The organism is Pseudomonas sp. BP01, from assembly GCF_022760795.1.
In the GTDB taxonomy this organism is placed as follows: domain Bacteria; phylum Pseudomonadota; class Gammaproteobacteria; order Pseudomonadales; family Pseudomonadaceae; genus Aquipseudomonas; species Aquipseudomonas putida_Q.
This window is the reverse complement of record NZ_JAFBKA010000044.1, coordinates 1-46,665: the sequence shown is the minus strand read 5'-3', so window position 1 is coordinate 46,665 and position 46,665 is coordinate 1. Positions and strand designations below refer to the sequence as shown.

The window sequence follows — 46,665 nt, the reverse complement described above, 5'->3', positions numbered from 1 at the left end:
CTTCGCGGGTAAACCCGCGAAGAGGCCGGTACAGGCAATAATCAGCTACGGGCCAACCGCCCGCTCACATAGTGGGCCACATCATTGAACCCCGGCGTCGATGCATGCCCCGGCGTCACCAGCGAGTCAATGAACGCTTCATCCTCCGCCGTGATCTTCACCGCCAATGCACCACCATAGGTATCCCACTGTTCCTCGGTACGCGGCCCGACAATCGCCGAACTCACCGATTGGTTGTTCAGCACCCAGGCAATGGCAAACTCGACAATTCCCACGCCCTTGGCCCCTACATAACCCTGGATCTGCCGGGCGATAGCCAGCGACTCCTGGCGCCATTCCACCTCCATGATGCGCTTGTCCTGGCGCCCGGCGCGGCTGCCGGCATCGGGCACAGCCCCCGGCGCATACTTGCCACTGAGTACGCCTCGGGCCAATGGGCTGAATGGCACCACGCCCAGCCCGTGTGCGGCGGCTGCAGCAAGCTGCTCCGGCTCGGCCTGGCGGTTGACGATGTTGTACAGCGGCTGGCTGACCACGGGCTTGGGCACACCCAGTCGCTCGGCAATGTGGCAGACCTCGGCAATGCGCCAGCCACGGAAGTTGGACACGCCCCAGTAGCGGATCTTGCCCTGGCGCAGCAGGTCGCCAATGGCCTGTACGGTCTCTTCCAGCGGCACCTTGTGGTCTTCGCGGTGCAGGTAGTAGATATCCAGATAGTCCATGCCCATGCGCGTCAGTGTGGCTTCCAACGCGTTGAAGATGTGCTTGCGCGACAACCCGCTGCGGTTTGGCAGGCCGTCGGCCGGGCCGAAACCAACCTTGCTGGCGACGATCCAGTCCTGGCGATGGCGCGCCACTGCTTCACCGACGATTTCTTCCGAACGCCCGGCGTTGTAAACGTCGGCGGTGTCGATGAAGTTGACGCCCTGGTCCCAAGCCTTGTCGATGATGCGCAGGGCGTCCTCGGTGCTGGTCTGCTCGCCGAACATCATGCTGCCCAGGGTAAGGGCGGAAACCTGCAGGCCACTGTGGCCGAGAGGGCGGTAGATCATGCGCGTTGGTCCTTTTGCAGTCGGCTGATCCACCTGTTTTACACACAACCGGGGCGCTTTGAAAGGCGGCTTTCAGCCAATCAGCGCGATCGCCTCCTGCAGGCTCAAGGGGCGCTTCAGGCGCTGCGAAAGCGTCGCCATGGCATCGGAGTAACCCTTGGCGATTACGGCCTCGACCTGTTCATCCACACACTGAAGGGCAATGAAATCGCCGTGTTCCGGCTCACCGACGAACTCGATCCGGTTCCACTCCCGCGCATGGCCGAGCACTTCATAGGTGCGGCCGTGCTGGTAGGTCCAGAAGAATGGCACGTCGGCGTAGCGGCGCTGCTCGCCGAGCATGTTGCCGGCGGCGATCACCCCGTGTTGCTGGGCCAGGCGCCAGTGCTCGATGCGTACCGGGCGCCCTGAGAGCGGGAAAGTAGCGATGTCACCTGCGGCCCACAAACCGTCAGCGGCGCGCAGTTCGGCATCGACCCGCAACGAGTTGTCCTCGTTCAGCTGCACGCCCTGAAGGAAGGCGGTGGCCGGTTTCACGCCGGTGCCGAGCAGTACCAGTGGCGTCTGCAGGCGTTCACCGTTGGCCAGCAGCACCGCTTCGACTTTGTCCTGGCCTTCGAACCGCTGGACCTCAGTGGGGCCATGAAAGGTGACCCCTTTGCGCTCATGTAATGCGCGGATGCTGCGCCCGATGCGATCACCTAGCTGCTTGGCAAGCGGGACCTCATGGCGAGTCACCACGTGCACCTGAACCCCGTACTTGCTCAGGGCCGAGGCTGCTTCCAGGCCGATGAAGCCGTCACCCACGATCACCGCCGGCTGGCCGGGTTCGGCTGCGTCGAGCAACCGTGCGGCATCCTCACGCGAGCGCAAGGTGAGTACGCCGGGCAAGTCGACGCCGGGGATGTCGGGGCGCAGTGCTTTGCCGCCGCTGGCGAGCAGGCAGCCGTCGTAACCGATCTGTTGGCCATCGGCCAGCATCAGTTGGCGTTTGTGACTGTTCAAGGTGCGCACCTTACCGTGCTTGCGCTCCAACTGCCCCTTGCGCAGGGCATCGGCTTCGAGCAACGCCGGCACTTCATCCGGCGTCATCTGCCCGGCAATCACGAATTTGCTCAGCGCGGTGCGGTCGTAGGCCGGTTGGCGTTCCTGGTCGATCCATACCAGCCGGCCAGCGAAGCCATGGGCCAGCAGGGTCGCAACCGCGGCGCTGCCAGCCGCACCGGCACCGACCACAACGAAGCAGCGGGCGTCGCTGTGCCTGGGTGGCTCGATGGGTGGCAGAGGCTGGTCGTCTACCCAGACTTCATCGTCCTTCACCCAAGCCTTGTAGCGGCGCAGGTCAGCCAGCGCTGGTGGTTCGCAGACCACCCCGTCATCGACGGCGAATGCAGCCTTGTGCCAAGGGCAGACCAGCAAGCCGCCGCATACCACGCCTTCGTCCAGTGGGGCACCTGCGTGGGGGCAGTTGCCCTGGTAGGCATGAACCTGATCGCCCTGGCGAATGATGATGAGCTCTTCATTGCCGGCCTGAACGCGCAAGGGCCTGTGTTCGTCGAGTTGGGCCAGAGGGGCCACGGCGTGCTGGGTCATGGGGTTCTCCAAAGGGCCTTTGGAACCATTTGACGCCTGGGGTAGGGAGGGGATGCGTTGAACCGACGATCGGTGGAGGAGGGAGATGTTGGGTGGCCTGGCGGGCCTCTTCGCGGGTGAACCCGCTCCCACAGGATCATCACAGGCCAGGACATTGCGGTTTCCGTGTGGGCCCCCACAGGGTCACCACAGACTCGAAGGCTGTGGCATGCCTGTGGGAACGGGCTCACCCGGCAGCAGGCTCAACTGGCCCGTGCAGAACTCAGCGCACCCGACCGCGTGACACGCAGGGCCACCAGGCTACCCAGCACGATCAATGCCGCCAGCGAATACAGCGCGGCATCGGTGGAACCGGTCTGGTCCTTGATGAACCCCACCAGGTACGGGCTGAGGAAGCCTGCCATCTGCCCCACGGAGTTGATGATCGCCAGGCCGGCAACGGCTGTACCGGCGCTGAGCAGGGCGGTTGGTATCGGCCAAAACATCGGCAGCCCGGTCAGCGCGCCCATGGTGGCGATCGACAGGCCCAGAATGGCAATGGCTGGGTTGCCGGCGAAGTTCACCGCAATCAGCAGGCCGACGGCGCCCATCAGCATCGGCACCACAAGGTGCCAGCGGCGCTCGTTGCGCAGGTCCGCCGAGCGGCCGCAAAGGATCATGAACACACCTGCCAGCAGGTACGGGATGGCGCTGAGCCAGCCGATCAGCAGTGGGTTGTCGAAGCCCATGTTCTTGATGATCGACGGCAACCAGAAGTTGATCGCGTACACGCCACTCTGGATGCAGAAATAGACGAAGCCAAAGGTCCAGATCAGCGGGTTGGTCAACACGGCGAGCACGCCATCGCCCGTGGTTTTCGGCTTACCCGCAGCATCGGCTTCGAGGTCGTTGGCGATCAGCTGGCGTTCGGCCGGGCTCAGCCAGGCGGCTTTCTGGAAGCCGTCGCTGAGCAGGAACACCGCCAGTACACCCAGGGCAACGGTGGGCAGGCCCTGGATCAGGAACATCCATTGCCAGCCGGCCAGGCCGTGTTGGCCGGCGGCGAAGTGCTGGAGGATCCAGCCGGAAAACGGCCCGCCGAGCAGGCCCGATACCGGGATCGCCGACATGAACAGGGCCATGATGCGCCCGCGACGGGCGGCCGGGAACCAGCGCGAAAGGTACAGCACCACGCCCGGGAAGAAGCCTGCTTCGGCAGCGCCGGTGAGCAGACGCAGGGCGTAGAATTCGGTGGGGGTGGTGACGAACAGCAGGCAGGTGGACAGGCTGCCCCAGGCAATCATCATCAGCGCAATCCAGCGCCGCGGGCCGAAGCGGTTGAGTGCCAGGTTGCTTGGCAGACCGCAGAGCACGTAACCGATGAAGAAGATGCCGGCGCCAAGGCCGTACACCGTTTCGCTGAATTTCAGGGCGTCGAGCATCTGCAGCTTGGCAAAGCCGACGTTGACGCGGTCCAGGTAGTTGAACAGGTAGCAGATGAAAATGAACGGAATCAGCCGCAGGGTGATGCGCCGGTACAGCGCGTTGCGGGTGGTGTCCGTGCCTTGGTCAGGGGCGGGGCTGTGTGCCATGATCGGGTTCTCTGTTGTTATGGTTTTCGCCGCGTCGCCTGTTCCGGCGCTCGCCCTGACGAGTCTCGGGGACTGCGGCTAGCCTGTCTTTGTGCTTTTGCACAGTGCTTGGCCCAGGCTGCTGTGCCCGAGCCCAAAAGCCTAACACCTAAAGGACCACGCAATGTTCGAACTCGACCATGACCTGGCACAGGATATCGTTGACCGGGCAATGGCCATTCTCCCGTGCAACGTCAATGTCATGGACAGCCAGGGCTTGATCCTGGGCAGCGGCGAGCCGGAGCGCATCAACACCCGTCACGAGGGGGCGCAACTGGTTTTGGCCAACGGCCGAATCGTCGAACTGGATACTGACGCGGCCAAGTGCCTCAAGGGTGTGCAGCCCGGGGTGAACCTGCCACTGATGCTTGATGGCCGGCTGATGGGTGTACTGGGCCTGACCGGAGACCCACAGCAGGTACGCACCTATGGTGAGCTGGTACGCATGACCGCCGAGATGCTGTTGGCCCAGCGCCATCTACAGGCCGACCAGCAATGGCGACGGCAGCGCTGTAATGATTTGCTGGCGCTGTTGTTGGGCGGCAGCGGTGATTCACCCCGGCTGCTCGACGAAGCCCGGCAATTGGGCCTGAAGCCTCAGCTGCCGCGGGTACCTTGCCTGTTCGAACTGGCCTCGGGGCCACCCGCCGAGGCGTTGTCGGCGTGGTTGACGAGTCGGTACCCGGACAGCTGGTGTGTCAGCCCGGCCCGCCAGTCATTACTGTGGTGCCGGCCGGCCAGCGTGGCACTGGATGAGCCGCGCCTGCTGGAGCGCCTGCAACGTCACGGCTGGGACGTGGAGCGGCTAGCCCTGGGCAGTGCCGCGCAAAGCCTGGAGCAGTTGCGCCGTGGGTACCGCCGGGTACGTGACTTGCTGGCCTACGGCCGCGAGGTATTGCCCACCGAACGCTTGCTCAGCCTGCAGCGGTACCGGCTGCCGGCGCTGCTGTGGCGCCACCGCAACGATGACGCGCTGGATGAACTGCTGGAGCCACTGCAGCGCATTCGCGCCAGGGACAACAGCGGCCAGTTGCTCACCACCCTGCGTGCCTGGTGCGCCCATGACGGCCAGAGCCAGGCCTGCGCCGATGCCCTGGGCATCCACCGCAACAGCCTGCGCTACCGGCTGGAGCGGATTGCCGAACTGGGCGAGGTCGACCCGCTACGCATGGAAGGGATGCTTAGTTTGTACTTGGGGTTGCAGCTGTTGCCAGCAGCCTGAAGTATTCACCTGCACTGGCCCTATCGCCGGCAAGCCAGCTCCCACAGGATGCATGCTGCCCTCAGGGCTGTATCACACCTGTGGGAGCTGGCTTGCCGGCGATAGGGCCAGTGCAGGCAAAAAGGCATCCGCCCAAACAACCCGTCCAGCGTTTTGTGCATTTGACCGAGGCCCCCTTGGCGAACAGCTGTCAGCATGCCGCTCATCAGGACAGGAGAATCCCCATGAAAATCGTCATTGCCCCCGACTCGTTCAAGGACAGCCTCGACGCTGCCGGTGTTGCCCGCGCTATCGCCGCAGGCCTGCGCGAGGCGTGGCCGGACGCAGAGCTGGTCGAGTGCCCGATGGCTGACGGTGGCGAAGGCACCATGGAGGCGATCCTGGCCGCCAGCCACGGCGAACTGCGCCGCCAGACCGTGCGTGGGCCACTGGGGCAAAGCGTGGAGGCCGGCTGGGGCTGGATGCCGCATAGCCGTACCGCGATCATTGAAATGGCCCAGGCCAGTGGCCTGCAACTGGTACCAACCGGCCAGCGCGACGCTTGCCGCAGCAGCACCTGGGGCACTGGCGAACTCATCGCCGCAGCCTTGGCCGCCGGCGCGCAACGGGTGGTACTGGCCATCGGCGGCAGCGCCACGAACGATGCCGGCAGCGGCATGTTGCGCGCACTCGGCCTGCGCCTGCTGGACGCTGACGGGCAAGCGCTGGAAGAGGGCGGCCTGGCCCTGGCCAAGCTGGCCCGCATTGACGCCAGCGATCTCGACCCACGGCTCGCCGAAGTGCAATTCGAAGTGGCGGCCGATGTCGACAACCCGCTGTGCGGCACCAATGGTGCTTCTGCAATCTTTGGCCCGCAGAAGGGGGCCAGCCCGCAGCAGGTGCAGGCGCTGGACCAGGCGCTAGGCCATTTTGCCGACCATTGCGCCCAGCTGCTGGGTGAGGATGTACGGGATTACCCAGGTTGTGGCGCTGCCGGTGGCATGGGCTTCGCCGCCCGTGCGTTCATGGGCGCACAGTTCCGCCCGGGAGTGGAGGTGGTGGCTGAGCTGGCTGGCCTCGATGCCCTGGTGCAGGGGGCAGATCTGGTGGTGACAGGCGAAGGCCGTTTCGATGCCCAGACATTGCGCGGCAAGACGCCGATGGGGGTGTCCCGGGTAGCCAAGCGTCATGGCGTGCCAGTGGTGGTGCTGGCCGGGACGTTGGGTGAAGGTTATCAGCAGTTGTATGCCCATGGGGTCGATGCTGCATTTGCGTTGGCCAGCGGGCCGATAAGCCTGGAGCAGGCTTGTGCCAATGCTGCGCAGTTGCTGCAGGCGCGGGCTTGTGACATTGGTCGGCTGTGGCGCGTTGCAAAGCGAACATGAACATCGTGTAGGAGCGGCCTTGTGTCGCGAAAGGGCTGCGTAGCAGCCTCAGGCGTATTCGCGTCAATGCAGAAATCCTGGGGCTGCTATGCAGCCCTTTTCGCGACACAAGGCCGCTCCTACAAAAGCTTCACTCCTGCGTCTCGAACATGGCAATGAAGTTGGCCAATGCTGGCGAAGCGTTCTGGGCATTCCATTTCATGTACAGGCCGATCCCGGGCGCGGGTTGCTCATTGAGCGGCCGGATCGCGCAGAACTGCACGCGCTCACGCGCAGTGGAACCGACGAACGAGGCCGGCACCAGGGCCACGCCAAAACCGCAGGCTACCAGGCCCAGCAGTGTATGGATCTGCGCCGCCTCCTGCACGACCTTGGGATAAAAACCCGCCGCCTCACACAGCGCCAGCAGCTGCGCGTGATAGCCACCGCCCAAGGCTTGCGGGGTGAATACGAAATCCTCATCGGCAAACTCGCACAGGTCGACTTCTCCCTGCTGTGCCTTGGGGTGGCTGGCGGGCAAGGCCATGACGATCTGCTCGTCAAGCAACAAACGTGCTTCAAGGGCGCCGGTCGGCAGCGGCAGCCTGCGCATGAAGCCGATGTCCGCCTCACCGGCCAGCAGAGCCTTGGCCTGCGAGGCGGATGGCATTTCGCGAATGGTCAACTGCACGTTCGGGTAAGTCTCGCGAAAACGCCGCAAGCTACTCAGTAGCGAGTCGTAATAGGCAATGGAAATGGCGGTGATGGTCAGCTTGCCGCTGACCCCTGAAGACACATTGCGGGCGTATTCGATCCCTTGTTCCAGCTCAGCCAGCGTGCGGTAGGCCGTGTCGAGAAACGCCGCACCCGCTGCGGTCAAGCGCACCCCGCGCTTGTTACGCAGCAGCAGGCTGAAGCCCAATTTTTCTTCAAGGCGGTTGATCGCCTGACTCAGCGGCGGCTGCGCCATGTGCAGGCGTTCGGCGGCCTTGTGAAAGTGCAATTCTTCGGCCACAGCGATGAACTGCCTGAGCAAACGTGTTTCGATCATCCAATATTCCTACTGCGTGGCTACTCGGCGGTGATATCCATCAGATATCAAACGTTCATGCTTTTAATATTAAGTCATGGATTTGTTTGTTGATATCGTAAAAAGGAGAATCGAAGGTAACCTGAAATGCCCGTTACAAACCCTTTTCACAACAAAGTTGCGGTCATCACCGGTGCCGCACAGGGCCTTGGCTTGGCCTATGCCATGGCGTTGGCCGAACGCGGCGCGCGGGTAGTCATCAGCGATCTGGGTACCGACCGATCCGGGCAAGGGCGCGACGCCTCGGCGCTCAATCACGCACTGGCGGTCATGCGTGGCAAAGGCTTTGCTGTGGTTGGGCACGCCGGCCAGCTGGAGAACGAGGACACTTGCAAGCAACTGGTTGAGCTGGCCATCGAGCATTTCGGTGCCCTGGATATCCTCATCCACAATGCCGGCTGGGTCGATTACCAGCGTATCGAGGATCAGGAAGCCGCCTTTCTGGACCGTGCGCTGGGCATCAACGTGCAGGCCCCCGTGTGGCTAGCCAAGCATGCCTGGGCCCACCTCAAGCGTTCCGCAGCGCCACGGGTAGTGCTGACCACCTCGGACCGCGCCATGTACCAGCGCTATGCGCAGCCTGGCCTGGTGGCCTACGCCGCCGGCAAGATGGCCCAGGTCGGCATCATGAACGCCCTGAGCATGGAGGGCCAGGAGCACGGCATCCTGGTCAATGCCATATCGCCGGTGGCCAAGACCCGCATGTGGGGTATCAGCCAACCGCCAGAAGAGCTGAAGCCCGAGTGGGTTACGCCTGGCGTGCTGTACCTGGCCAGTGCGCTGTGCCATGACACCGGCTACATCTTGCGCGCCAGCAACGGCCAGTTCACCGCCACACGCTTCAACGAAAACAGCGGCGTCAGCTACCCCCGGGACCTGGGCCGTGTGCAGGCCGACGACCTGGCGCAGGTGGCCGAGCGCTGGAACCGCATCAAGGAATGCAACTACGTGCCAGTCAAAGTCGCCAATACGCGCGCGGACCTGGGTGAAAGCCTGGTCTGGGATGAGCGCAGCGGCGCGTTGTACTTCGTCGATATTTCTGGCGGGCGCATCAACTGCCTGACACCGGATGGCGAATTTCACAGCCTTTACGCGTCAGCCGCGCGCATTGGCGCATTGGCGCTGACCGACCGGGGCAACCTGATTTTCACAGAAGATGCTAGCGTGGCCATCTTCGATGTGCCGGCGCGCAAGGTGCTTCAGCATTCTGCATCTGTCCACCCGCGTTCGACCTACCGCTTCAACGACGGCGCCTGCGACCCGCAAGGACGCTTCGTGACCGGGCTGATGGACGAAACCTTGAGCGGCAATACCGGGGCGCTGTTCCGCTTCGACGGGCAGTTGAACGACCAGGTGATCCACGACGACATGGCCTTGCCCACCGGCCTCGCCTGGTCGCAGGACGGCCATACGGTGTACTTCGTCGATTCGGCGGCGCGCGCCATCTACCGTGCCGAATACCTCGCCGAAGGCCGGCTGGGCGCGGTAACGCTGTTTGCCGAAACCCCCGCTGAACTGGGGCGGCCGGATGGCCTGGCGCTGGACCGCGAAGGCGGGCTGTGGGTGTGCCAGTACCATGGCAGCTGCCTGTTGCGCTACGACCGCCACGGCCACCTGACCGACCAGGTCTTGATGCCGGTGCCGTGCCCCACCAGCTGCTGCTTTGGCGGGCCGGGCTTGAACACCTTGTACATCAGCACCGCGCGCTTCGACATGAGCCCCGAAGAGCTGCATCATTACCCCGATGCTGGTGACCTGTATGCCATCCGCCCGGAAACTGGCGGCGTCGCCCGGCACAGCTTCAAGGAATAAGCCGTTGCGTCTGGCTGGCCGGTAAAACGGCCAATTCGCCAAAGCGCTGCGCCGAGTCGATATAGCGCAAGGCCGACTTGGCGTCTTTCCAACCCACATAGCTCATCAGCGACTTCAGTTCCCAGCCATTGGCGGTTGCCCAGGTGGCGAAGCCACGCCGTAGCGAGTGGCCGGTATACAGCGCGGCCGGTACCCCGGCACGCTCCAGCATGCGCCGCAGCAGGCCGACCAGGCTGTTGCTGTTGAGCGCGCTGTCCCCAAGGTTGCCCCAGCGGTCGAGCTTGCGGAACACCGGCCCATGGGCAATGCCGGCGACCTCCAGCCATTGCAGGTAGGCTGTGACCGGGCACAAGGCCTTGAGAGCAGGGGTGCGGTGTTGCACGCCCAGGGCTTCACGGTCGCCCTTGCTGCGCGGCAGGAACAACGTGATACCGACACCGGCTTCGGCCTGAATATGCTCGATGCGCAGGCGCGCCAGTTCATCACCACGAAAACCACGCCAGAAACCCAGCAACAGTAGCGCACTGTCGCGCCGGGCCCGGCGCAGGGCGGCCAGGTCGTGATGTTCACGTGCCTGGCGGGCCTCCTCTTCAAAACAGGTCACCGCAGTTTGCAGGTGCTGCAACAACAGCGGGGCTGCCTGCTTGGGCGGCGTCGGGTGCAGGGTGCGGATACCGCGGAGCACCTGGCGCACCAGCGGCGCCTTGGTCGGGTCGGGGAAGCCTTGGGCGACGTGCCATTGGCTGAGCGCAGCCAGGCGCTGGCGCAGGGTGCTGACGGCATGCTGGTCGGCGTGGTCGGCCAGGTAGCGGGCAATGCTCTCGGCGGTGGCCGGGAGAAAACCGCCCCAGTGGGTTTCGAAGTGCTCGATGGCAGCCTGGTAGCTGCGCCGGGTGTTGTCACGGGTGGCGGCGCGGAGGTAGCGCTCGATATCGGTCATGGTGCGGGTGTCGGTGGGTAATGAGCACACGATAAACCGAATCAGGGGATATTGCATGCCAGCGCGGTGCCTGTAGGAGCGGCCTTGTGTCGCGATGGCGCGCGAAGCGGGCCCAGATTGTCAGCTTCGCAGCAGATATCGTCGGGGCCGCTTTGCGGCCCATCGCGACACAAGGTCGCTCCTGCAGGGGTAACGCGTCAGCTGGGGTCAGTGGGGCAGCGCCAAGGTTCGCATTACACGCATGCCCTCTCCTCGACACCATTGAACGGTGGGTACTCGCGCAACTGCGCCGGCGACAGTGGCCGGCTGAAGTGGTAACCCTGAGCGATATCACAGCCGGCGAGCTTCAGGCACACCACCTGTTCGCGGGTTTCCACGCCTTCGGCGACCACTTCCAGGCCCAGGCGCTTGGCCAGGATAATGGTGGAGGTCACGATCGGGCTGTCATCGGGGCTGTTGGACAGCGGCGCTATCAACGAGCGGTCGATCTTGAGCTTGCTCAATGGCAGCGAATGCAGATGGGCGAAGCCGGCGTAGCCGCGGCCGAAATCATCCAGGCTGATGCCCAGGCCGGCGCCGCGCAGTGTGTGAAGGTGCGCCACTGCCGGACCTTCGGGGTCGAGGATGGTGGTTTCAGTAATTTCCAGCTCTAGCTGCTGCGGGGCAATGGCATACCGTTGCAGTTGGCTGAGCAACCGCGCAGCGAAGTCGCCCTGGCGCAGTTGCAGGGCGGACACATTGACGGCCAGTCGCGTTCCGCAGCCCTGGGCAGCCCAGCCCGCCAAAGCCTCACAGGCCAGGCGCAACACCTCCCAGCCCAGGTCGACTATAAAGCCGCTGCGCTCCGCCAGGTCGATGAAGCGGTCCGGGTACAGCAGGCCGAACTCGGGGTGGTCCCAACGCACCAGCGCTTCGTAGCCCAGCACCTGCTGGGTGTCGAGGCGGATCTGCGGCTGGTAGTGCAGCACGAACTGGCGCTCGGCCAAGGCGCTGCCGAACGCCTGTTCGAGGGTGAAGGCCTGGATGTCGGCAAGGTTCAGCGAGGGATCGAAGAAGCGGTACTGGGCCCGACCGGCCTGCTTGGCAGAGTACATTGCGGCGTCGGCACTACGGATCAGGCTGTCGATGTCCTGGCCATCGCGCGGGCAGATGCTCACGCCCACGCTTGGGCTGGTGTTGACCTCCTGGCCGTCGAGGGCATAGGTGGCCGACAACCGCAGGACCAACTCACGGACCCAGGCATTGATCTGGTCTTCGCTGCGCTCGCCGGCCAGCAATACCACGAATTCGTCGCCGCCAAAGCGCGAAGCCTCGTCACCGGGTTCCAGCAAACGCTGGATGCGCCCGGCCACAGCCTGCAGCAGCAGGTCGCCGATCTTGTGCCCGAGCGAATCGTTGATCGACTTGAAGCGGTCCATGTCGATGAACAGGATCGCCATTAACCGGCGCTTGCCACGCTGGCGGGTCAGCGCCTGGCCGGCCACCTCGACGAACTGGCGGCGGTTGTGCAGCCCGCTGAGGTGGTCGGTGGCAGCGGCGTGGCTGCTGCGCCGGTGTTCGTCCTCAAGACGGCCGATAAGCTGCTGGTTTTCCTGCTGGGCCTGCTCCAGTGCGCTAAAGGCCTCCTGTCGCTTGCGCAAAAGGCGCAAGGTCCACAGCAGGCTGGCGATGATCATCAGCGTCATGCTCAGGTTCAACCAGAATTGTCGGGAATAGGCCAGGGTCGAAGGCGCGAGGATTTCATCCTGGCGCTGGCTGACCACTACGCTGAACCCGCGCTCGGGTACACGGCGGTAAAGGCTCTGGTACGCTTCGCCGGCTGCGTATTGGGCCAGCATGCCCGTTTCGCTACCGGTATGCGGCAGTTCTGGCTGCAACGCATCGCCGGCGACCACCACGCCACTGGTGTCTATGCGCAGCCGCTCCAGGCCGTCATCCTGCAGCAGGCGCACCAGCCCGCTGCGCCCCAGGTCGATATGCTGAAACAGCACCGCCAGGTAGCCGATATCCAGTTGCACCACGAGGATGTTTTCAATCTCGCGGCCCGGCAGGTCGGTCAACGGCAGCATAAAGGGCAGGCGCCAGTTTGGCAGGGTGGCGTCCTGGCCAGGCGGCTGCACACTGGGCAAAAAGGGCTTGAAACCATAGCGGGCAACGTGCCTTTGCAGCTGGCGTAACCAGTCCTCGGGCAGTGCGCTGGCCTCGTCGGCATGGCTGGCCGACAACAGCCGGCCTTGCCGGTCGTACAGGCTCATGCGCTTGAACACCGGGTCTTCGGCCAGTATCCGCGCCAGGCTGAAGTTGCCTTGGCGCAGCACCTTCATGTCGTCCTGGGTGACCCGGCCAACGGCCTGGGCGCGGTCGACCAGCTGGCGCAGGCTTTCGCCGACGATGCTGGCCAGGTTCAGGTGCTCGGCGGCCTTGGCCGATAACGCGTCCTGCCGGGCGGCGGCTTTCTGCGTCATGTGCAGCCCCCAGAGAAAGGTCAGGGTGGCTGCACACAGCATCAGGATCAGCAGCCGCAGAAGGCTGGCGGATGAAAGCGAACGGCGTATCACTGCTGATAGTTCCCGACCCTGGGCGATGCTCAAAAAATACGACAGACAGATGACAGGCTGATGACTGATGGCTAATTGCCTTTAAGGGGCTCCTGTATCCGCCAGGGGCGCCTGAAGGCGTGCGGTTTCTTCCTCGATGTAGCTGATCAGTGCGCTGACTTCGGCATCGCCCAGGCGCATGTTGGGCATGGGCAGGCGGTTGTACTGCTCGTACAGCAGCATGGCCAACGGGTCTTGCTCTGCCAGCATCCGGTCGGGCTCTTTCAACCAGCGGGCCAGCCAGTTAGCGTCACGCTGTCGGGTCACACCCAGCAGGTCCGGGCCGATGCCGGGCTGCCCTGGCGCGTGATCGCCCAGGGTGTGGCAGGATGAGCAGCGGGTGCGGAAGATCTGCTCACCACTGCTGGGCGCGCGTATCTCAGGGGCCTGGGCGTAGTCATTGCTCATGGCGCTGGCCTGCTTCCAGTTGTGCAGGCTGTTGCCCAGCCGGTCCGCGAGGATGTATGGGCTTTCGAAGGGCGAGGCCTTCATCCAGCGGCCAGTGGCCTGGTTGCCGATGATCAGGCTCAGGTTGTGGTCTTTGGAGCGGCCGTTTTCGAGGCCTTCGATCCACAGCCCCAGGCTACGGCGCAATTGCTCGATGTCGTCGGGCTCGCCGGTGAGCAGCGTCCAGCCAGGGCCGATGCCAAACTTTTCGGCGTAGTGCTTTAGGGTGGCCGGGGTGTCGTTATAGGGGTCGATACTGATGGAATAGAGGAAGATATCCTTGCCGACCCGGTCCCCCAGAATCTTCTGCACCTGGCGCAAGCGCGCGGTTTCCACCGGGCAGGAGTCGGAGCAGCCGGTAAAGATGAAGTTGATGGCGACCACCTTGTCCTTGATCAGGTCCTCGAAGAAATGCACCTTCCCGCCGTCCTGGGTGAGCAGGGGGATGTTGGGAAAGTAGTCGGCGCCCCATGGGCTTGCGGTTTTTTCGGCCACCGGTTGTTGCGTCTGCAGTGGCCAGAACGGGATGCTGGCGGCAAATACCGCGAGTACCAGCAGGAAACGCCATGAGCCGGGCATGATAGGGTCCTCGATGGTGTGCAGCCCTTCGCGGGCACGCCCGCTCCCACAGGAACTTCACAGAGCTCGCAGCTGCGCGACTTCTGTGGGAGCGGTGCACTCACTGATATCTGACTGGCGCTGTCACCGTCTGCCCCAGCGTCGATTTCACCGTGACCGTGGCTGGCGTGGCCGGGCCGAAGCCGGTGGTGGTCACCGAGACCCGCCAGCGGGCACCTGTGGTAGCGGCAGTCAGCGTGGCGTTCCCCAGGCTTACCGGGCCCCCGGTGGTTGCCGCAGTCACACTGATGCTGTTGCCGGTGGCCACCGTGGTCGTCCCCTGCACATCCCAGGTGAAGCGGTTGCCGCTGCGCACCTGCACCGTGGCACTGGTGACCTGGATCTGGTCGACCGCCGCCGCCGCGCTCACAGCGATGCTGACCGTGGCCGGGGTCACCGACTCGGCCCCCTTGGCATCACGCGCCGTGTAGTTGAAGCTGGCAGTGAACGGCGTGGCGACCGTGGCAGGTGGGGTGTAAGTCACCGTGGTACCGTCCGTGCTGACGCTGCCCAGGCCGGAGTCCGGCTGGCTGAGGCCGGTCACGATTAGCGGTACGTTGCCGTCCGGGTCGGTGTCGTTGGCGAGCACGTTCAGCGTAATTGCCTTGCCAGCAGTTGTTGCTGCACTGTCATTGGCCGCGACGGGAGGCTTGTTGGCCGGGTCGTCGTTGTCGTCATAGCCTTTGGTACGGAAGGTTGGCAGGCCCACCGAAGCCATGTATTGCACGCCATCCCACCCTGGCAGCGGGGTCGGCATTACCTGGAACTGCCCCGGGTGCTCAATGTCCCAGCGCAGCAGCATCGACGAGTCCTCATGCTGGGTGTTGTGGCAGTGCTCCATGTAGGTACCCGCGAACTCGCGGAAGCGAATGGCCATTTCCACTTCTTCCGACGAATCAGTCTCCGGCCCGATGCGGTACACGTCCTTGCGCGCCCATTTTTCCCATTCTGGTGGTGACTTGCCGTCGCGGCTGAGAATCACGCCTTCCTCGAAGTGCACGTGTACTGGGTGGCTCCAGCCATCGCCACCGTTGACGATTTTCCACACTTCCAGGGTGCCATCCCCGCTGAAACCACCGTCAGTAGACTGATTGGCCAATTGCGGTGCAGCAGTGATGCGTCGTGGGTCCATGCTGTAACCGAAGCCACCATCGGTCTTGATGGTCCACGGCTTGGTGTCGGTACCGTCGGAGCGGCCAAAGATGAATTCGCGGTGGCGGGCATCCTTGAGCTTGGCCAGGTCGGCGGCAGAGTTGCGGTCAATGGGCAGCGGCAGCATTTTCAGGCCTGCGGCCTTGCCTGGCTTGGCTGGCTCGTAGGCCACCGGGTCCATGCTCAGGTCCTGGCCGGTGTAAGGCTGCACCAGCAATTGCAGGAACTTGCCGACTGCGGGGTCGCCGTTGTCCCACTGCGGGCCTTTGCTGGTCTGCTTGATCACCGCCTTGTATTTGCCCGACAGGACATCGGCCAGTGAAATGGCAGCTTCCGGGCCCTTGCCGGTGCGGTGCTCCTGGAGGTTGACGAAGTACAACTTGTCGCCGGCCTTGATGCCGTTCTTGGCAAAGTTGATGATGATGTCGTAGCGCTCGGCGATGGCTTGCAGCGGCAGGATGCCATTGTTGTCTTGCAGGTTGCCGTCGCCGTTGAGGTCCAGGGTGCCGTCGAATGGCACGGCGTGTTCCATGATGTTGCCGTCGTTGGCGATCATGTGGAACGGCACCCGCGCATACGACAGGTTGGAACCGGAGGGGCCTTTGAACTCACCGCTGGTCCCGGCAATTTCCCGCACCACGGCAAACTTGAAGTAGCGCGATACCGAGCCGTTGAGGATACGGAAGCGGTAGCTGCGCGCACGTACCTTTAGCTTGGGCTGATACTGCCAGTTGACCAGAATCTGGTCGCCGAGGAAGCCATCGGTGTTGAACGGGTTGAACCACAGCTGGCCGTTGGCATCCCAGGCCTTGTCGGCAATCATCAGGTTGACGTCATAGTCACGGTTGCCCCACGGCATGCCCGAGCCGCTGGGGAAACGCAGGTTTACGCCATCCTGCAGGGCCTCGTTACCGCGGTCCAGCGCACTGTAGTAGTTCATCATCACGGCGTTGCCCTTGTAGACGTTCTGCGCCGTGAAATCCATCATGTGGTCGTGGAACCAGTGCGTGCTCATGGTTTCACGCCAGTCACCGCGGATCTTGATGCTACCGTTCTGGCAGGTTTTGAGGCCCGGCGTGGCGTCGTTGACGAACAAGGTTTCACCCGGCGAGCAGGGGAAGGCCGCACGCGGATCCTGGGCACGGGTGTTGATGGTGTCGTAGCCGGCCAGTTGCACCGGCCAACGGTAGTCGTAGTACTGGCCGGGGAAGAAGTAAGCGTTGGCAAAACCATCGCTCTCAGCCGGGGAGTGGCCATTATGCTCGTGGGTCGAGATGGTGTGCAGGCCAAAGCCGCCGTTGGCAGAGGGGTCGATAGGCAAGGCGTTGTAATGGCGCATCAGGATCGGCTGACCATAGCGCACCATCAGCAGCTTGGCCGGGAAGGTGCCGTCGAATGTCCACAGTGATTTATGGTTCTGCAAGGGCATGTTCGGGTGAAAGCGCGTGTCGATGCCCTTGGTGGTGCCCAGCGTGGTCGGGATGTCGGAGGTCTGGTAATACAGACCGCCGGGTGCGAACTCGCCAACCGCATAGTTGTGCAGCTGTTTGCGGTCACGCAGGCCGAGGTTGATGCGCGCACCGGCCTGGGCGGTCTTGAACGCCGCCTGTGGGTAGAACTCGTTCCAGCGCTGGTGCGACCAGGCTTTTCCTGGCGGCCGGCCTTCGGCCGGCGAGCCGACCGGCTGGCGGTTGAGGAACATCTCGATCTGCGCCTTCCAGGGGTTGCGGTCCAGCACATTGGCGTACTGGGCCGGGAACGGGTAAAGGCCGGGTTGCTTGAGAAACGCCTCAAGTGCCGTGCCACTTGGCCCGCTGCGCGCGACTACGTTGGGGTCTTGGGCGGGGGCCGCGCCGAGGGTGGGTACAGGGAAGGTCAGCTCGGGCGCCGGCGTAGTCGGGTCCAGCTTCTCTGGCCCGAATTCTTCGAACAGCAGCAATTGCTGGGTGAAGGGCTGCGCACCGAACAACGGGCTGGGCTTGCCGTTGGTGGGGTACCTGTCCGAGGTTTGCAGGGCGGGCGGCAGCACGTTGTCTATACGCACCGTATTGCGGTCGCCGTATGCGCCATTGATCAGTTCAAGCGAGCCCTGGTTAGCTTCTGGCAAGGTGTTGAGGTTGAGCAAGGCCGGGGTCGGGTCGGCAGGCTGATCGGTGTAGGCCGATGGGTCGGTCGGCGACGGTTGGCTGTTGTCGTCCATGGGTGAGGCCATGGCCGTGATCAGTCCGAGGCTGACCATTAGCGCAGTGACGGAAGACAGCATCCATGCGTGCCCTGTAGGGTGGATCACGGCAGGTGTTTTCATTGCCTTGTGCCTCGCTCGCGGCTGTATGGCTCTAAGCCATCAATGGCGTTTTGCCCGTTAAAAGGCCCTGAGCAACGGCTGTGCCAACAGTTATTTCGGTAATGCTTTGTTAAACAAATCCTTGTGGCGCCTGATGCCCGCGAAATGACGGGGCGTCAAAAATGGGTATAAGTCCCCACTAGCGGGTACCCAATGCCCATTGGTTGGGGGGATTGGGGCGTGACACCCCTGGCGCGCTGGGGTATATCTGTTGGCCACCAAGGGGAGCCCAGCAGAGGGCTGAGAAACCGCTGAAGGCTGCAGCGCGGTGACCCTTCGAACCTGATCCGGATCATGCCGGCGAAGGGATGGGGCTTGTTACCTGCCTTTTTGCCGGCCTCACTGCGAGGCCCGTCCATGTCAACTGCCAAGGTCTCGCTGTCACCTTCATCAAGGACAGCAACATGACCGAACGTTTCAGCCAGTCCCTGCGCCGCCAAAGCGAGCCGACCTGGTCGGCGGCCGTTGGCCACCGTTTCGTGACCCAATTGTGCGACGGCAGCCTGCCGGACCCGATCATGGTCGACTATCTGGTGCAGGACCATCGCTTTCTCGACAGCTTCCTGACCCTGCTCGGCGCGGCCATCGCCACCGCCGATACGTTCGAGGCGCGCCTGCGCTTTGGCCGCTTTGCCGGGATGATCTCAAGCGATGAGAACACCTACTTCCTGCGCGCTTTCGAGGCCCTGGATGTAAGCCCGGCGCAACGCATTGAGCCGGCTGATACCGCGCCAACCGCAGGTTTCAAGGCGATCATGCGCGAAGCGGCAGCCACCCGCTCATACGCCGCGGCCTTGGCGGTACTCAACGTTGCCGAAGGCCTGTACCTGGACTGGGCGCTGAAGGCGCCAAAACCGATGCCGGACAACTTTGTCCATGCCGAGTGGATCACCCTGCACGACAACCCGGCATTCCAGAGTTTCGTTGCATTCCTGCAGGCCGAGCTGGACCGTGTCGGCCCGCAGCACGCCGCACTGGCCAGTGACTTCTACCAGCGCACTGTTGCGCTGGAGCTGGCCTTCTTCGATGCCGTCTACCCGGAGGGCAAATGAGCATGGATATCTTCGAGCGCCTCAAGGGCGCAGCCACCCATCAGTGGCGCAGCTACGTAGACCATGACTTTGTGCGGCAGATGGGTGAGGGCACGCTGAGTGAGGCAGCGTTCCGCACTTACCTGGTACAGGACTACCTATTCCTCATCCAGTTCGCCCGTGCCTGGGCACTGGCGGCCTACAAGAGCCGTCGCCCGGCCGACATCCGCGCGGCGCAGGCCGGGTTGGCGGCGATTCTGGATGAAACCGATCTGCACTTGCGCCTGTGCGCCCGCTGGGGGCTGACCCAGGCCGATATCGAGGCCGCGCCAGAGCACCAGGCCACGGTGGCATACACTCGCTACGTGCTGGACTGCGGCGCCGCCGGTGACCTGTTGGAGCTGCATGTGGCGCTGGCGCCTTGCGTGATCGGCTATGCGGAGATCGGCCGGACCTTGGCCGAGCGCATTGGCGACTTGAGCAAACACCCGTACCGCGAGTGGATTGGCGAGTATGCCGGTGAAGGCTACCAGGGGGTGGCGGCCGCAGCGCGCAAGCACCTGGATGAGCTGGCAGCGCGGAGCATGACCGAGCAGCGGTTTGCCGAGTTGGTGGGGATCTTTGGCCAGGCATCCAGCCTGGAGGCGGACTTCTGGCAGATGGGCCTGGACGGGGTGGCGTAGCCCCCGGGGCCGCTTTGCGCCCCATCGCCGGCAAGCCGGGCTCCCACAGGGACCGCGTAATGATTGAAGGGTTGAACCGTACCTGTGGGAGCTCGGCTTGCCGGCGATGGGCTGCGCAGCAGGCCCAAAGTGCTTGGTCGACTGGGTGAATCCTACCCAGCCAAAGCCCGCTTTGGTGCATGAATGCCTCAAAATAAGTCGTTCAGCACACCTTCATGACGCCGAAATGCGACTTTAATGTTCACAGTGCACATCACCTTCTGGGCTGCCTGCCCGATTTGATTCCGGGTTTCGGCCCTCGAAAAAGCGGCCCGCATATTGCTCTTCCAGCTCCCAACTACCACCCGGAGCCCCGTGCAATGAGCTCACCCAGCGAATTCCCCCTCAGCGAAGCCCCGCAATCCGCCCGCAAGGGCCTGCTGCCGATTGCGATGGTGCTGTTCAGCTTTACCTTTTTCACGGGCACCATGTTCGCCGGCGGCAAGCTAGGCATGGCCTTCAATTTTGTCGACATGTTGTGGGTGGCCACCCTTGGCAACAGCCTGCTGGCCTTGTATGCCGCTGCGTTGGCATTCATCGCCGCGCGTAGTGGGCTGAACACTGTGCTGATGGGGCGTTTCTGTTTTGGTGAAGCGGGCAGTCGGCTTTCGGACTTTCTGCTGGGTTTTGCTGAACTGGGCTGGTACGCCTGGGGCACAGCCACCGTGGCCATCGTGCTGGTCAAGCTGCTGGGGCTGGCAGAAGGTTTCAGCGTGCCGTTGATGGTGTTGTTTGGCCTGGGCTTCAGCATTACTGCCATCATCGGCTTCAAGGGCCTGGACGTGCTGTCGCGAGTCTCGGTGCCGTTGATGTTCGTGCTGCTGTTGGTCTCGATGTACATTGCCACCCGCGATGTCGGTGGCTTTGCCGGCCTGGCCGCAGTAGTACCGCACGAAACCATGACCTTTTCGGCCGCAGTGACCATGGTCTTCGGCACCTTCGCCAGTGGCGCCACCCAAGCCACCAACTGGACACGCTTGTCGCGTAGCGGCCGGGTGGCGGTGATCGCCAGCGTGGTCGCGTTTCTTGTGGGTAACGGCCTGATGGTGGTGGCCGGTGCCTGGTGCGCGATGATTTACCAGCAGGCCGACATCGTCGAAGTGATGATGCTGCAGGGCTTGTCGTTCGCGGCGGTGGTGATGCTGTGCCTGAACCTGTGGACCATTCAGGGGCCGACCATCTACAACGTGTCGGCCGCCGCCTGCCATTTGCTGCGCAGCGGGCGCAGGCGCACGGCAACCCTGCTGGCGGCCGGGGTTGGCATAGTGCTGGCGATTGGTGGCATGTACGAAATGCTGATCCCGTTCCTGGTGCTGCTGGGCTCGATCATTCCACCGGTGGGCGGGGTGATCATGGCTGACTTCTGGTATCGCCACCGCGGCAAGTACCCGGCACTGGCCACGGTAAGCCTGCCACGCTACAACCTTATCGGGCTGTTTGCCTATGCCGTGGGCGCGGTGCTGGCCTATGCCTCGCCGTGGGTCGCGCCGCTGGTGGGTATCGGCGCCTCGGCCCTGTGCTACATCGCCCTGCTCGAACTGGGCGCACGCCACAGGGCACCAGGCCAGGCGGGCGTGGAGCCGTGAGCCTGGCGCTGGACGAGATCCTGCATTTGCCTGGCCTGCACGAGATGCGTGTGCTGGCCGGGGCACGTAACCTTCAGCGGCGGGTGCGCTGGCCGTATGTGGCGGAAAACGAAGGCATTGCCGAATGGGTAATGGGCGGTGAACTGGTGTTCGTCACTGGCATCAACCACCCGCGCGGTGAGGCCAACCTGCTGAGCCTGGTGGAAGATGGCGACGCAGTGGGCATCGCCGGCATGGTGATTCTCACTGGCGGCAGCTTTATCCAGAGCGTGCCTGCGTCTGTCATTGCGCGAGCCGAGCAACTTGGCATGCCGCTGATCGAGCAGCCCTATGCGCTGAAGATGGTGGTGGTGACCCACCTGATCGGCACGGCGCTGGTGCAGATGAGCCAGGTACGCCGCTCGCGTCACGATATCCTTGGCCAGCTGCTCACGGGTGACTACCCGAGCCTGGCCATTGCCCGGCAGCGGGCAGCGCACCTGCATCTGGCACTGGACGAACCGCGGCGCTTGCTGGCTTTGCGCCTAGCGGGCGTGGATGGCTTGTTCGAGCGCCATGGGCTGACCCACGGCGAGCGTACCTGGCAAGCTACCCGTCAGGCCCTGGAAGACCAGCTTGAAGCCTGGTGCCGCCAACGGGCAGGCAGCGTGATGGCGCAGCTGCCGGGTGATCTGTTCGTGGTACTGCTGGCAGATACGCACGACTTGCCTGAGACGTTGGCTGTGCTTTACCGGCAGTTGCAGGCCACGACGTGTGAACTGAGTTTGCACATGGGTTTGTCGAGCGTCGCCGACGATTGCGCGCACTATCGCCAGGCCCTCAACGAGGCTCGTCAGGCCCTGGACGTCGCGCAGCACCTGCGCCCAGCCAACGGCTATTGCAACTTCAGTGAACTTGGCGTGCTGCGCCTGCTGCAAGGCATCATCGACCGCTCGCTGGTCGACGATTTCGTCAGCCGTACGCTCGGCCCGTTGATCGCCCCTGGGCGCAAGCAGGCCAATGCCTTGGTGCACACCCTCGACGCCTTGCTTATGGAAAACGGCAACGGGCAAAAGGCCGCACAGCGCCTGGGGCTGCACCGCAATACCATCAATCAGCGCATCCAGCGCATCGAACAACTAAGCGGGCAGTCCATTGATGACCCGCTTTTTCGCATGAATGCTTCGGTCGCCATGCTGGTATGGCGCATGAGTGAAGCCCACGACAAGGAGTAACAGCATGAACATCATCAACGCACGGCTGCGCGGCAAACCTGGTCTGTTCCGCATCGAACTGAACGCCGAGCGCATTGCCGCCATCGTGCCGCAGGCCGAGGTGGTGGCGCCCGTTCCCGCCCATGATCTGGACGCAGGGCAAAACCTGGTGGTGGCGCCCTTTGTCGAGCCGCATATCCACCTCGACGCCACACTGACTGCCGGCGAACCCCGGTGGAACATGAGCGGGACCCTGTTCGAAGGCATCGAATGCTGGGCTGAGCGCAAGGAAATCACCACCCATGAAGACATCAAGACACGCGCGAAAAAGACCATCGGCATGCTGGTGGACCACGGAATCCAGCATGTGCGCACCCACGTCGATGTGACCGACCCGAAACTCACCGCGCTCAAGGCCATGGTCGAGGTGCGTGACGAAGTACGCGAGCTGGTCGACCTGCAGATTGTCGCCTTCCCGCAGGAGGGGATCGAGTCGTACGCCAACGGCCGGGCGCTGATGACCGAAGCGGTGGCCATCGGCGCCGATGTGGTCGGCGGCATTCCGCATTTCGAGAACACCCGCGACCAGGGCGTGTCGTCGGTGAAGTTCCTGATGGATCTGGCCGAGCGTACCGGTTGCCTGGTGGACGTGCACTGCGACGAGACCGATGACCCGCAATCACGTTTTCTTGAAGTGTTGGCCGAAGAGGCCCGGGTGCGCGGCATGGGTGCCCGGGTGACGGCCAGCCATACCGTGGCCATGGGCTCGTATGACAATGCGTACTGTTACAAGCTGTTCCGCCTGCTCAAGCTGTCGGGCATCAACTTCGTGTCGTGCCCGACCGAGAGCATTCACCTGCAGGGGCGCTTTGACAACTACCCCAAACGCCGTGGCGTCACCCGTGTTGCCGAGATCGACCGTGCCGGGATGAACGTGTGCTTTGGCCAGGACTCCATCGTCGACCCGTGGTACCCGCTGGGCAACGGCAACATCCTGCGCATTCTTGAGGCCGGCCTGCACATCTGCCACATGCTCGGCTACGAAGACCTTCAGCGTTGCCTTGACCTGATCACCGATAACAGCGCCCGCACCTTGAACCTGGGCGAGCGCTACGGCATCGAGGTGGGGCGGCCGGCAAACCTGTTGCTGTTGTCGGCGCCTGACGATTACGAAATGGTGCGCACCCAGGGGCATGCACTGGTGTCGGTACGCAATGGCAAGGTGCTGATGCAGCGTACGCCGGCGCAGGTGCAGCGTTTGCTCTGACTTCGCTATGGGTTCAGGTGCTCAGTGCCGGGCAGCGATACGCCGGCCAGCGCGGTGCGCATGGCGGTCAGCCAGCCTTGGTCCTGCAGCAGTGCCAGCCGCTGCCCGGTGAGCGCCGAGAGGACCAGCATCAGGCCATCGTTGCTCGGCAGGCCCTTGGAAGGGTTGTCATAAAAACCGGTTGAAAGCTTGACGGTGAAGGTAGGGCTGCCTTCGATGTAGGCCGATTTCACGCAGCAGTCACCGTTCGCCGCTTGAAATGCGAAGGCCTGCACGGGCGGTACCTGGACCTTGCCGCTGGAGTAGGCGATGAAGCCTTCTTCCAGCAGGCTAACCGCCAGCTCCGGGTTGAAGCTGGCGGTGATCTGCGCCTTGCTGAAGACTTTCATTGAACGGCGTCGAGGAATTTTTCCAGCACGATGTTACGGCCGCACAGGATCACTGCGACACGCTTGCCCTGATAGCGCTCGGCGAGCTTTTGCATGCCGGCGACCGCAACCGCTGCAGCGCCTTCGATGATCCAGCGTTCATTGCTGGCGATAGCGCGCATGGCGGCGCGAATTTCGTTTTCGCTGAGCAGTACGGTATCGGTGAGCAACGCCTGGCACAGTGGCAAGGTGATGGCGCCGGGCTCGACGCCGCCAGCTGTGCCGTCCGACAGCGTTTCGCGGGCGTCCACCTCGACAATCTCTCCGGCCTTGAGGGATTGCTCCAGTGCAGGATCATTCGCCGGCCAGCAGCCGATTATCTCGGTACCCGGCTTGAGCACGCGCAAGGCGGCAGCGATGCCGGCAATCATCCCGCCACCGCCGACGGCGGCAAACACCGCGTCCAGGTCGGGTGCCTGCTCGAACAACTCCATGCCGATGGTGCCCTGGCCGGCAATGACTTGCAGGTCGTTGTAGGGGGACACGAACGGTACACCCTGAGCCTTGGCTTGCCTGCCTGCCTCCAGCTCTGCACTTAGCGGGTCCGTGGGCAGGCAAAGCACTTCGGCGCCCAGCGCACGCATCGCCTCCAGTTTGTATGGTGAGGCGGAAGTGGCGGTGTAGACAGTCACTGGCACGCCAGCCGTTTTGCCGGCCAATGCGAGTGCCTGCCCATGGTTGCCGGAAGAAGCAGCGATTACCCCATGCTTGCGTGCTTCGGTCGGCAGCAGGCGGATCTTGTTGCTGGCGCCACGGAACTTGAACGACCCCGTGTGCTGCAGGTGTTCGCATTTCAACAAGACTTCGCAGCCGGTCAAAGCCGACAACCGGGCGCTGTAGGTGAGCGGTGTGATGCTGACGGCTGGGCGCAGTGCGCTGTGTGCTTCCTTGATGGATTCGTACAGTGCATCGAGGTAAAGGCTGTCGACAAAGGTCGGTGAAGCTGTAAAGACTGGCATGCTGCGCTCCATATGGAATATCTGTCTACGATAGAACAATTGTCCATGGTAGACAAGTGCGCGAGCACAGCCGGTGGCGGCGTTCTGTCGGTCAAGGGCGCGCTAGGTCTTCAGCTCCTTCAGGTACTTGTACACGGTGGCCCGGCCCATGCTCAGCACGTTGGCGACATAGTCAGCACCACTTCGTCCTTCGAACGCGCCTTCGGCGTGCAGTGCCTGCACGAGGCTGCGCTTGTCCTTCATCTGCAGTGTCTGTAGCGAGAGGTTGCGCGCTTGCAGCCACGCATGCAGAAAAGTGTTGATACGTTCCTGCCAGTCGTTGCGGAACAGCGAGTCAGGTTGCGGTACCAGCCGGCCCATCTGGAAGAACGCATCGAGCGCGACACGGGCTTGCTCCAGTACCGACACGTTCAGATTGATGCACATCAGGTGCTCGGCTTCGCCCTCTGCGTTGCGCAGGACGGTACTGATAGACCGGACCTTCTGGCCGTTCCAGTTGAGCTTCTCGTACGGGCCCAGGTTGGCGCCGTCAAGCACATCGCCCAATTCGTGCTCGATCGCCGAATCATCGCCCAGCTTGCGCTGGGAGAAGTTGTTGGCGATGTGCACCACCGTCTGGCTGCGCAGGTCATGGACGATGACTTCAGCGTGCGGGTACAGCAGCAGGGCGATGCTGTCGGCGATTGCCTTGTAGTTTTCCAGGTTCATTTTCTGTCGGTGATCAGTGCTGGACGCCCATGGTGGCGGCAAAGCGTAACCGGCACAAGGTCGTGCGCCTGCGGCTTCCGTACGGCTGGCTGCGTCGAAAACAACAGCATTTTGCTTATCACATGCGATAAGCCGTGATTATTCCGCCTGAGGAAATGTTTGCAGGCATGGTGAATTATCGCCATAATTAGTACGTAATTACATGGTACATAACACAGTACAAAATCGTAGGAGCAAGCATGGCCCGGGGCGGTATCAACAAGGTGGTAGTGCAGCAGGCGCGTCAGGCGCTGATTGCCCGGGGCGAGAACCCCAGCATCGATGCCATACGTATCGAGCTGGGCAATACCGGCTCCAAAACCACGATCCACCGCTACCTGAAGGAGTTGAACGGCCAGCAACCGGTGGCTTCTGAAGGCGGCGTGGCGCTGAGCGATGTGCTTAGCCGCCTGGTCGGGCAATTGGCAACCCAGCTGCAGGACGAAGCCGACCTGAAGATCGAGCAGGCGCAGAGCACGTTCACTCAACAGCGGGAAAAGCTGGAGGCGCAGTTGGAAATCGCCCAGCAGGCCTTGGCCGCTGCACATCAGCAGCACAAGATCGATGCAGCGGCATTGGCCGCCGAGACAGAAAAGCTGTTGTCCACACAAAGCACGCTGCAAGCCGAACAGCTACGCAGTGCCAGCCTTAACCAATCGCTGGGTGAGTTGCAGGTGCGCCTGGCCGACAAGGACGAACAGGTCAAGTCGCTGGAAGACAAGCACCGCCATGCCCGTGATGCCCTGGAGCACTATCGCAATGCCAGCCGTGAACAGCGCGAGCAGGAACAGCGCCGCCACGAAGCGCAGTTGCAGCAGATGCAGGTGGAAGTGCGTCAGTTGCAGCAGGGCATGATCGTCAAACAGGACGAACTGACCCGCCTGCACCGGGATAACGAGCGTTTGCTGGGTGAGCACCGTCAGGCGGCCAGTGAGTGCCGGGCGCAGGACGAGTTGCTGGAACAACGCGATGCGCAGATTCAGGGTTTGCGCACGATCCTGGCCCAGGCCCAGGGCGCCAGTGAGGAAATGCGCCGGCAGCTGGATGTGCAAGCGCAAAGCCTGGAGAACAGGCGCGATGTGTGCGCTGAACAGGCGCGGCAGTTGCAGCGGTTTGAGGAGCAGCTGAAGGAACGTGACCAGGCACTGGCGCAATGTCGCGCGCAACTGGCCCCCGTAGCAGATTAATCAAACTTTCCGTGGCTGGCGCGTTCTTCCTTTGACACTCACGGGAGAAAACGCCATGCATTATTCAGAGCCAGTACGCAAAGAGGGGCCTCACTCGACGGAGCAGGCGGATAAACCGGACGACCTTGGATTCGACCCTGATTCCCCGGATGTCGACGACCCACAGGTGGATCCGCAAGGGCCGGCCAAGGCGCCCAGAGACATTGAAAAGGACAAGTGAATGCGCTTAGGCCCAGCCCGCTCAAGCAGAGCCCCTGCTAGCTCATTGAGCTAGCAGGTTTCCCATAAGAGCGGCCATATGGCGCGACGCGCGGGTATTCAGGATTCGGCTTGTCGCGCAGCTTCGACACCCGACGCCGACAGCTTGATCGGGTAGTGCACGCTGATCTGGTGGTCACTTCCCACCACCACGCTGCCGTCGTGGATCAGGCCGGCTTCCTGCAGTGTCTTGAGCATGCCGGCCACCGCTTTCTCACCGCGGTAGTTGTCCAGCACTTCCTTGCCCAGCCCTTCAGGGTGCGCATGCAGCAGGCGGGTAAGCACTTCGGTTTTCAATGCATCGTTACTCATGGGGGGCCTCACTTGGCGTGCTTGGCCTGAAGCGCCTTGGCATGCTCCAGGTGCTGTTCGAGTTTGGGCAGGGTTTCGCTGGCAAAGGCCTTCAGCTCGGCCTTGTCGGACGATGCAGCTTCTTTCTTGAACAGTTCCACCGCTTTTTCGTGAGCGTCGACCTGGTTGTTGAGGTACGACTTGTCGAACGATTCATCACGCCATTCCAGGATCATTTTCTTGACCTTGTCGGTCATGGCTGCCTCGTCCGGAACGGAAATGTCCAGCTTGCGGGCGATGTCGCCGAGTTTCTGGTTGGCCTGGGTGTGGTCAGTGACCATTTGCTGGGCGAACGTCTTGATTTCGGCATTCTGGCTTTTTTCCTTGGCCAGGTTGCCGGTGACCACTTCGGCAATGCCGGCCTCGGTGGCCGCATCGACGAAGTCGTCGGAGCTCGCCGCCAGTGCGTGCACCGATGCCAGGCCCAACACCATGGAGAAACCAACGCGCTTGATGAAGAGATTGCTCATGCTTCACTCCTTAAACCGTGGCGCGACCTCAGTGTCGCTTACAGTTGAGGGTGAGGGTGAGGCAAAGGTTTAATCTTTTTTGCCGCCGGTTTCGTCTGTCCGACGCTGAACTATAGTGAAGGGCGGCGAACGCGGTATGGCCAGGGACTCCAATGTGCGCAGCCAGGAAACAGGATGACGACGGACTTTTCACGCTAACAGGCGAGGGCCGCGCCGTGGCGCTGTTCCGCCTGGTACTGGCTTTCATGTTGGCCGTGATGCTTGCATTTGTGCTGGTGGAAGGCTGGCGCATCTGGCGTGACTACCGGCACGCGTACAGCAATGCCGAGAACATGGTCAGCAACCTGGCCCGGGCGACGGCGCAGCATGCCGAGGACGCTATCCGCCAGGTCGACGCCATTACCGCTGCCTTGGCCGAGCGGCTGGAAGGCGACGGTTTCGAGCACATCGACCGGCCGCGCCTGCATGCCTTGCTGGTGCAGCACAAACGCATCATGCCGCAACTGCACGGGCTGTTCGTTTACGGCCCGGACGGTAGCTGGATCGTCACCGATCAGCCGGCAATCCCGCCCAACGCCAATAACGCCGACCGCGACTACTTTGCTTACCATCGCAACCACACCGACCGGGGGGTACGTATCGGTTCGGTGGTACGCAGCCGTTCGACAGGCGATCTGATCATTCCTATTTCCAGGCGCCTGGAATATGCCGACGGCAGCTTCGCCGGTGTATTGCTGGGCACCATCAAAGTGGAATGGTTCGTGCGCTATTACGGCGACTTCAAGATCGACGAACGCGGTGCGCTGGTGCTGGCCAAGCGTGACGGTACCATCCTGGTGCGGCGCCCGTTCGTGGCACAGGTGGTAGGCCGCAGCCTGGCCAATAGCGAGATCTTCCGTAATCACTTGCCGTATGCCGCAGAAGGCGTAGCCGAGGCGGTCGCGGTGATCGATGGCACGCCGCGGCTGTATGGCTATCGCGCGTTATCGAGCTACCCGCTGGTAGTGGAGGCGGGCTTGTCGCGTGAGTCGATCGTCGCGCCTTGGCGGCATGATGCAATCAAATCGGTGGCGGTACTGTTGCTGTTACTGGTCGGGCTGGCCGCGTTCGCAGGTGTGGTGCTGCGCCAGTTGCGCGAGCGCATTGCCATAGAGCGGGCGCTGCTCCAGGCACATCAGACCCTGAAAGCGCTGGCCTTGACCGACAGCCTGACCGGGCTGGGTAACCGTCGCCGGCTGGATGCGGTGTTCGAGTCAGAGCTGCGCCGGGCACGCCGCCAGGGGTATTCGCTGGCGCTGGTGATGCTCGACCTTGATTACTTCAAAGCCTATAACGACCACTACGGGCACCCGGCAGGCGACCAGTGCCTGCGGCGCTTTGCCGAAGTGCTGCAACAGGCCTTGAAGCGGCCTGCCGACCTGGCTGTGCGCTATGGTGGCGAGGAGTTCACGCTGTTGTTGCCCGACACCGATGGCCGTGGGGCAGAGGCGCTGGTGCAGGAGCTGCAGCAACTGTTACGCCGCCAGATGCTGGAGCATGCGGCCAGCCCATTGGGACGGGTATCGTTCAGTGCGGGGATCGCAGTGGGTGACCTGGCGCGGGAGGGCGTGACTGCCGAGGCGCTGGTCGCGGCGGCAGATCGGGCGTTGTACCAGGCCAAACAGCAGGGACGGGACCGGTATAGCGTGGCGGGGAGTGTGGTGCTGGGTGTGGATTCGTGATCTGGCGTTGCGCCCCCAGCGGCTAATGAGCAAGGCAGAGGCGCATTGCACATCGCCCTTGCAGACCGGGAACGTGCTCACTGGCAAGCATGCCCCGCAGTCGTTCGGCCCGCAAGCCGGGCGCACGCAAACCCCGCAATGCGCCCAGCCGGATCCTCTGCCACCCAGAATCTCTTTCCATAGGCGGCGACGCGCGACGCATCGGCAGGTGCCATGCCTGGCACCGCCTGGGTCATCAGCACGAACAGGCAGGCACCGGTACTCACCAGCGCATTGGTGCGCAGCCCTGTCAGGCGTTGGCGCAATTGCCGTTGGGCACCGATCAGTGCTCCGAGTAGCAGGGCCATGCTGACGCGCAGCAGAAATACTTTCCAATCCATAGCAAACCTCTTCCGCAGGCAGACGCCCGCATGAACGCCATCAGTTGGCGTGGTTGAAAAACCAGAAAAATGCGCAGGACCACGAGGAGGGGAGAAGAAGCGGGGGTTACAGGAAACCACCGTCTTGCCAGAGCGGCCAGACAGTGCAGGACACTGCCGGGCTAGCGCGCCACGTGGGCCTGTCGCAAGCGACTGGGGCTACTGTCCAAGGCAGGTCTCCTGTTGAGGAAGGCAAAATTGCGTCGCGGACCATACGCCGCGCTGCAGAGCAGGTCAAGGGTGAAAACATGACGATGGCTTCATCCGTGAGTGGCCTGCAACCCGTCACGCCCGCATGGAAAAAAACCTGGGCAGCCGGTACCCTTGCGCCTCCCTTTGCCATCCACCGGACCGTTCCATGCTGTTCAATCTCGCCGTATTGTTCGGCACCCTGGTGGCCATGGAGGGCGTTGGCACGCTGGCTCACAAGTACATCATGCATGGCTGGGGCTGGTGGCTGCACCGCTCGCACCATGAGCCACACCTGGGCATGCTCGAAACCAACGACCTGTACCTGCTGGCTTTGGGGCTCATCGCCACAGCGCTGGTCGCCTTGGGCAAAAGTGGTTATGCACCGTTGCAGTGGGTGGGTGGCGGCGTGGCGGGGTACGGCATGTTGTATGTCGTGGCCCACGACGGCTTCTTTCACCGGCATTGGCCGCGCAAACCACGGCCGCTCAACCGCTACCTCAAGCGCCTGCACCGTGCGCACCAGTTGCACCACGCGGTGAAGGGGCGCACGGGGAGTGTGTCGTTCGGGTTTTTCTATGCGCCGCCGTTGAAGGTGTTGAAGCAGCAGCTTCGGCGCGAGCGCGGTCAGCCATAACGACCCGGGCGGTTGACTCGGCCCCTTGTAGGAGCGGCCTTGTGTCGCGATGGGCTGCGAAGCAGCCCCAGGATTTCTGCACAAATGCACAGATGGCCGGGGCTGCTTCGCAGCCCATCGCGACACAAGGCCGCTCCTACAAAGGGCAGTACAGGTCTGACACCATCAATTTGCGGTTTCACCCTCGGGCTGCGCGGCCACATGCCCGCGGCTGACCCACCAGCCAAACCCCGCCGCCGTGAAGAACATGATCAGGCTGTACAGCGCCGCCGGCACCGCCATGGTTGCGTTGTTCAGCAATGAGGGGCTCAGCGCCAAGGCAATCGCCAACGTGCCGTTGTGAATGCCGATTTCCATGCCGATGGCAATTGCCTGGCGCTTGGGGATGTTCAACAGGCGCGGCACCCAGTAGCCCACGGCCAGGCTCAGCAGGTTGAACAACAGCGCAGCCAGGCCCACCACCGGAGCGTACTCGACCACGGTCTGCCAATCCTTGGCCAGCGCCAGGACAATGGTAAAGGCCAGGAACAGTGCCGCCACCAGTTTCATCGGTTTCTGCATGCGTGCGGCAAAAGCAGGGGCGTAACGGCGAATCAGCATACCCAGGGCGACCGGCAGCAGGACAATCGCAAATACCTGCAAGACCTTGGCAAACTGCAGTGGAATGGCTTGGTCCGAGGCCATGAACCAGCTCAGCGACAAGTTCACCAGCAACGGCATGGTCAAAATCGCGATCAACGAGTTGACGGCCGTGAGCGTGATGTTCAACGCCACATCGCCATGGGCCAGATGGCTGAACAGGTTGGCCGTGGTACCACCCGGCGAAGCGGCCAACAGCATCAGCCCCACCGCCAGGGCCGACTCCAGGCCAAAGCCGTTGGCGATCAGGAAGCACACCAGCGGAAGCAGCAGAATCTGGCAGGCCAGGCCCACCACCACTGGCTTGGGGTACTTCACCACGCGAGCGAAGTCGGCCAGGGTCAGCGACAGCCCAAGGCCGAGCATGATGATGCCCAAGGCAAGCGGCAGAAAGGCGGTGAGCAAGGGCGAGGCAGTCATGGGCAGGCTCTCGGGCGAAGGATCTCGAGCAGTGTAGGTCGGCCCTGATTGATAGCTAATCGCAAAGGGCCAGCTATTGGTAACCGTTTGTTACCAACTGCGGCAATTGGCGAGGCTGCATGCCGCATTGCAGCAGGCCTGCCGGCGCAGTAGCATTCCGCTTTTATCCGAGGATTAGCCTGTCATGCCGTTCCAGAAAGGGCTGCTTGCCACCCCGGTGCCGGCCCATGCCCGTCACCTGTTTTTCACCCTGCAATCGCCCGAGGCGCTGCCTGCCGCTCTGGATGCCTTGCTGCCGCAGGTCGATGGCGACCAGCTGATCCTGGGTGTCGGTGCACCGCTGGCCAAGGCCCTGGGCCGTGCTGTGCCTGGCCTGCGAGCTTTCCCCCTGCTGGACGCCGCCGTGGAGAACCCGAGCACCCAGCACGCGCTGTGGCTGTGGCTGCGCGGTAACGAGCGCGGCGATCTGCTACTGCGCGCCCAGGCCCTGGAGCACGCGCTGGCACCGGCCCTGCGCCTGACGGACAGCGTTGACGGCTTCCTGCACCGTGGCGGCCATGACCTGACGGGCTACGAAGACGGCACCGAAAACCCGGTGGACGAAGACGCTGTGCAGGCGGCCATTACTGCCGACGGCGCCAGCTTTGCGGCGTTTCAGCTGTGGAAGCACGACCTGGAGTACTTCAAGTCGCTGCCCCAGGCTGACCAGGACAACATCATCGGCCGCCGCCTGAGCGACAACGAAGAGCTCGACGACGCCCCCGAGTCTGCGCACGTCAAGCGCACCGCCCAGGAAAGCTTTGACCCCGAAGCGTTCATGGTCCGTCGCTCGGTGGCCTGGACAGACCAGCGTGGCGCCGGCCTTGCCTTCGTTGCCCTGGGCCACAGCTTCGATGCATTTGAAGTACAGCTGCGGCGCATGAGCGGCCTGGAGGACGGCATCATCGACGGCCTGTACCGCTTCAGCCGGCCACTGACCGGTGGCTATTACTGGTGCCCGCCGATGGGCGAGACGGGTGTTGACCTGAGCCTGCTGCTGGCCTGATCACTAAACATCCAGATACAGAAACGCCTGCCGGCACGGGATAGTGCGGCTAGCCTTGAAAGTTTCCGATTCATGACGGGAGCTTTTCCATGTACGCACGTCGTGATGTCCTACGCGCGGGTGCCACGCTGGGGTTGCTGGCCGCCGTCAGCCCCTGGCTGCACGCCGCCACCCCGGCGGGTTTGCTGACCCGCAAAGTGCCGTCCACCGGTGAGGCGTTGCCCGTGATCGGTGCCGGTACCTCTGGCAGTTTCGAGGTAGAACCCGACTCGGCCCAGTATCAGCAGTTGAAGGCGGTGCTCAAGGCGTTTTTCGAAGGGGGCGGCCGGGTGATCGACACGTCCCCCAACTACGGCGGTGCCGACAGCATTCTTGGCCAGTTGCTGGAAGAGGGCGGTTGGCACCGGCAATGCTTCATTGCCACCAAGATCGCCGCCGACAGCCGTGCCGACGCCGAAGCGCAATGGGCCGGCAGCCTGAAGAGCCTGCGCACCGACAAGGTCGACTTGCTGCAGATCCACAACTTGCGTGACTGGCAGACCCAGCTGCCCTATGCCCGCGAGCTGAAGCGGCAGGGCAAGACCCGCTATGTCGGCATAACCCATTACCTGAACAGTGGCCAAGACGAAGTCGCCCGTATCGTGCGCAGCGAGCCGCTGGACTTCATCCAGATCAATTACTCGGTCAATGCTCCCGACGCTGCCCGCGAACTGCTGCCGCTGTGCCAGGACAAGGGCGTTGCGGTGCTGATCAACCGGGCCTTCGATGATGGTCGCCTGTTTGCCAAGGTCAAGGACCAGGCCTTGCCGGGCTGGGCCGCCGAAGCGGGCATTGGCAGCTGGGCGCAGCTGTTTCTCAGGTTCGCCATCAGCCACCCGGCAGTGACCACGGTCATCCCTGCTACCGGCCGGCCCGATCGCCAGCTCGACCAGCTCAAGGCCGGGCATGAACCCCTGCTCACCCAGGCGCAGCAACAGGCGCTGATCAAGCAGTTTGCCTGAGATCATGCAAGGCTGGCGGCGGCGCCTTGACCAAGGGCTGAACATCCAGCCCGGCGAAGGGCCGGCGGTAATCGCCGGCTTGCTGCTGTTCTACCTGCTGTTCACTGGCTACTTCATGCTGCGCCCGGTGCGTGAAACCATGGGTGTTGCTGGCGGCGTGGACAACCTGCAATGGTTGTTCACCGGCACCTTCATCGCCACCTTGGCGTGCCTGCCGCTGTTCGGCTGGCTGGCATCCAGGGTGCAACGCAGGCACATCCTGCCTTGGACCTACGGTTTTTTTGCCAGCAACCTGTTGTTGTTCGCGGCGCTGTTCGCCGGTAACCCGGACGGTCTATGGGCAGCCAGGGCCTTCTACATCTGGTTATCGGTGTTCAATCTGCTGACGATCTCGCTGGCCTGGAGCGTGCTCGCCGACCTGTTTTCCACCGCGCAAGGCAAGCGGCTGTTCGGCCTGCTGGCAGCCGGGGCCAGCCTGGGCGGGCTTAGCGGCCCGATCCTCGGCGCCCTGCTGGTAGCACCGTTGGGCCATGCCGGGCTGCTGGTGCTGGCGGGGGCATTTCTGCTGGGCAGTGTCGGTGCGGCGCTGTTTCTGCAACACTGGCGAGCGCGCCACCCCTTACCAGAGCAGGCCGAGCGCGGGGGCTCGCGGCCCTTGGGCGGCAACCCGTTTGCCGGCGCTACCGCCGTGCTGCGTTCCCCGTATCTGCTGGGCATTGCCCTGTTCGTGGTGTTGCTGGCCAGCGTCAGCACCTTCCTGTATTTCGAGCAAGCGCGCATCGTCAGTGAAACTTTTACCGACCGTACCCGGCAAACCCAGGTATTCGGCCTGATCGATGCAGTGGTGCAGGCCTTGGCGATTCTTACCCAGGTATTGCTCACCGGGCGCCTGGCTCGGCGCTTGGGCGTGGGGGTGTTGCTGGTGGCCGTGCCGCTGGTGATGGCCGCAGGCTTCCTGTGGCTGGCCCTGGCCCCGGTGTTCGCGGTTTTCGTGGTGGTAATGGTGGTACGCCGAGCCGGCGAATACGCGTTGGTGCGGCCAGGGCGGGAGATGCTGTTCACCGTGCTGCCGGCCGAGGACAAGTACAAAGCCAAGAACTTCATCGATACCGTGATCTACCGTGGCGGCGATGCCCTGAGCGGCTGGGTCAAGCGTGCGCTGGATGTGATGGCCGACCACCCGCAACTGGCGATGCTGATTGGCGCAGTGCTGGCCCTGGGCTGGGCTGCCACCGGTCGCTGGCTGGGCCGCCAGCAGGCCCGCATGGATAGCCCGCCGCACGACTGACAGGTGCACCAAATATGGGCTCGCCGCTTATTTAACGCCACCGGTCCGAACCCTTCGCAATAAAACGAATCCCGCGATATCGCCGAACTCCGAATCTGTGTACGGCAGCCTGCCGTGCATTCCGAAGTCATACGAGGTTTGAACACCATGGCCACTAAAGACAACAGCCGTACCGGCAATCAACAAGGCAGCCAGGGCGGTAACAAGAACCCAGGCAACTTCGCCAACGATCGTGAGAAGGCTTCCGAAGCAGGGCGCAAGGGCGGCCAGTCCTCGGGCAGCAATACGCCAAACGATCGCGAGTCGGGCCGCAAGGGCGGCCGTTCGTAAATGACCGACGCGCAGTGCCGGGGCTACCTGGCACTGCAATCAGCCAAAGGGGAGTACCCATGCGACTGACTCCATTCATCATCCTGATGGGCTCGCTGACGTTGGTCGGCGGCTGTTTCGACCGCGACAACGACCACCCGGGCAAGGATTCGGACCCAAGCAAGCCATCGCTGCAGATGCAGCAACCCGATACCAAACCGGCACCGCAGCCTGCACCCGACCCAGAACCGATGCCGGGGCAGAAACCGAGCCAGTAGGCCCACGAGGAGCACGGCATGAGGGTGATGAACCGCGACACCGCTCCAATTTTGCCAATGGCCGCCGAGCGGTCCAGCCTGCAACAGCGCTATCAGGCAATGCTGACAGGCCACGATGACGGCAGCGCCGCATGGCTCGACGAACAACTTTCACGTGCTGCACGCTTGCCGGATGACCTGCCTGACTCACCTTCGAAATTGCCAGCCTGGAGCGCGAGGTGCGCTGCCGATGTCGCCGCCGGCTATGCCGACTACCTGGAGCAACGCCGGCAAGGCGCACCACGTCGCTTCTTTACCAGCCGCGCCCATGCGTTGTGGTTTCTGCAACAGGTTGCACCGACCAAAGCGGTGGATGGAGCCTGGCTGCACGGCACGCTGCACCACTGGAGCGACCCACGTTTCCACGGTTTGATCCGGACTTACCTGGAAGAGCTTGGCAATGGTGACCCGCGTTGCAACCATGTGCTGATCTACCAGCGTCTGCTAGGCCGCCTGGGGTGTGTAGAGGCGATGCCACTGGACGATTCACGGTATCTCCAAGGCAGCCTGCAGCTGGCCCTGGGGCAGCATTGCAACACACACCTGCCCGAGGTCATTGGCTATAACCTCGGCTATGAACAACCACCGCTGCACCTGCTGATCACCACCAACGAGCTGGCAGAACTGGGCATCGACGGCCATTACTTCCAGTTGCATGTGACGATCGACAATGCCGCCAGCGGCCACGCTCAGCTATCGCTTCAGGCCCTGCGCCAGCTCAGCCCCCAGCACAACCAGCAAGCGTTCTACGACAGAGTGCGCAACGGTTATCGCCTGAACGAGCTGGGTATTGCGGCAGCTGACCTGATCCGCCAGTTCGACCTGCAGGATGAACTGTTCGCAGCCCTGGAACGCAAGCGCGTTTACGGCCAGTTCATGCATGCCGACCGCTGCCGCCTGCAACAGCGCACTATCAATCAGTGGCTGGCCACACCTGGCGCCATGCCCGAGTTCGTTGCCGCGTTGCAGGCCCAGGGCTGGATCGTGCGGGGCCAGGACCCGGCCCACAGCCGCTGGTGGAAGCTGATCGAAGGGCCGGCGGCGGTGATGTTCGGCGTGTTCAACAGTTACGAGAAACAACTGTGGCACGACTGGATCGCCGACACCTGGCGGCCCGCGATCCGCCGCGTAGCGCCCGGTAGCTGGGGCCTGCCCGAATCCCCGGGCGAATCACAAGGCGAAATGCCCAGTGAAGCACCCGCCGCGTTGATAGGGCGCATGGCCGGCAACCGCCATGCCACACCTGAGGGCCTGGCGGCGACCCGGGCATACATTCGCACCACCGGGCTGCTTCAGGAGGAACCCCGCTGATGATGCTTGATGCCACACAAGTCGAGGCCGACCGGGCGTTGCTGCAACTGGGCCAGCGGTTACGCGCCGACGGCTACCGATTTACCTGCGTGACACCCGCGACCCACAGCCGCGTCAATGCCCGCGACGGTTCCGGACAGGCCAGCAGCTTGCGCGACGTGTTCGGCTGGAGCCGACCTTTCGCCCCAGGCCTCGTATCAAATGATGAACTTGAGTTGCTCGAACGCGCGCAGGTGCTGGTCCCAAGGGGCGAACTGCTGGGCAGTTCGGTGCGCTGGTCAAGCCTGGACGACCTGCTGCTGGTGCATTCAGCGTTCCCCACCGAGGCCAGTGATGCGGTGTTCTTCGGCCCGGACAGCTACCGCTTTGCCCAGGTCATCCACGAGCATCTGCAGCACAACCCCAGGCCGGTCGAGCATGCAGTCGATATCGGCTGCGGCACAGGGGTGGGTGCGTTGCTGATCGCTCGCGCCGCCCAGTGTGCGCAGGTCAGCGCCGTGGACATCAACCCGTTGGCGTTGCGCTACGCCACGATCAACGCAGCGTTGGCAGGGGTGAGCAACGTATCGGTAGCGCCCAGCGACGTGCTGGACGGCGTCAGCGGTACGTTCGACCTGATTGTCGCCAACCCCCCTTACATGCTCGACCGCAGCGCCCGCACTTACCGCCACGGCGGTGGCGCGCTGGGCGCCGAACTGTCGCTGCGCATTGTTGAGCAGGCATGCGAACGCCTGACCCGCCACGGCACCCTGCTGCTATACACCGGCGTGGCCATTGTCGATGGCCGCGACGCCTTTCTCGAAGCTATCCGCTTGCGCCTGGCGGGGCCACAATGGGCCTGGGTGTACCGCGAGATCGACCCTGACGTGTTTGGCGAGCAACTGGCCGAACCCGGCTACGAGCAGGTCGAACGCATCGCCGCCGTGGCGCTCACGGTAACCCGTCATCGCTGAGGTAACATGGCCCGGGCCTGCACGTTTGGCATCGAGGAGGAATACCTGCTGGTGAGGCTGGGCTCGGGCCAGATCCCGCCGACACCGTCAGCTGCGGTAATCGGGCGTTGTCGCGAAGCGCTGGGCGAATATTTTGCCCAGGAAATGTTCCGCAGCCAGATCGAGCTGGCCTCGCCGGTGTTTACCCATCTTCACGAAGCGCGTGAGTTCTTCCAGCACAGGCGGCAGCGGCTGAGCATGACGCTGGCAGAGGAGGGCATGGGAATTTACGGCGCAGCCAGCCACCCTAGCGCCGCCTGGCTGCGGCAGAAGGCCGCTGCCCCGGCGCATTACCAGCAACTGTTCGACGATTACCGGCATGTAGCCCAGCGAAGCCTGCTCAACGGCCTGCATGTGCACGTTGGGGTTCCGCCAGGTTGTGACCGCATGCAACTGATCAACCGTTTGCTGGTCTGGCTGCCGTTGTTGCTGGTGCTGAGCACCTCATCGCCCATGTGGGCTGGCCAGCGTACCGGCTACATGAGCTACCGCCGAGTGATTTGCGGGGAATGGCCGCACATGGGGTTGCCCGAGGCCTTGCCGGACTGGGCTGCCTATGAACGCTATCGCGCCCTGTTGCAGCGAACCGGTGCACTGGCTGTGGATGGCGACTTCTGGTGGGCCATTCGGCCTTCGCGGCGCTTCCCGACCGTGGAGTTGCGTATCTGCGATGGCTGTCCGCAGCTGGAGGATGCACTGTGCATCGCCGCGCTGTTTCGCCATTTGGTGGAGCACGCCATTACCGGTCGCCATGACCTGTTGCCCAGTAGCCGCGAACTGCGCTGGATCGCCCAGGAAAACTATTGGCGCGCCATGCGCTATGGGCGCCATGCACAATTCATTGGTATGTACGAGCAACAGCCAGTCACGGCCGAGGGCTGGCTTGGCCAGTTGCAGGAGCAGGTGCCGGTCGACAGCGTGGATGCCGAACGGGCCTGCCAGCATGCCCGGCAGCTGCTGCGCGACGGCACCCATGCCGACCAGCAGTTGCACTGCCTGGCACAGGCCATCGAGGGCGGGCTCGGCAAGGTACAGGCGCTGCAGGCCGTGGTGGCGGCCGGGACTTGCAATTAGCCGGGGTTGGCCGACAATGGCCGCGCCCCTTGCAGCCACGCGGAAACACCTGCTCCATGATGCTGATCAAGCAATTCCCCGACATTTCCCTGGATGACACGCTGTTCGTCTTCGCCCTCGAGGCCGAGGCTGGCGATGTCTTCACCGAGGTGAACACCGTGTTCACCGGCATTGGCAAAGTCAATGCGGCGATCGCACTGACCAAGGCGATTGCAACCCGCAGGCCCAGACTTATCGTCAACCTTGGCTCGGCTGGCAGCCAGCGTCATGGCAAGGGCCAGGTGGTGTGCTGTAACCGTTTCGTACAACGCGACATGGACGTGACACCGCTGGGCTTTGCCCGTTACGAAACCCCCTTGTCGGATATCCCGGTAGTCCTGGAGCATGGCGCAGCAATCCCCGGCCTGCCTCTGGAAACCTGTGGCAGCGGTGACAGCTTCGAAATCAACCATGGCGACGCGCCTTATGACGTGGTCGACATGGAAGCCTATGTGCTGGCGTTGATCGCACGCGCCGAAGGCACTCCGTTTGTGTGCCTGAAGTACATTTCCGATGATGCCGGCAGCGATGCCGCCGGGGATTGGGCGGTGCAGGTGCACCTGGCGGCCGAGGCGTTCAAGCGGGTGCTGTTCAGCCAGGTGTGACCAAGGCTGATCACACCTGTGCCTGCAACCCCGCCAGATAATCACCAAACCCCTCGCGGGCGCGGCTGTCGAGGCGGCTGCTGGTGGCCACGCTGTGCCTGGCGGTCCAGACAATCTGCGCGCCACTGGCCTGAAGGTCGCTGACCAGCTGCACATCTTCATGCGCCGCGAGGGGCTGGAAGCCACCCACGCGTTGATAGGCAGCAGCACACACACCCAGGTTGGCGCCGTGTACATGCCGATGGCCTTCCCGCGCTTCATAGCGGCTCTGGTACAGCTTGCGCAGGGCAGCTTTCTGCCAGGGTTGCCAATACTCGACATGCACGGTACCGCACACCACCTCGGCGCTGCAGGCCAGCTGCGACACCAGCCAGTGCGACGGCACCTGGCTGTCGGCGTCTGTGCACGCCAGCCACTGCGCACCACATTCGACCATGTGCGCCGCTCCTACCCGGCGAGCCATGCCGACATTACCGGCATCAACCTCCAAAACCTTCACGCCGAACCGCCGCGCCACGGCGGCGCTGCCATCGCTGCAACGGTCCAGCACCACCAGTACTTCCACCTGGTGCCCCAACTGCTGCGCTTGCGTGGCAGCGATCAGCACCGCCCGCAGGCAGCGCCCCAGGCGGCGGGCTTCGTTGTGCGCCGGGATGACCACGGCAATCATGGGCAGGTCTCATCCAGGTCGACCACGCTGGGCTGGCAGGACCAGTATTCCAGCACGAAATCTGCCTCCTCATGCCGGAACTGCTGATGCAGCGGCAGGTGCCGGGCCAGCATGCGGTGCACCTCCCGGCCGTCCTGTGGGCAACCCACTATGGGGTGCTTCCAGTGGCAGGCCAGAAGGCCGCCGTCGTAGGTCAGGCTGGCCACCGATTGCTCGAGGACCTGCAGCCAGTCTGTTGGGTCGAGGTAGTAACCGACTTCGCTGAGCACGATCAGATCGAAGCGCCCGCCCGGCCAGTCCGCCGGTAGCCGGGCCATTTCCACCGAGGCGTTGGGCACATCGGCAAGGCGCTCGCGGGCCAGCGCTACGGCCGTCGGGTCCAGGTCCTGGCACAGCAGGTCGGCGCAGCGGTCAGCCAGCAGCGCACTGAGCTCGCCATTGGCACAGGCTGGCTCGAACACGCGCTGATAGCACTGGCGTGGCAGGCTGGCCATCACCAGCTCGCGTTTGCGCTTCTCGTACCAACGGGTGCGAAAAGCCCAGGGGTCTTCGTTAGTGGCATACAGCTCGGCGAAATATTGCGGATCGAGGCTCATGACAGCTCCACTCACAGGAACACCAGTTCGAAAGGTTGCAGCAGACATTCCATCAGCCGGGCTGGCAGCACTGGCGGCTGCTCAGCGTCCGGCTCCAGCTGGCTGACGTGGGCGGCCAAGGCCTTGCGCTTGCGGGCCAAGCGGCTTTCATCAAGTTGCAGGCGGTGCGCACGGGGCCATGGCAGGCGCGGGTCATCGGGCGCAGCCCAGTGCCAGGCCCAGACCGGCACCTCGGCCAATTGCACCTGGCGGGCGGCGGCCGCGTGTGCCGCCGCACGGCCAACGGCCTCGTGATCGCAATGGCCATCGTTACGCCAAGTGGCCATCAACAGATCATCGGGCCGCAGCAACTGGGTGAGGTGACTGACCAGGAATGCCTCTTCGCGCGGCAACTGGCCGTCCTTCAGGTGCAGCCTGCGCCAGTCCAGATGGGCGAGGTCCAGGTCAAGCTGCAACAGGGCCTGGCGGCTTTCCTGCGGACGCTGCCGGCGCAAGCGGTGTTCGGTCCAGTGGCTGGAGCCGGGGTGACTTCCTTCACCGTCAGTGGCGGAAATCAGCATCAGTTCATCCTCACGGCCCTTGAAGCCGGCCAGTAGACCGCCTGCCATGAGAATTTCGTCGTCCGGATGCGGTGCAATCAACACCAGCCGGCGCCCCGGTGGGCACAGTTGCAATGGATCGAGCCAAGTAGCGCGCGCCAGGTGGGCACCTTGCTGCCAGTCGGCCCACGGTGTGCCACTGGCAGACTGGATCAGGTTCTCGCTCATAGCTGCCATACCCCCGCCGGCAGTTGGGCCAACTGCTGGCCCAGCTCCGCCAGATCGCGCTCAGCGTGGCTCTGGCGCATAAATACCGGCAAATCAGCGATCAGACGGGCAAAATGGCTGCTGCGGCAGAACGGCGTGGCGCCCAACGCACGCCCAACGTGACTGATCACGCGTTCCACGGCCTGTTCCACCTGGGCACGCGTGCGGCGTACTTCGAAACTGGCATCTACCCCTGGCTGCCGGTCGATCCAGGCGGCGCATTCGCGCAGCGCAGCCCGGGCACCGTACAACGCAGCATCCACTGCGCCCAGGTGCGCATCGGCATGGGGGTCGGGGCGAGGCTTGCGGCAATGTTCGCGCAGGTAGTCTGCCAGCGCCTCGGCCGCACCGTACCAGCAGGCAGCGATGCCCGCGCCGCCGTGCCAGAAACCAGGGCGGGCAAGGTATTGGCCTGGCATGCCGATGAGGGTGCCTGGCGTGTCGTCGAATGTCACCTCGACGCTGGCGGTAGTAGCCATGCCCACCGCTTGCCAATCTTCGATAGACAGGCCCTGGCTCGGGTGCGATAGCTCGATCGCCACCAGTTGCGGCTGGTCCGACTCATCCCAGGCGGTAATCAACGCCCGGTCGATCTGCAAAGCCCCGGAACACCAGGCCTTGCGGCCCTGCAGGCGCACCTGGTCACCTTCGCGCGCCGTGATCTGCGCGCGGGCATCGGGCGGCTCGGCGGCCCACACGCCCCAGATGCCGTCGGCGGCGTGGTGCGCCGCGCCGCACTCAGCCAGGATCGCCAGGGCATCGGTGTGGCCCTCATAAAGCTTGGCCAGCGCCAGGTCGCAGCCCGCCACCCGTGCCAGGGTCTGCCAGCGGCGCAACGTGTTGCCTTGCCCCGGCAGTGGCAGCAGGTCGAGATGGTCGGCTTGCAGCGCCTGGATCAGCTGCGGCAGCTGGGTATCGAGGTTGAGCGGTTGCTGGCGCTCGCCAAAGGTACGTAACAGGCGGTCAAGGGTGGTCAGGTTGAAATCCTGAATAATACTCATGGGCGTGTCTCCAGGTTCATATCCAATCGCCGGTGCGCCATCACTTCAGCCCCAGTTGCTTGCGCATGTGCGCGGTAATGGTCTGGCGTACCTTGCCCATGTCGGCCCACGGGTCATCGACTTCCGCCAGGCGCTCGCGCAGGTTGGCGATGTTCCATTGGTTGGCAGCCTTGATTTGCGCCAGTTCCTCGCGCCAGATCGGTACCGATACCGGTAGCCCATCACGGGCGCGCAACGAGTAGGCGCAGGCCGTGGTGGCGCCTTTGCCGTTGCGCAGGTAGTCGATGAAGATCCGCCCCACGCGGTTTTTCGGCCCCGACACCGCACTCAGGCGGTCCGGGAACAGCTTGGCCAGGTAATCGACAATGGCGTGGCTGAAGTCCTTGACCTCGTCCCAGCCCGCCCGCCGGGTCAACGGCACGACCAGGTGAATGCCCTTGCCTCCACTGGTTTTCAGGAACACCTTCAGGCCCAGCTCGTCGAGCAGGGTGAGGGTAAGCTGGGTGGCCTCCAGCATGGCCTTCCAGGGCAGCGCGGGGTCAGGGTCGAGGTCGAGGACGAAGCGGTCTGGTTTGTCGAAGTCCTTGTCGGTGGCGTTCCAGGTGTGCAGTTCGAGCATGTTCATCTGCACGGCACCCAGCAGGGTGTCCGGGCGATTGATGACCATCGCCGCCTGGCCGGCCTCGGCCTTTTCGTAGCTGACGACGTTAGGTATGTGCAGCTGGCCTGCGTTTTTCTGGAAGAACAGCTCGCCGGCCAGGCCGTCCGGGGCCCGCACCAGCGCCACCGGGCGTTGCTTGAGCTGGGGCAGGATCCACTGGCTGACGCTGGCGTAATACTCGGCGACCTCGCGCTTGGTCACGCCGGTGGTGGCGTCGATCACCCGGTCCGGGTGGGTCAGGCGCAGCTCACCCAGGTTTTCAGGCGCCTTCGCCTGCTTGTTGCTTTTGGGCACGGTCTTGGCGGGCATGGCGCGCTCCAGGTCAATGGCAGTGGCCGCCTTGTCATCGCGCAGGCCATGGAACACCGAGTGACGCACAATGCCGTCACGGGTCATCTGGGCATAGGCGACTTCGGCCAGCAGCTGCGGTTGCAACCAGTGCACACCTCGCGCTTCGGCACCGGTAGGCGGCTTGGCCAAGGCTGGCTTGGCGATTTGCAGGGGTTTGAGCCGTGCATGAATGCTGGCCAGGGTGGTGGTGCTGAAGCCGGTACCGACCTTGCCGGCGTAGCGCAACTCACCGCTTTCGTTATAGTGCAAGGCCAGCAGCAGGGCCCCGAAGCCGCTGCGGCTGCCTTTGGGGTCTGTGTAGCCGACGATCACGAACTCCTGGCGTTGCTTGCACTTGAGCTTGACCCAGTCCGGGCTGCGACGGCCGCTGTACAGGCTGTCTGCCCGCTTGCCGATCAGGCCTTCCAGCTCAAGCCGGCAGGCGCTGTCGAGCAGGGACTCGACGGGCTGGTTAAAGTCTGCGGAGAACTTGAGTACACCTGACTCATCGTGCTCAAGCAGTTGGCGCAAGGTGTCGCGCCGGCCCTGCAGCGCTACTTGGCGCAAGTCCTGCCCACCCAGGAACGGCAAGTCGAACAGGTAATAGGTGATGTTTTCGTCGTGCTCGGTGTCGAAGGCATTCTGCAACGCCTGGAAATCGGCTGCGCCATTCTCGTCAGCCACTACCATTTCACCATCGAGCCAGGCCGAATCGATGCCCAGCTCGCGCAAGGCGGCGACCTGCCGGGGCATCTTGCTGCTCCAGTCATGGCCATTGCGGGTGAACAGGCGAATGTCCTTGCCGTCGATACGGGCCAGGATACGGTAGCCGTCGAACTTGACCTCGTAGCGCCAGTCACCACTGGGTGGCGTGTCGACCAAGGTGGCCAGCTGCGGCTGCAGCTGTGCAGGCAAGGGCACTTTCGGGCCTTTACCGGTGCGTTTACGGCTGGCGCGCGGTGCGGCAGCCTTTTTCGCAGCGGCCTTGCGCGGTACCAGGGTACGGTCGCTGAGTACGCTGTCGGGCTGGGCCTCGACGATACTGTAGTCGGCCTCGCTGCGTGCCTGGTCATCGTGCGATTTCACTAGCATCCATTGCTCTTTCTTGCCGTCCAGGCGGGTACGAAACAGGTTCCATACGCCGCTGAGCTTTTCGCCCTGCAGGCGGAAACGCAGTTTGCCTTTGGCGTAGGCCTCCTGCGCATCGCCTTCGGGCTCCCATATGCCGCGATCCCACACAATTACATCACCGGCGCCATAGTGGCCTTCGGGGATATGCCCCTCGAAGTCGGCGTAATCCAGCGGGTGGTCCTCGACGTGTACGGCCAGGCGGCGCACTTTAGGGTCCAACGAGGGCCCCTTTGGCAGCGCCCAGCTTTTCAGGGTGCCATCCAGTTCCAAGCGGAAGTCGTAGTGCAGGTGGCTGGCGTCGTGCTTCTGGATGCAGAACTGCAGCGCATGCGCGCGCTTGCCACGGCTACGCTTGCCGCTGGGCTCGGGCGTGGCGTTGAAGTCGCGCTTGCGCGCATATTCCTGCAGGGGCTTGGCCATGGCGGTTTCCGGGCAGTTCGCAGTCTCTAAGGTGGGAGGCGCCGCGCGGGGTGGTAGTTCAAAAAACTCTGAATCTTCCACAAGCCCGCGCAGTCGACTTAATGAAGCCACCTGACGGAGAACGCACATGGCACGCGCAAATGAACCAAAGCCGTATATCCCCCCTGAAATCGACGATACCGAAGACCGCATGGGCAGCGTCCATGAGCTCGACTTCGATGAACGCCTGGACGACCGTGAAGGCCGTGTGGGCGACGAGCGACCGGCCGATGAAGTCGCCCGGGAGTTTCCACCTCGGCGCGTGGCCGAAAGCGGCATGACCGGGGGCGAGGCGCTGAGCGACAGCCTGCATGAGGACAATGTCACCTATGACGACCTGAGCCCGGATACTTTGCTGGACGAAACCGGTGCCCGCGACCCACACGAACCGGGTGGCAGCGGTGGCCCGGCAGACCAGAGCTTGCGGCAGGTGGACGCCGACGAGATCGGTGGCGGCATGGGCCTGGACGAGGCCGAGCTGGCGCGATCTGCACCGCTGGATGGCGTGCCCTGGACCGACGACGTGATTGACGACGAGGAGAGCAAGCCATGAACGAACAACGCTGTGCCTGCCCGCATTGTTCCTGCACCGTGGATGCCACCGCCTTGCAGCGCGACGGCAAGGCCTATTGCTGCGAAGCCTGCGCCAGCGGGCACCGCGGTGGTGAGGCGTGCCGGATGCAGGACTGCCATTGTGGCGAAAAGCCGGGGGAGAGTGCGACAGACAATCCCGTGAATGAAACAATGCGGGGCTGATGCAGGCACTGCACCTGTGGGAGCGGGTTTACCCGCGAAGGCTACAACGCGGTGGATGGCACCGGCGTTGCCGGTGTTCGCGGCTAAAGCCGCTCCCACAATGTGGACTGCCCCCGAAAAGTTGGACAGCTTCAGCTAGCAGCCTCAGCAGCATGGGCCCTGTATTTCACAGGGCTCATGCCATTGAGCTTTAGCTTGATACGGTCATGGTTGTAGTAGTGGATGTACTC

Annotated in this window: 41 protein-coding genes, 4 pseudogenes and 1 riboswitch; of the genes and pseudogenes, 24 read left to right on the top strand and 21 right to left on the bottom strand. The window is 63.4% G+C overall.

Features of this window, described 5'->3' with window-relative positions; all coding sequences use genetic code 11:
- Positions 1–41 precede the first annotated feature (41 nt).
- The 3 genes from JOY50_RS26690 to JOY50_RS26680 form a co-directional block, all read right to left on the bottom strand.
- Positions 42–1,052, bottom strand: coding sequence for an aldo/keto reductase (locus JOY50_RS26690; protein ID WP_132840837.1), 1,011 nt, complete (start codon positions 1,050–1,052; stop codon positions 42–44).
- Positions 1,053–1,124: 72 nt separating this feature from the next.
- Positions 1,125–2,645 (bottom strand): FAD-dependent oxidoreductase, encoded by a 1,521-nt coding sequence (locus tag JOY50_RS26685; RefSeq protein ID WP_132840839.1) that lies wholly within the window; start codon positions 2,643–2,645, stop codon positions 1,125–1,127.
- A gap of 242 nt (positions 2,646–2,887) precedes the next feature.
- Positions 2,888–4,216 carry an MFS transporter gene (locus JOY50_RS26680; protein ID WP_243056090.1) on the bottom strand — a complete coding sequence of 443 codons (1,329 nt, stop codon included), beginning with the start codon at positions 4,214–4,216 and terminating at the stop codon, positions 2,888–2,890.
- 163 nt (positions 4,217–4,379) lie between these two features.
- Between JOY50_RS26680 and JOY50_RS26675 the strand changes: the two genes are divergently transcribed.
- Both JOY50_RS26675 and JOY50_RS26670 read left to right on the top strand, forming a co-directional pair.
- Positions 4,380–5,477 (top strand): sugar diacid recognition domain-containing protein, encoded by a 1,098-nt coding sequence (locus tag JOY50_RS26675; RefSeq protein WP_243056089.1) that lies wholly within the window; start codon positions 4,380–4,382, stop codon positions 5,475–5,477.
- 224 nt (positions 5,478–5,701) lie between these two features.
- Positions 5,702–6,841, top strand: coding sequence for a glycerate kinase (locus JOY50_RS26670; RefSeq protein WP_132840847.1), 1,140 nt, complete (start codon positions 5,702–5,704; stop codon positions 6,839–6,841).
- A 130-nt stretch (positions 6,842–6,971) separates the two neighbouring features.
- Here the strand turns inward: JOY50_RS26670 and JOY50_RS26665 are convergent, their stop codons facing one another.
- Entirely contained in the window at positions 6,972–7,871 is a 900-nt protein-coding gene (locus JOY50_RS26665) for a LysR family transcriptional regulator (RefSeq protein WP_132840849.1), read from the bottom strand.
- A gap of 126 nt (positions 7,872–7,997) precedes the next feature.
- On the opposite strand from JOY50_RS26665, the pseudogene JOY50_RS26660 reads away from it, so the two are divergent.
- Positions 7,998–8,558: pseudogene (locus JOY50_RS26660) on the top strand (SDR family NAD(P)-dependent oxidoreductase); the annotation flags it as partial.
- A gap of 54 nt (positions 8,559–8,612) precedes the next feature.
- The gene (locus JOY50_RS26655) at positions 8,613–9,722 is read left to right on the top strand and encodes an SMP-30/gluconolactonase/LRE family protein (protein WP_243056091.1); all 1,110 of its coding nucleotides are present in this window, start codon (positions 8,613–8,615) and stop codon (positions 9,720–9,722) included.
- On the opposite strand, the gene JOY50_RS26650 is transcribed toward JOY50_RS26655, so the two are convergent.
- The 4 genes from JOY50_RS26650 to JOY50_RS26635 form a co-directional block, all read right to left on the bottom strand.
- Positions 9,712–10,719 carry a site-specific integrase gene (locus tag JOY50_RS26650; protein ID WP_132840853.1) on the bottom strand — a complete coding sequence of 336 codons (1,008 nt, stop codon included), beginning with the start codon at positions 10,717–10,719 and terminating at the stop codon, positions 9,712–9,714. The genes JOY50_RS26655 and JOY50_RS26650 overlap by 11 nt on opposite strands.
- A 176-nt stretch (positions 10,720–10,895) precedes the next feature.
- A complete protein-coding gene (locus JOY50_RS26645) occupies positions 10,896–13,220 on the bottom strand; it encodes a bifunctional diguanylate cyclase/phosphodiesterase (RefSeq protein ID WP_138736358.1) in 2,325 nt (774 codons plus the stop codon).
- A gap of 81 nt (positions 13,221–13,301) precedes the next feature.
- Entirely contained in the window at positions 13,302–14,285 is a 984-nt protein-coding gene (locus tag JOY50_RS26640) for an SCO family protein (RefSeq protein ID WP_243056088.1), read from the bottom strand.
- A gap of 100 nt (positions 14,286–14,385) precedes the next feature.
- Positions 14,386–17,781: an Ig-like domain-containing protein gene (locus JOY50_RS26635; RefSeq protein ID WP_243056087.1), complete on the bottom strand. Its 3,396-nt coding sequence runs from the start codon at positions 17,779–17,781 to the stop codon at positions 14,386–14,388.
- A 250-nt stretch (positions 17,782–18,031) separates the two neighbouring features.
- Positions 18,032–18,146: riboswitch (TPP riboswitch) on the top strand.
- 78 nt (positions 18,147–18,224) lie between these two features.
- Between JOY50_RS26635 and JOY50_RS26630 the strand changes: the two genes are divergently transcribed.
- The 5 genes from JOY50_RS26630 to codA all read left to right on the top strand — a co-directional run bounded on the left by JOY50_RS26630 (position 18,225) and on the right by codA (position 23,619).
- On the top strand, positions 18,225–18,872 hold the full coding sequence (locus tag JOY50_RS26630) for a TenA family protein (protein ID WP_063424202.1): 648 nt from the start codon (positions 18,225–18,227) through the stop codon (positions 18,870–18,872).
- On the top strand, positions 18,869–19,534 hold the full coding sequence (tenA, locus tag JOY50_RS26625; protein WP_132840863.1) for a thiaminase II: 666 nt from the start codon (positions 18,869–18,871) through the stop codon (positions 19,532–19,534). Before JOY50_RS26630 ends, tenA begins: the two co-directional genes overlap by 4 nt.
- A gap of 359 nt (positions 19,535–19,893) precedes the next feature.
- Positions 19,894–21,159 carry a cytosine permease gene (gene codB / locus JOY50_RS26620; RefSeq protein ID WP_243056086.1) on the top strand — a complete coding sequence of 422 codons (1,266 nt, stop codon included), beginning with the start codon at positions 19,894–19,896 and terminating at the stop codon, positions 21,157–21,159.
- On the top strand, positions 21,156–22,373 hold the full coding sequence (locus JOY50_RS26615) for a PucR family transcriptional regulator (protein WP_132840868.1): 1,218 nt from the start codon (positions 21,156–21,158) through the stop codon (positions 22,371–22,373). Before codB ends, JOY50_RS26615 begins: the two co-directional genes overlap by 4 nt.
- 4 nt (positions 22,374–22,377) lie before the next feature.
- Positions 22,378–23,619, top strand: coding sequence for a cytosine deaminase (codA, locus tag JOY50_RS26610; protein ID WP_132840870.1), 1,242 nt, complete (start codon positions 22,378–22,380; stop codon positions 23,617–23,619).
- A 41-nt stretch (positions 23,620–23,660) separates the two neighbouring features.
- Here codA and JOY50_RS26605 read toward each other — a convergent pair.
- From JOY50_RS26605 to JOY50_RS26595, 3 genes and pseudogenes are all read right to left on the bottom strand, one after another.
- A pseudogene (locus JOY50_RS26605) lies at positions 23,661–24,008 on the bottom strand (ornithine cyclodeaminase family protein); the annotation flags it as partial.
- Positions 24,005–25,006, bottom strand: a complete 1,002-nt coding sequence (locus tag JOY50_RS26600; protein WP_243056085.1) for a threonine/serine dehydratase — start codon at positions 25,004–25,006, stop codon at positions 24,005–24,007. The pseudogene JOY50_RS26605 and the gene JOY50_RS26600, both read right to left, overlap by 4 nt.
- A gap of 102 nt (positions 25,007–25,108) precedes the next feature.
- On the bottom strand, positions 25,109–25,714 hold the full coding sequence (locus tag JOY50_RS26595) for a transcriptional regulator (RefSeq protein ID WP_132840875.1): 606 nt from the start codon (positions 25,712–25,714) through the stop codon (positions 25,109–25,111).
- Positions 25,715–25,953: 239 nt separating this feature from the next.
- On the opposite strand from JOY50_RS26595, the gene JOY50_RS26590 reads away from it, so the two are divergent.
- Together JOY50_RS26590 and JOY50_RS26585 are read left to right on the top strand one after the other, a co-directional pair.
- The gene (locus JOY50_RS26590) at positions 25,954–26,940 is read left to right on the top strand and encodes a DNA-binding protein (RefSeq protein WP_132840878.1); all 987 of its coding nucleotides are present in this window, start codon (positions 25,954–25,956) and stop codon (positions 26,938–26,940) included.
- 55 nt (positions 26,941–26,995) lie between these two features.
- Positions 26,996–27,160 (top strand): DUF6021 family protein, encoded by a 165-nt coding sequence (locus tag JOY50_RS26585; protein ID WP_243056084.1) that lies wholly within the window; start codon positions 26,996–26,998, stop codon positions 27,158–27,160.
- A gap of 98 nt (positions 27,161–27,258) precedes the next feature.
- On the opposite strand, the gene JOY50_RS26580 is transcribed toward JOY50_RS26585, so the two are convergent.
- Together JOY50_RS26580 and JOY50_RS26575 are read right to left on the bottom strand one after the other, a co-directional pair.
- Positions 27,259–27,510 (bottom strand): hypothetical protein, encoded by a 252-nt coding sequence (locus tag JOY50_RS26580; protein ID WP_028614004.1) that lies wholly within the window; start codon positions 27,508–27,510, stop codon positions 27,259–27,261.
- Between the two features lie 8 nt (positions 27,511–27,518).
- On the bottom strand, positions 27,519–28,019 hold the full coding sequence (locus JOY50_RS26575) for a DUF4142 domain-containing protein (RefSeq protein ID WP_028614005.1): 501 nt from the start codon (positions 28,017–28,019) through the stop codon (positions 27,519–27,521).
- A 152-nt stretch (positions 28,020–28,171) separates the two neighbouring features.
- Between JOY50_RS26575 and JOY50_RS26570 the strand changes: the two genes are divergently transcribed.
- Positions 28,172–29,740, top strand: coding sequence for a sensor domain-containing diguanylate cyclase (locus JOY50_RS26570; RefSeq protein WP_138736365.1), 1,569 nt, complete (start codon positions 28,172–28,174; stop codon positions 29,738–29,740).
- Positions 29,741–29,919: 179 nt separating this feature from the next.
- Here JOY50_RS26570 and JOY50_RS26565 read toward each other — a convergent pair.
- Positions 29,920–30,120, bottom strand: a pseudogene (locus JOY50_RS26565) (MgtC/SapB family protein); the annotation flags it as partial.
- Positions 30,121–30,517: 397 nt separating this feature from the next.
- Here JOY50_RS26565 and JOY50_RS26560 point away from each other — a divergent pair.
- On the top strand, positions 30,518–30,985 hold the full coding sequence (locus tag JOY50_RS26560; protein WP_132840883.1) for a sterol desaturase family protein: 468 nt from the start codon (positions 30,518–30,520) through the stop codon (positions 30,983–30,985).
- Between the two features lie 165 nt (positions 30,986–31,150).
- Here the strand turns inward: JOY50_RS26560 and JOY50_RS26555 are convergent, their stop codons facing one another.
- A complete protein-coding gene (locus JOY50_RS26555) occupies positions 31,151–32,044 on the bottom strand; it encodes a bile acid:sodium symporter family protein (RefSeq protein WP_019470745.1) in 894 nt (297 codons plus the stop codon).
- Between the two features lie 184 nt (positions 32,045–32,228).
- Between JOY50_RS26555 and JOY50_RS26550 the strand changes: the two genes are divergently transcribed.
- The 9 genes and pseudogenes from JOY50_RS26550 (at position 32,229) to JOY50_RS26510 (ending at position 40,025) form a co-directional block, all read left to right on the top strand.
- A complete protein-coding gene (locus JOY50_RS26550; RefSeq protein WP_132840885.1) occupies positions 32,229–33,089 on the top strand; it encodes a Dyp-type peroxidase in 861 nt (286 codons plus the stop codon).
- 89 nt (positions 33,090–33,178) lie between these two features.
- Positions 33,179–34,090, top strand: a complete 912-nt coding sequence (locus tag JOY50_RS26545) for an aldo/keto reductase (protein ID WP_138736367.1) — start codon at positions 33,179–33,181, stop codon at positions 34,088–34,090.
- 4 nt (positions 34,091–34,094) lie between these two features.
- The gene (locus tag JOY50_RS26540) at positions 34,095–35,378 is read left to right on the top strand and encodes an NTP/NDP exchange transporter (RefSeq protein ID WP_132840956.1); all 1,284 of its coding nucleotides are present in this window, start codon (positions 34,095–34,097) and stop codon (positions 35,376–35,378) included.
- 204 nt (positions 35,379–35,582) lie between these two features.
- Positions 35,583–35,708: pseudogene (locus JOY50_RS26535) on the top strand (general stress protein); the annotation flags it as partial.
- A 59-nt stretch (positions 35,709–35,767) separates the two neighbouring features.
- On the top strand, positions 35,768–35,965 hold the full coding sequence (locus tag JOY50_RS26530) for a hypothetical protein (RefSeq protein ID WP_132840890.1): 198 nt from the start codon (positions 35,768–35,770) through the stop codon (positions 35,963–35,965).
- A gap of 18 nt (positions 35,966–35,983) precedes the next feature.
- Positions 35,984–37,315, top strand: a complete 1,332-nt coding sequence (locus JOY50_RS26525; RefSeq protein ID WP_243056083.1) for an iron-containing redox enzyme family protein — start codon at positions 35,984–35,986, stop codon at positions 37,313–37,315.
- Positions 37,315–38,268: a class I SAM-dependent methyltransferase gene (locus JOY50_RS26520; RefSeq protein ID WP_243056082.1), complete on the top strand. Its 954-nt coding sequence runs from the start codon at positions 37,315–37,317 to the stop codon at positions 38,266–38,268. The genes JOY50_RS26525 and JOY50_RS26520 overlap by 1 nt, the downstream gene beginning before the upstream one ends.
- A 6-nt stretch (positions 38,269–38,274) precedes the next feature.
- Positions 38,275–39,381 carry a carboxylate-amine ligase gene (locus tag JOY50_RS26515; RefSeq protein WP_132840897.1) on the top strand — a complete coding sequence of 369 codons (1,107 nt, stop codon included), beginning with the start codon at positions 38,275–38,277 and terminating at the stop codon, positions 39,379–39,381.
- 56 nt (positions 39,382–39,437) lie between these two features.
- The gene (locus tag JOY50_RS26510) at positions 39,438–40,025 is read left to right on the top strand and encodes a nucleosidase (protein WP_138736370.1); all 588 of its coding nucleotides are present in this window, start codon (positions 39,438–39,440) and stop codon (positions 40,023–40,025) included.
- 10 nt (positions 40,026–40,035) lie between these two features.
- Here JOY50_RS26510 and JOY50_RS26505 read toward each other — a convergent pair whose 3' ends face one another.
- The 5 genes from JOY50_RS26505 to ligD are packed head-to-tail and all read right to left on the bottom strand — an operon-like array spanning position 40,036 to position 45,640.
- Positions 40,036–40,695, bottom strand: coding sequence for a glycosyltransferase family 2 protein (locus JOY50_RS26505; protein WP_132840903.1), 660 nt, complete (start codon positions 40,693–40,695; stop codon positions 40,036–40,038).
- Complete coding sequence (locus tag JOY50_RS26500) at positions 40,692–41,291, bottom strand: bifunctional 2-polyprenyl-6-hydroxyphenol methylase/3-demethylubiquinol 3-O-methyltransferase UbiG (RefSeq protein WP_138736371.1); 600 nt, start codon at positions 41,289–41,291, stop codon at positions 40,692–40,694. Before JOY50_RS26500 ends, JOY50_RS26505 begins: the two co-directional genes overlap by 4 nt.
- Positions 41,292–41,302: 11 nt before the next feature.
- On the bottom strand, positions 41,303–42,058 hold the full coding sequence (locus JOY50_RS26495; RefSeq protein WP_132840908.1) for a PIG-L deacetylase family protein: 756 nt from the start codon (positions 42,056–42,058) through the stop codon (positions 41,303–41,305).
- Entirely contained in the window at positions 42,055–43,098 is a 1,044-nt protein-coding gene (locus JOY50_RS26490) for an acyl-CoA dehydrogenase family protein (protein ID WP_132840910.1), read from the bottom strand. The genes JOY50_RS26495 and JOY50_RS26490 overlap by 4 nt, the downstream gene beginning before the upstream one ends.
- 40 nt (positions 43,099–43,138) lie before the next feature.
- Positions 43,139–45,640 carry a DNA ligase D gene (gene ligD, locus JOY50_RS26485; protein ID WP_243056081.1) on the bottom strand — a complete coding sequence of 834 codons (2,502 nt, stop codon included), beginning with the start codon at positions 45,638–45,640 and terminating at the stop codon, positions 43,139–43,141.
- Between the two features lie 127 nt (positions 45,641–45,767).
- Between ligD and JOY50_RS26480 the strand changes: the two genes are divergently transcribed.
- Together JOY50_RS26480 and JOY50_RS26475 are read left to right on the top strand one after the other, a co-directional pair.
- Positions 45,768–46,232 (top strand): phosphotransferase system, HPr-related protein, encoded by a 465-nt coding sequence (locus tag JOY50_RS26480; RefSeq protein WP_243056080.1) that lies wholly within the window; start codon positions 45,768–45,770, stop codon positions 46,230–46,232.
- The gene (locus JOY50_RS26475) at positions 46,229–46,435 is read left to right on the top strand and encodes a metallothionein (protein WP_132840917.1); all 207 of its coding nucleotides are present in this window, start codon (positions 46,229–46,231) and stop codon (positions 46,433–46,435) included. Before JOY50_RS26480 ends, JOY50_RS26475 begins: the two co-directional genes overlap by 4 nt.
- A 131-nt stretch (positions 46,436–46,566) precedes the next feature.
- Here JOY50_RS26475 and JOY50_RS26470 read toward each other — a convergent pair.
- Positions 46,567–46,665, bottom strand: a 99-nt coding sequence (locus JOY50_RS26470; RefSeq protein ID WP_243055057.1) for an IS3 family transposase, incomplete at its 5' end; no start/stop codon positions are given.

Excerpts from the sequence above, each read along its gene's own strand:
- JOY50_RS26665 (WP_132840849.1), bottom strand. The coding sequence starts at position 7,871 with ATGATCGAAACACGTTTGCTCAGGCAGTTCATCGCTGTGGCCGAAGAA.
- JOY50_RS26505 (WP_132840903.1), bottom strand. The coding sequence starts at position 40,695 with ATGATTGCCGTGGTCATCCCGGCGCACAACGAAGCCCGCCGCCTGGGG.
- JOY50_RS26670 (WP_132840847.1), top strand. The coding sequence starts at position 5,702 with ATGAAAATCGTCATTGCCCCCGACTCGTTCAAGGACAGCCTCGACGCT.
- codB (WP_243056086.1), top strand. The coding sequence starts at position 19,894 with ATGAGCTCACCCAGCGAATTCCCCCTCAGCGAAGCCCCGCAATCCGCC.
- JOY50_RS26655 (WP_243056091.1), top strand. The coding sequence starts at position 8,613 with ATGTGGGGTATCAGCCAACCGCCAGAAGAGCTGAAGCCCGAGTGGGTT.
- JOY50_RS26475 (WP_132840917.1), top strand. The coding sequence starts at position 46,229 with ATGAACGAACAACGCTGTGCCTGCCCGCATTGTTCCTGCACCGTGGAT.
- JOY50_RS26515 (WP_132840897.1), top strand. The coding sequence starts at position 38,275 with ATGGCCCGGGCCTGCACGTTTGGCATCGAGGAGGAATACCTGCTGGTG.
- JOY50_RS26530 (WP_132840890.1), top strand. The coding sequence starts at position 35,768 with ATGCGACTGACTCCATTCATCATCCTGATGGGCTCGCTGACGTTGGTC.
- codA (WP_132840870.1), top strand. The coding sequence starts at position 22,378 with ATGAACATCATCAACGCACGGCTGCGCGGCAAACCTGGTCTGTTCCGC.
- JOY50_RS26675 (WP_243056089.1), top strand. The coding sequence starts at position 4,380 with ATGTTCGAACTCGACCATGACCTGGCACAGGATATCGTTGACCGGGCA.
- tenA (WP_132840863.1), top strand. The coding sequence starts at position 18,869 with ATGAGCATGGATATCTTCGAGCGCCTCAAGGGCGCAGCCACCCATCAG.
- JOY50_RS26570 (WP_138736365.1), top strand. The coding sequence starts at position 28,172 with ATGTGCGCAGCCAGGAAACAGGATGACGACGGACTTTTCACGCTAACA.
- JOY50_RS26690 (WP_132840837.1), bottom strand. The coding sequence starts at position 1,052 with ATGATCTACCGCCCTCTCGGCCACAGTGGCCTGCAGGTTTCCGCCCTT.
- JOY50_RS26480 (WP_243056080.1), top strand. The coding sequence starts at position 45,768 with ATGGCACGCGCAAATGAACCAAAGCCGTATATCCCCCCTGAAATCGAC.
- JOY50_RS26510 (WP_138736370.1), top strand. The coding sequence starts at position 39,438 with ATGATGCTGATCAAGCAATTCCCCGACATTTCCCTGGATGACACGCTG.
- JOY50_RS26520 (WP_243056082.1), top strand. The coding sequence starts at position 37,315 with ATGATGCTTGATGCCACACAAGTCGAGGCCGACCGGGCGTTGCTGCAA.
- JOY50_RS26580 (WP_028614004.1), bottom strand. The coding sequence starts at position 27,510 with ATGAGTAACGATGCATTGAAAACCGAAGTGCTTACCCGCCTGCTGCAT.
- JOY50_RS26545 (WP_138736367.1), top strand. The coding sequence starts at position 33,179 with ATGTACGCACGTCGTGATGTCCTACGCGCGGGTGCCACGCTGGGGTTG.
- JOY50_RS26555 (WP_019470745.1), bottom strand. The coding sequence starts at position 32,044 with ATGACTGCCTCGCCCTTGCTCACCGCCTTTCTGCCGCTTGCCTTGGGC.
- JOY50_RS26685 (WP_132840839.1), bottom strand. The coding sequence starts at position 2,645 with ATGACCCAGCACGCCGTGGCCCCTCTGGCCCAACTCGACGAACACAGG.
- JOY50_RS26560 (WP_132840883.1), top strand. The coding sequence starts at position 30,518 with ATGCTGTTCAATCTCGCCGTATTGTTCGGCACCCTGGTGGCCATGGAG.
- JOY50_RS26630 (WP_063424202.1), top strand. The coding sequence starts at position 18,225 with ATGACCGAACGTTTCAGCCAGTCCCTGCGCCGCCAAAGCGAGCCGACC.
- ligD (WP_243056081.1), bottom strand. The coding sequence starts at position 45,640 with ATGGCCAAGCCCCTGCAGGAATATGCGCGCAAGCGCGACTTCAACGCC.
- JOY50_RS26540 (WP_132840956.1), top strand. The coding sequence starts at position 34,095 with ATGCAAGGCTGGCGGCGGCGCCTTGACCAAGGGCTGAACATCCAGCCC.
- JOY50_RS26495 (WP_132840908.1), bottom strand. The coding sequence starts at position 42,058 with ATGAGCGAGAACCTGATCCAGTCTGCCAGTGGCACACCGTGGGCCGAC.
- JOY50_RS26550 (WP_132840885.1), top strand. The coding sequence starts at position 32,229 with ATGCCGTTCCAGAAAGGGCTGCTTGCCACCCCGGTGCCGGCCCATGCC.
- JOY50_RS26650 (WP_132840853.1), bottom strand. The coding sequence starts at position 10,719 with ATGCAATATCCCCTGATTCGGTTTATCGTGTGCTCATTACCCACCGAC.
- JOY50_RS26600 (WP_243056085.1), bottom strand. The coding sequence starts at position 25,006 with ATGCCAGTCTTTACAGCTTCACCGACCTTTGTCGACAGCCTTTACCTC.
- JOY50_RS26640 (WP_243056088.1), bottom strand. The coding sequence starts at position 14,285 with ATGCCCGGCTCATGGCGTTTCCTGCTGGTACTCGCGGTATTTGCCGCC.
- JOY50_RS26590 (WP_132840878.1), top strand. The coding sequence starts at position 25,954 with ATGGCCCGGGGCGGTATCAACAAGGTGGTAGTGCAGCAGGCGCGTCAG.
- JOY50_RS26595 (WP_132840875.1), bottom strand. The coding sequence starts at position 25,714 with ATGAACCTGGAAAACTACAAGGCAATCGCCGACAGCATCGCCCTGCTG.
- JOY50_RS26635 (WP_243056087.1), bottom strand. The coding sequence starts at position 17,781 with ATGAAAACACCTGCCGTGATCCACCCTACAGGGCACGCATGGATGCTG.
- JOY50_RS26585 (WP_243056084.1), top strand. The coding sequence starts at position 26,996 with ATGCATTATTCAGAGCCAGTACGCAAAGAGGGGCCTCACTCGACGGAG.
- JOY50_RS26525 (WP_243056083.1), top strand. The coding sequence starts at position 35,984 with ATGAGGGTGATGAACCGCGACACCGCTCCAATTTTGCCAATGGCCGCC.
- JOY50_RS26500 (WP_138736371.1), bottom strand. The coding sequence starts at position 41,291 with ATGAGCCTCGATCCGCAATATTTCGCCGAGCTGTATGCCACTAACGAA.
- JOY50_RS26490 (WP_132840910.1), bottom strand. The coding sequence starts at position 43,098 with ATGAGTATTATTCAGGATTTCAACCTGACCACCCTTGACCGCCTGTTA.
- JOY50_RS26680 (WP_243056090.1), bottom strand. The coding sequence starts at position 4,216 with ATGGCACACAGCCCCGCCCCTGACCAAGGCACGGACACCACCCGCAAC.
- JOY50_RS26575 (WP_028614005.1), bottom strand. The coding sequence starts at position 28,019 with ATGAGCAATCTCTTCATCAAGCGCGTTGGTTTCTCCATGGTGTTGGGC.